Annotated in this window: 44 protein-coding genes, 1 rRNA gene and 3 riboswitches; of the genes, 10 read left to right on the top strand and 35 right to left on the bottom strand. The window is 37.1% G+C overall.

Translation table 11 applies throughout. From position 1 onward, the window contains the following. The 14 genes from BJ095_RS14305 to BJ095_RS14245 all read right to left on the bottom strand — a co-directional run. Positions 1 to 91, bottom strand: a 16S ribosomal RNA gene (locus BJ095_RS14305); the annotation flags it as partial. A gap of 610 nt (positions 92 to 701) precedes the next feature. Next, a complete protein-coding gene (locus BJ095_RS14300) occupies positions 702 to 2,003 on the bottom strand; it encodes an NCS2 family permease (protein ID WP_107936254.1) in 1,302 nt (433 codons plus the stop codon). Positions 2,004 to 2,108: 105 nt separating this feature from the next. Continuing rightward, a riboswitch (purine riboswitch) is annotated at positions 2,109 to 2,210 on the bottom strand. Between the two features lie 252 nt (positions 2,211 to 2,462). Further along, positions 2,463 to 2,624: a hypothetical protein gene (locus BJ095_RS19100; RefSeq protein ID WP_181418079.1), complete on the bottom strand. Its 162-nt coding sequence runs from the start codon at positions 2,622 to 2,624 to the stop codon at positions 2,463 to 2,465. A 41-nt stretch (positions 2,625 to 2,665) separates the two neighbouring features. Next, entirely contained in the window at positions 2,666 to 3,457 is a 792-nt protein-coding gene (locus tag BJ095_RS14295; RefSeq protein ID WP_107936252.1) for a YsnF/AvaK domain-containing protein, read from the bottom strand. 174 nt (positions 3,458 to 3,631) lie between these two features. Continuing rightward, a complete protein-coding gene (locus BJ095_RS14290; RefSeq protein ID WP_107936251.1) occupies positions 3,632 to 4,540 on the bottom strand; it encodes a TIGR03943 family putative permease subunit in 909 nt (302 codons plus the stop codon). 11 nt (positions 4,541 to 4,551) lie between these two features. Then, entirely contained in the window at positions 4,552 to 5,544 is a 993-nt protein-coding gene (locus BJ095_RS14285; RefSeq protein ID WP_107936249.1) for a permease, read from the bottom strand. Between the two features lie 299 nt (positions 5,545 to 5,843). Then, positions 5,844 to 5,993 (bottom strand): hypothetical protein, encoded by a 150-nt coding sequence (locus BJ095_RS19175; protein ID WP_107936247.1) that lies wholly within the window; start codon positions 5,991 to 5,993, stop codon positions 5,844 to 5,846. A gap of 287 nt (positions 5,994 to 6,280) precedes the next feature. Continuing rightward, positions 6,281 to 7,831: a glutamine-hydrolyzing GMP synthase gene (guaA, locus tag BJ095_RS14275; RefSeq protein WP_282433282.1), complete on the bottom strand. Its 1,551-nt coding sequence runs from the start codon at positions 7,829 to 7,831 to the stop codon at positions 6,281 to 6,283. A 123-nt stretch (positions 7,832 to 7,954) separates the two neighbouring features. Continuing rightward, positions 7,955 to 8,056: riboswitch (purine riboswitch) on the bottom strand. A gap of 31 nt (positions 8,057 to 8,087) precedes the next feature. After that, positions 8,088 to 10,289 (bottom strand): transglutaminase family protein, encoded by a 2,202-nt coding sequence (locus BJ095_RS14270; RefSeq protein WP_107936245.1) that lies wholly within the window; start codon positions 10,287 to 10,289, stop codon positions 8,088 to 8,090. Further along, the gene (locus BJ095_RS14265; RefSeq protein WP_107936243.1) at positions 10,286 to 11,479 is read right to left on the bottom strand and encodes a DUF58 domain-containing protein; all 1,194 of its coding nucleotides are present in this window, start codon (positions 11,477 to 11,479) and stop codon (positions 10,286 to 10,288) included. Before BJ095_RS14265 ends, BJ095_RS14270 begins: the two co-directional genes overlap by 4 nt. Continuing rightward, on the bottom strand, positions 11,476 to 12,420 hold the full coding sequence (locus tag BJ095_RS14260; protein WP_107936241.1) for an AAA family ATPase: 945 nt from the start codon (positions 12,418 to 12,420) through the stop codon (positions 11,476 to 11,478). Before BJ095_RS14260 ends, BJ095_RS14265 begins: the two co-directional genes overlap by 4 nt. Before the next feature lie 189 nt (positions 12,421 to 12,609). Further along, positions 12,610 to 12,951 carry a hypothetical protein gene (locus BJ095_RS14255; protein WP_107936239.1) on the bottom strand — a complete coding sequence of 114 codons (342 nt, stop codon included), beginning with the start codon at positions 12,949 to 12,951 and terminating at the stop codon, positions 12,610 to 12,612. 57 nt (positions 12,952 to 13,008) lie between these two features. Further along, complete coding sequence (gene nadE / locus BJ095_RS14250; RefSeq protein WP_107936237.1) at positions 13,009 to 13,836, bottom strand: ammonia-dependent NAD(+) synthetase; 828 nt, start codon at positions 13,834 to 13,836, stop codon at positions 13,009 to 13,011. A 14-nt stretch (positions 13,837 to 13,850) separates the two neighbouring features. After that, on the bottom strand, positions 13,851 to 15,323 hold the full coding sequence (locus BJ095_RS14245; RefSeq protein ID WP_107936235.1) for a nicotinate phosphoribosyltransferase: 1,473 nt from the start codon (positions 15,321 to 15,323) through the stop codon (positions 13,851 to 13,853). Between the two features lie 682 nt (positions 15,324 to 16,005). Here BJ095_RS14245 and BJ095_RS14240 point away from each other — a divergent pair. From BJ095_RS14240 to BJ095_RS14230, 3 genes are all read left to right on the top strand, one after another. Next, positions 16,006 to 16,740, top strand: coding sequence for an ABC transporter ATP-binding protein (locus BJ095_RS14240; RefSeq protein WP_107936233.1), 735 nt, complete (start codon positions 16,006 to 16,008; stop codon positions 16,738 to 16,740). Continuing rightward, the gene (locus tag BJ095_RS14235; protein ID WP_107936231.1) at positions 16,737 to 17,492 is read left to right on the top strand and encodes an ABC transporter permease; all 756 of its coding nucleotides are present in this window, start codon (positions 16,737 to 16,739) and stop codon (positions 17,490 to 17,492) included. The genes BJ095_RS14240 and BJ095_RS14235 overlap by 4 nt, the downstream gene beginning before the upstream one ends. 182 nt (positions 17,493 to 17,674) lie before the next feature. Continuing rightward, complete coding sequence (locus BJ095_RS14230) at positions 17,675 to 18,652, top strand: proline dehydrogenase family protein (protein WP_107936229.1); 978 nt, start codon at positions 17,675 to 17,677, stop codon at positions 18,650 to 18,652. 47 nt (positions 18,653 to 18,699) lie between these two features. Here BJ095_RS14230 and BJ095_RS14225 read toward each other — a convergent pair whose 3' ends face one another. The 9 genes from BJ095_RS14225 to BJ095_RS14190 form a co-directional block, all read right to left on the bottom strand. After that, on the bottom strand, positions 18,700 to 19,308 hold the full coding sequence (locus BJ095_RS14225; protein ID WP_107936227.1) for a response regulator transcription factor: 609 nt from the start codon (positions 19,306 to 19,308) through the stop codon (positions 18,700 to 18,702). Between the two features lies 1 nt (position 19,309). Next, entirely contained in the window at positions 19,310 to 20,437 is a 1,128-nt protein-coding gene (locus BJ095_RS14220; protein ID WP_107936225.1) for a sensor histidine kinase, read from the bottom strand. 137 nt (positions 20,438 to 20,574) lie between these two features. Then, entirely contained in the window at positions 20,575 to 21,603 is a 1,029-nt protein-coding gene (locus BJ095_RS14215; RefSeq protein ID WP_181418078.1) for a fatty acid desaturase, read from the bottom strand. A 258-nt stretch (positions 21,604 to 21,861) separates the two neighbouring features. Beyond that, positions 21,862 to 25,293 carry a methionine synthase gene (gene metH, locus BJ095_RS14210; protein ID WP_107936221.1) on the bottom strand — a complete coding sequence of 1,144 codons (3,432 nt, stop codon included), beginning with the start codon at positions 25,291 to 25,293 and terminating at the stop codon, positions 21,862 to 21,864. Beyond that, positions 25,286 to 27,133, bottom strand: a complete 1,848-nt coding sequence (locus BJ095_RS14205; RefSeq protein WP_107936220.1) for a bifunctional homocysteine S-methyltransferase/methylenetetrahydrofolate reductase — start codon at positions 27,131 to 27,133, stop codon at positions 25,286 to 25,288. Before BJ095_RS14205 ends, metH begins: the two co-directional genes overlap by 8 nt. A gap of 38 nt (positions 27,134 to 27,171) precedes the next feature. Continuing rightward, positions 27,172 to 27,303 carry a hypothetical protein gene (locus BJ095_RS19425; RefSeq protein WP_268968902.1) on the bottom strand — a complete coding sequence of 44 codons (132 nt, stop codon included), beginning with the start codon at positions 27,301 to 27,303 and terminating at the stop codon, positions 27,172 to 27,174. Further along, positions 27,266 to 27,365, bottom strand: a riboswitch (SAM riboswitch). (Overlaps the previous gene by 38 nt.) A gap of 87 nt (positions 27,366 to 27,452) precedes the next feature. After that, positions 27,453 to 28,850: a protoporphyrinogen oxidase gene (gene hemG, locus BJ095_RS14200; RefSeq protein WP_107936218.1), complete on the bottom strand. Its 1,398-nt coding sequence runs from the start codon at positions 28,848 to 28,850 to the stop codon at positions 27,453 to 27,455. A gap of 160 nt (positions 28,851 to 29,010) precedes the next feature. Further along, positions 29,011 to 29,895 carry a tetratricopeptide repeat protein gene (locus BJ095_RS14195; protein WP_146223221.1) on the bottom strand — a complete coding sequence of 295 codons (885 nt, stop codon included), beginning with the start codon at positions 29,893 to 29,895 and terminating at the stop codon, positions 29,011 to 29,013. 35 nt (positions 29,896 to 29,930) lie between these two features. Next, positions 29,931 to 30,815 (bottom strand): LysR family transcriptional regulator, encoded by an 885-nt coding sequence (locus BJ095_RS14190; RefSeq protein ID WP_107936214.1) that lies wholly within the window; start codon positions 30,813 to 30,815, stop codon positions 29,931 to 29,933. Between the two features lie 193 nt (positions 30,816 to 31,008). Here BJ095_RS14190 and BJ095_RS14185 point away from each other — a divergent pair, with 193 nt between their 5' ends. Beyond that, positions 31,009 to 31,782, top strand: coding sequence for an alpha/beta hydrolase (locus BJ095_RS14185; RefSeq protein ID WP_107936212.1), 774 nt, complete (start codon positions 31,009 to 31,011; stop codon positions 31,780 to 31,782). 239 nt (positions 31,783 to 32,021) lie between these two features. Here BJ095_RS14185 and BJ095_RS14180 read toward each other — a convergent pair whose 3' ends face one another. Further along, positions 32,022 to 33,200, bottom strand: coding sequence for an endonuclease Q family protein (locus tag BJ095_RS14180; protein WP_107936210.1), 1,179 nt, complete (start codon positions 33,198 to 33,200; stop codon positions 32,022 to 32,024). 176 nt (positions 33,201 to 33,376) lie between these two features. Here BJ095_RS14180 and guaD point away from each other — a divergent pair, with 176 nt between their 5' ends. Beyond that, positions 33,377 to 34,735: a guanine deaminase gene (gene guaD, locus BJ095_RS14175; RefSeq protein ID WP_107936208.1), complete on the top strand. Its 1,359-nt coding sequence runs from the start codon at positions 33,377 to 33,379 to the stop codon at positions 34,733 to 34,735. Positions 34,736 to 35,145: 410 nt separating this feature from the next. Here guaD and BJ095_RS14170 read toward each other — a convergent pair whose 3' ends face one another. After that, positions 35,146 to 35,517 carry a DUF423 domain-containing protein gene (locus BJ095_RS14170; protein ID WP_107936206.1) on the bottom strand — a complete coding sequence of 124 codons (372 nt, stop codon included), beginning with the start codon at positions 35,515 to 35,517 and terminating at the stop codon, positions 35,146 to 35,148. A gap of 115 nt (positions 35,518 to 35,632) precedes the next feature. Next, complete coding sequence (locus BJ095_RS14165; protein ID WP_107936205.1) at positions 35,633 to 36,151, bottom strand: YusW family protein; 519 nt, start codon at positions 36,149 to 36,151, stop codon at positions 35,633 to 35,635. A gap of 257 nt (positions 36,152 to 36,408) precedes the next feature. Between BJ095_RS14165 and BJ095_RS14160 the strand changes: the two genes are divergently transcribed. Beyond that, positions 36,409 to 37,446, top strand: coding sequence for a PTS transporter subunit IIC (locus BJ095_RS14160; protein WP_107936203.1), 1,038 nt, complete (start codon positions 36,409 to 36,411; stop codon positions 37,444 to 37,446). Positions 37,447 to 37,569: 123 nt separating this feature from the next. Here BJ095_RS14160 and ku read toward each other — a convergent pair whose 3' ends face one another. Next, positions 37,570 to 38,409: a non-homologous end joining protein Ku gene (ku, locus tag BJ095_RS14155; protein ID WP_107936201.1), complete on the bottom strand. Its 840-nt coding sequence runs from the start codon at positions 38,407 to 38,409 to the stop codon at positions 37,570 to 37,572. Positions 38,410 to 38,510: 101 nt separating this feature from the next. On the opposite strand from ku, the gene BJ095_RS14150 reads away from it, so the two are divergent. Next, positions 38,511 to 40,352 (top strand): DNA ligase D, encoded by a 1,842-nt coding sequence (locus BJ095_RS14150; RefSeq protein WP_107936199.1) that lies wholly within the window; start codon positions 38,511 to 38,513, stop codon positions 40,350 to 40,352. Positions 40,353 to 40,388: 36 nt separating this feature from the next. Here the strand turns inward: BJ095_RS14150 and BJ095_RS14145 are convergent, their stop codons facing one another. From BJ095_RS14145 to BJ095_RS14110, 8 genes are all read right to left on the bottom strand, one after another. Then, positions 40,389 to 41,189 (bottom strand): cytochrome c oxidase assembly protein, encoded by an 801-nt coding sequence (locus BJ095_RS14145; RefSeq protein ID WP_107936197.1) that lies wholly within the window; start codon positions 41,187 to 41,189, stop codon positions 40,389 to 40,391. Then, on the bottom strand, positions 41,189 to 41,665 hold the full coding sequence (locus tag BJ095_RS14140) for a DUF2243 domain-containing protein (RefSeq protein WP_235867671.1): 477 nt from the start codon (positions 41,663 to 41,665) through the stop codon (positions 41,189 to 41,191). The genes BJ095_RS14145 and BJ095_RS14140 overlap by 1 nt, the downstream gene beginning before the upstream one ends. A 127-nt stretch (positions 41,666 to 41,792) precedes the next feature. Further along, positions 41,793 to 42,749, bottom strand: a complete 957-nt coding sequence (locus BJ095_RS14135; RefSeq protein ID WP_107936195.1) for a cation diffusion facilitator family transporter — start codon at positions 42,747 to 42,749, stop codon at positions 41,793 to 41,795. 75 nt (positions 42,750 to 42,824) lie between these two features. Next, entirely contained in the window at positions 42,825 to 43,142 is a 318-nt protein-coding gene (locus BJ095_RS14130) for an ArsR/SmtB family transcription factor (protein WP_107936193.1), read from the bottom strand. Positions 43,143 to 43,312: 170 nt separating this feature from the next. Further along, the gene (locus tag BJ095_RS14125) at positions 43,313 to 45,547 is read right to left on the bottom strand and encodes a YcdB/YcdC domain-containing protein (RefSeq protein ID WP_107936191.1); all 2,235 of its coding nucleotides are present in this window, start codon (positions 45,545 to 45,547) and stop codon (positions 43,313 to 43,315) included. 188 nt (positions 45,548 to 45,735) lie between these two features. Beyond that, positions 45,736 to 47,025, bottom strand: a complete 1,290-nt coding sequence (locus BJ095_RS14120; protein WP_107936256.1) for a LysM peptidoglycan-binding domain-containing protein — start codon at positions 47,023 to 47,025, stop codon at positions 45,736 to 45,738. Positions 47,026 to 47,201: 176 nt separating this feature from the next. Beyond that, positions 47,202 to 48,413: an EAL domain-containing protein gene (locus BJ095_RS14115; protein ID WP_107936189.1), complete on the bottom strand. Its 1,212-nt coding sequence runs from the start codon at positions 48,411 to 48,413 to the stop codon at positions 47,202 to 47,204. Between the two features lie 277 nt (positions 48,414 to 48,690). Then, the gene (locus BJ095_RS14110; RefSeq protein ID WP_107936187.1) at positions 48,691 to 50,232 is read right to left on the bottom strand and encodes a DHA2 family efflux MFS transporter permease subunit; all 1,542 of its coding nucleotides are present in this window, start codon (positions 50,230 to 50,232) and stop codon (positions 48,691 to 48,693) included. Between the two features lie 175 nt (positions 50,233 to 50,407). On the opposite strand from BJ095_RS14110, the gene BJ095_RS14105 reads away from it, so the two are divergent. From BJ095_RS14105 to BJ095_RS19290, 3 genes are all read left to right on the top strand, one after another. After that, positions 50,408 to 51,313: a TetR/AcrR family transcriptional regulator gene (locus tag BJ095_RS14105; RefSeq protein ID WP_107936185.1), complete on the top strand. Its 906-nt coding sequence runs from the start codon at positions 50,408 to 50,410 to the stop codon at positions 51,311 to 51,313. Positions 51,314 to 51,337: 24 nt separating this feature from the next. After that, a complete protein-coding gene (locus tag BJ095_RS14100; RefSeq protein WP_107936183.1) occupies positions 51,338 to 52,417 on the top strand; it encodes a DUF4236 domain-containing protein in 1,080 nt (359 codons plus the stop codon). 233 nt (positions 52,418 to 52,650) lie between these two features. Then, positions 52,651 to 53,691 (top strand): RNA polymerase sigma factor, encoded by a 1,041-nt coding sequence (locus BJ095_RS19290; protein ID WP_235867670.1) that lies wholly within the window; start codon positions 52,651 to 52,653, stop codon positions 53,689 to 53,691. The last annotated feature ends 147 nt before the right edge of the window (positions 53,692 to 53,838 follow it).

Below are 53,838 nucleotides of genomic sequence, written 5' to 3'. Positions count from 1 at the left end.
GAAAAGCAAGCTTTTCTAAAGTCCGCTCGACTTGCATGTATTAGGCACGCCGCCAGCGTTCGTCCTGAGCCAGGATCAAACTCTCCATAAAAGAGAAAATTTGATAAAGCTCAAATTTTGTACCGGACATTATAAATGTCCGACAAACATCTGCCGGCATCAATTTTGATGTCCAAAATTTTGTTTCTCTAATTTAATAGAAGAAACTATGTTCATTAACGTTTTGTTGTTCAGTTTTCAAGGTTCATTCGTTACTCAAATTATTATATCAAGATAATAATTTATCGTCAACACTTTATTAATTGAATGTGTTTTTCAAAAAGTAACTTTTAAATAATATCAAACCACTAACACTATGTCAATACTTTTGATATCCATCATTACTTACAAAAAGTAACGACTTGAATTACTTTAACATCCAGTTCTTACGATGTCAACAATATATTTTTTCAATTCTTCACTGCTCAAGCAGCAACGTTTATTACTATACTAAGCTATAGATTATTTTGCAAGCGAAAAATGAATTTAAATTAATTCCATTAAGTCAGTCTTTTCTCCTTCTCAAAATTCCTTCTATTGTATTTTGGTTTAAAACACATGCATCCCCTTCTATTTTGAATACAGTTATTTTATAGAACAAAAAAAGCCGTTATCTCCTAAAGAAGATAACGACCCTTTACTATAATATTAGTAATCTATAATTATAAGAAGATAAAGTAGCATAAGAAGATAACAAATAATCCATACATAATTGGATGCACTTCTTTACCACGACCTGATACAAGCATAGTAATTGGATAGAAGATAAACCCTATCGCAATACCTGTAGCAATTGAATATCCTAGTGGCATACAAATCATTACTAAGAATGCCGGAATAGCAATTTCGATTTTATCCCATTCGATAAGCTTTAACGAAGATACCATTAATGCACCAACGATAATTAAAGCTGGAGCAGTAACCGCACTTGTTACTACCGCTAAAACCGGAGAGAAGAATAAAGCTAATAAGAATAATATACCTGTTACAACCGCTGCAAGACCAGAACGAGCACCTGCAGCTACACCAGCCGTTGACTCTACATAAGAAGTTGTAGTAGAAGTACCGAAAATTGCACCTGTTACAGTCGCTAAAGAATCCGCAAGTAAGGCTCTACCAGCTCGTGGTAGCTTGTTGTCTTTTACAAGACCAGCTTGTCCAGCTACCGCCATTAGTGTACCAGCAGTATCAAAGAAGTCTACAAATAGGAATGTTAGAACAACAATTAAGAAATCTAAATTCCAGATAACATCAAAGTTTCCTAAAAAATCGAAAGCTGCGCCAAATGTAGGCTCTAGACTAGGAATAGAAGAAACAATTTTTTCAGGCATATTAACTAAACCAAAAATCATACCAGCAATTGCAGTGATGACCATACCGTAGAAAATACCGCCATTAATTTTTTTAGCCATAAAGATTGCTGTTACGAAAATACCAAATACAGCAAGTAACGCATTACCTGATGTAATATCACCTAATACTGTTAAAGTTGCATCATCGTTTACAATGATTCCAGCACCTTGGAATCCTACGAAGGTGATAAATAAACCGATCCCTGCTCCAACTGCATATTTTAATTGAGCTGGAATTGCATTAATAATTGTTTCACGAATACCAGAAAGTGATAAAACAATGAAGACTATCCCAGAGAACATTACCCCTGTTAAGGCTGTTTCCCAAGCCATACCCATTCCCATAACTACAGAGAATGTAAAGAATGCGTTAAGCCCCATACCTGGTGCTAATGCTATTGGATATTTTGCAATAAGCCCCATGAACAAACAACCTACTGCTGCAGCTAACGCTGTTGCAACAAATACTGCATTATAGTCCATCCCTGCAGCTTCTAGCATTCCTGGATTTACAGCAAGAATATAAGCCATTGAAAGGAATGTAGTTAAACCTCCAAGAATCTCTCGACGATAATTCGTCCCTAACTCTTCAAATTGGAAATACTTTTTCATTTTTTCCTCCGAATTAATCGTCCACAATGTCATAAATAAAAAGACACGCACCTAACAAGAGTTGCATGTCTACGATAATTAGAATAACTATACAAAAATAGCAGTTACTAATAGATTCTAAATCGTAGTCAAGCTATTTAAGGTAGCTTGGTAGAAACTCACGAGCCATATTCTCGACATTATACGACGAAATATTTAATTTACTTCTGTAATATAACATCTCACTCTTTTGATTTCAACCCTTTTTACGAACATTAATTGGTAAATTTGTTTTATAGTTCGTAAATTAAAGGGGATATCTATCATTTAAATGTATACTTAACGTTTTTTGGATAAACTTTGCTCTTTTAATCACTTTTATTCTATTAAATTATCTGTTGAAGAATTCAACCTCTCTTCCATCAAGACACCAAAAAAGAGCAAACCCGCAATTAAATCACGGATTCACTCTTTTTTAAACTAGTTTTCATCTAGCTTTCCATCTTCACTGGAAGAAGTATCTTTTGTCTTTTCTTTGTTTTTCTCATCTTTTACCTTTTCATTCAATTCTTCGTTTGGGACATCATCAAACGTCGCACTATCTTCCAAGCGGTCAATTTTCTCTTTTCCTTTGTGAGGCATATTTTCAGCTCCTTTACTTAGCTGTGAAAAATACTCTTCTATTAGATACCACCTTGCTGGCGATCAATCTTATTATTGAGAGTATCTGTCGTATCATCGATTTCTGCTTCTTCACGACGGACTGTATCAGTGATTGTTTCAGTATCCATTACTTTACGCTTACCGACCACAATCTCTTCAGTGACAACGTCTTTTTTCGTTACCTCAACTTGCTCTTCGGTAATTGGAATATGAATTGTACCTTCTTCATCCACAGTACTATCTGTATTGAAGGTAGTAGCGGCCACCTCTCCAACTTCCCGATTTACCGGACGTCGCTCAATATATACCTCTTCTCGTTCTACAGGTACATCTATTGATTGCTCATCTAAGTGTACGTTTTTATTCACATTCACTTCTCCAGTTATTACGCGGTTTTTATCAATATTCAAACGCTCTTCATGAAGCTCTAATGTTTTCAGATCATTAACACTGGAGGCAAGGGTACTATCCTTGTAATACGTGTCATAGTCTGAATCGACATACAATAGATATTTGCCATTACGCAATTCATTGTAATAGCGTTCTCTTTCGGCATCGTCTAACCCCAGTCTACGGAAATTATCATCCACTAAGTCTTCACCTGTTAAGAAGGCTTTGAATTTATCCCACCAGCTAGCCCCTTCCATTTCTCCAGAGGTTCCGAGATATCCACGGTGCAATGTATACTGGTCATCTCTGCTTGATACAATAAACATATCTTCTTCTTTATACCCTTGAAGACGTAATCGATCCATCTCAGCATCTAATTGTGCCTCGGTATCATAAATCCCATATAATTCACGTTTATCCATGTTAAATCTCCTCCTAGAATTACAGCTATTTTGTGTAGTTGAATCTATTATTCTATTGCCCAATATCCTCTCCATGAAACTTACACATTTTTGAAAATGGTGCAAAAACATTATTAGAAAAGGGATTCAATCATCAAAAAAGAGCCTCATATTGAGACTCTCCTAGAAAGCAGATTAATTACCTAACAGTTTTAGAACAGGATAGATATAAGGTTCACTTGGTTCATCTATTACACTTAAGCTTGTAACCTTTAAAATCGGCAATTCGTATCCATCATATGAGCCCACTTCTATTACACCATCGATTTCAACCCATGTATCCTCCTGGATGGTATCGGCTCCATCAAATTCTGTTAGAAACCCTATAATACTTGCATCGGCTATACAATGGGTTATTAAAAATCTTGATATTACCAACTGATTGCTTTCAAATCCCTTTTCCTTAAAAACAAAGCCACTCAGTTTTATCTTTTTACCCGCATAGGTTTTTGGATTATCGTTAATTTCCCCATAATAAGTGCTGAACATATCATCAGCCATTTCGATTGTCTCAGACTCTTGCAGTAATCGGAACCTTTCATCATACTCACTCTCAGACAAATAATTTTCGTTTGGTAAAGCAATATCATCCACATCACTTGAATAGATATCAATATGTTCTTTCTCCACCAAAGATTCTGCCCCCTCCATTAAAAACGAACCTTGGCTGTTCTCCTTGCCCACTAGAAATCCCTTATTCGCAGCAATCGATGCATCTAACGTGGCAGGCGGAATCATAAATCCTGTTATGATTGGAAATGCAACAATGCTATAGCCGACGATTCGTTTCAAGTTCCAATGACTATTCCCATGATCATGATCACAATTATGGGAACAGGTATGGTGAGAATGCTTTTCCGACCATATGCGCGTAATCTGGATAAGCAATAAAATAAAAAAGAGTATGGCCGCCATTTTACTCATAAAATCATATTTTGGGTTGATGTACTTAGAGATGTCACCTGTGAGATGAAGATTAGCAAAATACAAAGTAAATAATCCTAGTAATAAAGCTTTTAAAAAATGCTGAAAATGAAATATCAACGGTGCACCTCCTACAGTAAGCTCGATAAGGTTACAAACAAGAAAACAATACTTGTAATAAGGACAAATAAAACAAAAACAAACTTCGCCTTAAATACACTTAAAAGCATAATTGTATTTTTCAAATCAATCATTGGTCCATAAACTAAAAAGGCTAAAATGGAAGTAGTTGGAAAAACGTTTCTGAAGGAAGCCCCAATAAATGCATCCGCTTCTGAGCACAGTGATAGAACAAAGGCTAGAGCCATCATGACCAGCGTCGATTGAACTTGAGTGTTCCCTAACTGAAGAAGAGACTGTGTAGATACATAGGTTTGTAGAAACGCTGCAACAAAGGCACCTGCAATCAAGTATTTACTCATATCAAAAAATTCATCTATTGAATGCTTGAACATTTCGCTTATTCTGGGCACAAGAGGCTGTTTTTTAGCTTTTGTTTTCGAACGCTGAAGCTCCTTAGCATTTTTTAGTTGGTTGGTTTTAAATAACACACTAACAACTAGAGCTATTGCCAACGCCGCAGCAAAACCTACCCCCATACGCAAAATAGCTATCTCCTTATTATTTCCAAAGGCCATATAGGTCGACAAAATCACGATTGGATTAATAAGCGGGCCCGTTAGTAAAAAACCGACCCCAGCATATAAAGGTACTCCCTTTCCTATTAATCTGCGCACAATCGGAACAATTCCACATTCACAGGCCGGAAACACTGCACCTACCACGCAGCTCATCAACACTGCTAAAAATTTATTCTTCGGTATCCATGCCCGGATATGATCCTCCGTTATAAAAATTTGAATAAATCCTGCAATCAGTACCCCTATTAAAACAAAAGGAATGGCTTCAATTAAAATACTAAGAAAAATCGTATTTAATTGGAGAAAAGAGTTTGAAATTGTTAGTGAACTCGTTTTTAGAAAAAGCGGAACGAGACATAACACTAAAATTCCTACCACAAATACTGTTGAGAGTTTGCCTGACCTCTTCTGCCTATATTGCATCCAATCTCCTCTTTTCATTAGTTAGATTTTTTACTAGTACTGATAGCGAGCTTCGGTGCACCAATAAAATAGTTTGTCTCTTGTCCAAATTAAAATTAAAAATAGACTTCTCATAACATAGTATTTAATTCAAATCGTAATAATTCCTATTTATTTAAATTTGTGCATAAAAAAAGTCCCCTTTCTTTGCAAAACACAAAGAAAGGAGATTAAATTTACAAACCACAAAATCTGTTCAATTTTCATAGAAGAATAACATATGATAAATTTTAGTATTCCTATATATTCATTCATTGATATTATTTATCTGTTTGGTCTTGCTTCTTTTTCAAATACTCCGCACGAATTTTTTCTAGCTGTTGCTTTTTATCAAATTGGGCAGGCTTGTTTTTTTCATGATACTTCGCCACTGCTGCCTGACCTTTGTTATCCAATTGATATTTCCCCACTTTGTTCACCTACTTTTCTTGTCTTTAAAGAGAATCTATTCAACAAATATAATTTAGCTTATTTTACTGAAGTAAACCTTTTTACTTTATTAGTGTACTCCCTAACCTTACAGATATCAGTAAAAACATGAAAAACTTATTTAAATATAAAATAATTCATCGCCAAATGGCATTCTTTTTACTTTTTGATCATGTATTTTGATCAAAATAAAAACCCCTTCTAGTTACTTGTTGCAAAATAACTAAAAGAGGATTTAATAATAGTTAGATTATATTACTTAACAATCCTATTCCCACTCAATAGTAGCAGGTGGCTTAGACGTAATGTCATACAGCACGCGGTTTACGTGTTTTACTTCGTTGACGATACGTACTGAGATTTTTTCTAGTACGTCCCAAGGGATGCGGGCCCAGTCGGATGTCATGCCATCGATGGACGTTACGGCACGGATGCCTACTGCGTAATCGTACGTACGAGCATCCCCCATAACACCTACTGAACGGATGTCTGGAAGTACACAGAAGTATTGCCAAATTTCACGGTCAAGACCGGCATTTTTGATTTCTTCACGCAGGATGTAGTCAGCTTCACGAAGAATGTCTAATTTATCTTCTGTGATTGCGCCAAGAACACGGATTCCTAAGCCAGGACCTGGGAATGGTTGACGCCATACGATTTCTTCAGGTAAGCCAAGCTCTAGACCTAAAGCACGTACTTCGTCTTTAAATAAAGTATTTAAAGGTTCAATTAACTCAAACTTCATATCCTCTGGAAGCCCACCAACATTGTGGTGAGATTTGATTGTTTGGGCTGTTGCAGTACCTGATTCAATAATATCGGTATAAAGAGTTCCTTGAGCAAGGAAGTCCATATCTTTTAATTTTGCAGATTCTTCGTCAAATACGTAGATAAATTCGTTACCAATAATTTTACGCTTTTGCTCTGGATCTGAGATACCCTCTAGTTTACTCATGAAGCGTTCACGAGCGTCGATTTTGATAACTTTCATATCGAAATCTTCAGTGAAGGTTTTCATTACTTGTTCAACTTCGCCTTTACGGTTTAAGTTGTGATCCACGAACATACAAGTTAACTGATCACCAATTGCTTTATGTATTAAAACCGCTACGACAGAAGAATCTACCCCACCGGATAATGCACAAAGAACTTGTTTGTCACCAACCTGTTCACGAATTTTATTCATTTCGATTTCGATGAAGTTTGCCATTGACCAGTCACCTTTAGCATGGCAAATATCAAATACGAATTGGCGTAAAATATCGTTACCGTATACAGAGTGACGTACTTCTGGATGGAATTGCACCGCATAGAAGCCGCGTTCAACATTTTGCATTGCAGAAATTGGGCAAGATGCACTTGTTGCAATCACTTCAAATCCAGCTGGTACTTCTGTTACAAGGTCACCATGACTCATCCAAACAACTTGTTCTTTTGGAAGCTCACCAAATAATTGGTTGTCAGCAGTAATATTGATTTGCGCTTTCCCATACTCACGATGGTCTGCACCTTCAACTTTACCACCTAAAGCATAAGACATTAACTGCATTCCGTAGCAAATCCCTAAGATCGGTAACCCTAAGTCAAAGATTGCTTCGTCTACTTTGAATGCTTTTTCATCGTATACAGAGTTCGGACCACCAGAGAAAATAATCCCTGTAGCGTTCATTTCTTTAATTTCTTCAGCCGTAATTGTGTGTGGATGTAATTCTGAGAAAACACCGAATTCACGAATTCTACGTGTAATTAATTGATTAAATTGGCTACCAAAATCGAGTACCACGATTTTTTCCTGTTCTTTTAACAATGGAGTCGTCACGCTATTTACACCTCTTCTAAATTTTAAAGGCTCTTGCTTCTTTGTAAAAAAACGCGTTCAAAAAGAAATCTTTCTGACGCGTTCATGGTTTGAAGACAAGGCGGATAGAGCGTATGCGCAAGGCATAGCCATACCCGCCCTCATAGATAAGTTATTTAAGGTAACTTAGTAGATACATCCGAACCCTATTATCGGACTTATATGAAGGCAGCCTAATTATATTTTTTCTAAATTCTACTCTTAATATAAGCTAAAATCAACTAGTTATCTGATTGATTAAATATTCCCAACTTTCTCTCATTTGCAGCACATTCACTGCCGAAGCATCTTTTGAATAGATTGTTTGCTCATAAGCAGCCGTTAACAGAGACATATGCCCATTTTCAAAGTAGGAATCCACTTCTTTTGCGAAGGCTTGCAGGGTTTGTCCTTCTTTACGTTTGAATCCTTTCATCTCTAAGAGCTTTAATAATTGTAAGAAAGAAGCCTCAAACCTAGATTCATTTAATTCTTTTCGTCTATATAGCTTTCCATATACTTTCGGCAACCATTTTCTGCGTATCTTATAGAGGATAAATGCTCCAACTAGAGCTAACAGTAAAATACCTATAAGGATATATTTATTTTGCTCAAAGAATTTCGCGATATTCTCAAAGAATTGACTTTCTTCGGCGGCTGTTTTTTTAGGCTCTGTTTCTTTTTCAATTTTTTCATCAGGCTCTGTTTCCTCTTCAACAGTTAGGACTTCTTCTTCATAATCATCTGTGCTTAAGTCATATTCAATCGAACGAGAATTGTTGAATCCAATCGTCGGCTCAAAATTCATCCAGCCAACATTCGGAATGTAAGCCTCTACCCAAGAATGGGCATCATTATTCGTAATTTGGTAGGTACTAGATGATCCATGATTATCGATTACATCTCCACCGGCAAATCCTTTTACCCATCTAGCTGGAATGCCTAACGAACGCAATAATACTACCATTGAAGTTGAGAAATTGTCGCAATAACCGATTTTCGTATCAAATAAAAATTGATCTACATAGTCTTGTTCTTCTGAAGGAATCGCTACATTATCCGTTTCATAACGAAATCCATTTTGCTTGAAATACATTTCGATTGCTCTTGCCTTGTCGTACGGAGTTTCTCTTATTCCCACAATCTCCGCCGCTAAATCTCTGACTCTAGTAGGCAATGTATCCGGCAATTGTAAATAACGCTCAAAAAGAACCGGATCTATCTCTTCAGTCGGATTCTTTAAAGTACTGTATAGATAAACTGGTTTACTATACTCTAATGTATAACCTGGCAACTCAGTTGGAGCACGGTCTACGTAAGTCACGATTTTCTCTGTATCCAATGACAACATGAATTCAAGATTTGGAAGTACCGATACCATTGCAGAGGTAACAGACTTCATACCATAAGGCTGGATAATAAAATCATATGGGTTTACCACTTCAACCGTAGCTGTTTTCGTATCTTCTTCAGGACCAACCGGCAAAGAAGTCTCTATAATCTGCTGATGCTCAAATACACTAAGCTCCCCTTGGAAGTAACCCGAATCCTCCCAGCCTTTGGATGTATATCGATCCTTTGTTTCTATACGCCAGTATTGCTTTGTTTCCGATTCAGCTAAAAACACAACTGTATCATCAGCAACAAATGAGCCACCCAGTCTACTATCATTTTCACCATAACCTACCTTTGAAATGCCCCCTCCATTAACCTCCGCGCCACCTTGCCCCGTTGCAGATTTAATAAACGGCACGGGATCTGGCCATTGAGGAGAGAATTTCGGTAGGTAAATCGCGATACTGCTCATCACAAAAACTAACAAAATAGCCGGTACAGCTAATTTGAGATATTTCTTCAAATCTAACGTAATATTTGCTTGTTTTAATAAACGCTTTACTAATAAAAAGACTGTTAAAGCTAAACCAAGCACCATTACTCGCACAATGGCAAATGACCCATCATATTCCGTGAAAGTATCAAGTGTTCCGACAAAGAATACTGTTAACAACAAGAAATAAAAAACACTCATTCGTACAACAATCCAGTGATGTATCAAATAAATTAACATCCAAATCAAGATAAAGAATAAGAATGTTCGGAACGGATTTGTGATATGTAGCCAATCTGCTCGCAAAACAGCTGCGATATTCGTTTGAAAATCGTTAAATAAAAAATCGATTCCCTCAGCTGATAAAACAAAGACTCCTCCATATACAAAAACGATAAACCAGATAATGTATGCGAATTTAATAAGTCCGGAAATTAAGAAGTGAATTTGAAATAAGCTAAGCACCAGACATAATGCTATAAATAGCATAATCAATTCCAAAAACCCCGTGTTTGTCAGCTCCATTACTGGAACAAGCCACTCTCGTAATATAAAGAATATAACAATATAGTAAATCGCTAATTCTATTAAACTAAAAGTTTTCTCCTTCACGGCTTCATCACCTCCGTGAATGCATTTTCGAATTGCTCCTCTGCAATATGAATCACCTTCACATTGGCTACACTTAAGCGTTTTTCTACCACTTTTTCATTCTTCCCAGAAACTACAAAACAAACAATACCTCGTGCAAATTTCGAGCTATTCACGAAGAAGTCCTTCAATTCCTTAGAAAGCTCTCCTGTAACTAGAACTAGTGTCGCTGCATTGATTAGTGCCATCTCATTTGCAAGAATAGCATCAATCGACTGCTTCGAATCCGGTTTTACCACCGCTAAATGCTGCATTACTTTTTCCAAACGACTTTGAGACTTCAGCTTCGGGAAAATCTCCCTCTTTTCTCCTGTCGATAAAAATGAAATATCACCATGATTTTTAATAACACTTTGCAGAATTGAAGCAGTTAAATCTACAGCATGTTCAAAATTCTTTTCCGAGGACTGGTCAATCGCAAGGAAAATATCCTGAGTTTGCCGATCTTCAAACTCCTTTGTCCGCAACGTTTCATTTTTCGCAAAGGATTTCCAATGAATCCAAGAATACTTATCTCCTGATTGGTAATCTCTTACTCCTGTTACTAGAGACGTATCCTTAACCATTGAAAAAGGTGCCGCTACTCCACCATGCTCAAATTGCATCTGTAATGGTTTATATTTAATTGTTGATAATTTTGGAAGGATGACCACTGATTTATCCTCTTCCACCACTTTTGTACGAATAGTCCATCCAAAAAAATCTGTAAAGGTAAATTGAATGCCCTGGAATTGCATTTTACCGCGTTTCATGTCGTTCAATTCATAGGACCATTCAAACTTTCTTTTCCAACCAACAAAATAGATTTGGTTATAGCGACCTTGATAATTACTCGAATTACGATCTATCCCAAGTTCTTGAACAGTCATAAATATCAGTGGAATCCATGTCTTATTTCGAAAGCTAACCGTTATTTTAGCCGAATCTCCACGATGGAGCTTAGAAGGCGTAACCTCACGACTTACCTCATATATATGAATCGGAGCAAATGCTAGTAGCAAGGAATAGAGCAGAAAGGGCGTAAGGGAATAAAATACAAACCAACTAACAAATCCCCCTTGAAACATCGCATAACTAAATGTGATAACTGCTAGTACAATGATGGCGATAAATCGCCCACCACCCTGCAGATAGTTTTTTAGCCTTTTCATTGCTCAGCATACCTTTTAATCGGGATAACTGACTTATTGATGATTCGATTGACTATATCCTCTGTTGTTACACCTTCATATCTTGCTTCTGGCTTTAAGATAATACGATGGCCAAATACAAATGGAGCTAGATACTGTACATCATCTGGCTTCACATAGTCACGATCCTGCATTTTTGCATAGGCTTGCGCTGCCTTCATCAAGGCGATAGATGCACGTGGACTTACACCTAAATACACTTCACTCACATTTCTAGTTGCTCTAGCAAGCTGAACAATGTAGCTCTTAATGGAGTCTTCAATATATACACTTCTCACTTCCTCTTGAAGCTCTAAAAGCTCCTCAAGGGAAATAACCGGTGACAAATTAACAATCGGTTCAGAATTCGCAGCGCGACGTAATACTTCCACCTCATCTTGCGCGGAAGGGTAGCCCATTTTTATCTTTAGTAAAAAGCGATCTAATTGGGCTTCCGGTAATGGATATGTACCTTCATATTCAATTGGATTTTGTGTCGCCATTACAAAAAACGGCTTTTTAATTTGCAGAGTTTCCCCTTCAATCGTTACAGAAGCTTCCTCCATACTTTCCAGAAGAGCTGATTGAGTTTTTGGAGAGGTACGATTTATTTCATCTGCTAAAATTATGTTTCCTATGATAGGTCCTGGTCGAAATTCGAACTGGAGGGTTTTCGGATTATAGATCGAAACACCAATCACATCCGACGGAAGTAAATCAGGTGTAAATTGAATACGTTTAAACTCCGCGCTTACTGATTTAGCTAACGCTTTTACCATCATCGTCTTTCCGACACCTGGTACATCCTCAAGTAAAACGTGCCCTCCCGACAGCAGTGCAACTACACTGAGCTCAGCTACATCACGCTTTCCTATCATTACTTTTTCTATATTCTCTATTATCGCCTTAACTTGTCTATGCACTAGTACCAATCCTCCAAAATTTCTAAAAATAGTCAGAATTTACACACATTATATATAAAGCATAAACTAAAAGTAGCAACGATTCCAATAATTCCACCGAAAAATTACCTAAAATTTTACAGAACTGTTTTCTCTTCAAATATTTACACAAAAAAAATGCCTCAATAGTCTATTGAGACACTATTACTATTAAATGGATGAGCGGTAAGCATGAATGCAAGTTACTTGTTTTCTAGCATTTTCTATTCGCTCAATATGCTTTTTCAAACGATTTTGCAACGAGGAAATTGACATAGCATCAAAATGCAGCCCATTTATAGCTATACTTTTCACATTCGTTTTTAGTACAACTCTTTTTGATGAAGCACTTTTTTCTCTTTGCTTTCTTCTTCTTCGATTTCTTTGCCCACCAGTATACTGGCTAAGCTCACCTTCTTGCATTACACGAAAAACCTGTTCATTCGAATGCAAATATTGCCTCGAGTTTCTAAAAATACTATCCTGACCAGCTAATACACGAGTAGTCCGCATTCACACTTACCTCCTTTTGTTAGATATAGTATGAGAATAATTTCACTTAGTCATTTACTATTTCCAAAACTCATCAAAAATTGTAATCGGCATATGACGTTTATGCTGAGTTTTTAAATAATGCCCTTCAATGATATTTCTTACATCATCCGGTACTTCTTTACCCTCTAAATAATCATCCAAAACATCATATGTTACACCTAATGCAGTTTCATCTGGCAATGCTGGTCGATCTTCCTCTAAATCAGCAGTTGGCGTTTTTAAGTAAAGGTGTGCAGGACAGCCTAAATGAGCTAAAATCTGCTTACCTTGGCGTTTGTTTAAGCGGAAAATCGGCGTTAAATCGACACCACCATCACCATATTTCGTATAGAAGCCTGTTATAGCCTCAGCTGCATGGTCTGTACCAACAACCACTCCATTATTCATGGCTGCAATCGAATATTGCACCTTCATACGTTCACGAGCCTTCTCATTTCCTTTTGCAAAATCACTCAAAGTAATTCCAGCTGCTTCTAAGGAAGCTACACTTGCATCAACCGCCGCTTTGATATTTACTTCAAGCGATTTTGTAGGTTGAATGAAAGCTAGAGCATCCTGACAATCCGCCTCGTCAGCCTGCACTCCATAAGGTAAACGGACAGCAATTGTGGAGTATTTCTCTTCGCCAGCTTCTTCATTCAGCTCGTCAACAGCGAGCTGAATAAGCTTTCCAGTTAAAGTTGAGTCCTGACCTCCACTTACTCCAATCACATAGCTTTTCACAAACGAATGCTTTTTTGCATACGCCTTTAAAAAGTCTACGGATTTACGTACTTCCTCTTGTGGATTAATCTCCGGCAATACCTTTAACTCTTCAATAATTTGTTTTTGCAATTCTTGCATGAAAAATCACTCCTTTAGAGATTTTCTTCGATATCATGAACCATATTACGAACCTCTTCAATGTTGCGCATTTTGTTATCCCAACATTTTTTACTTAGGTCAACCGGATACTCTTCTGGATTCATGGAACGCTTGTATTCATCCCATAATAGCTCTAAATTTTCTAATGCATACTGCTTCATTTCCCAAACGGAAGGACTATTATAAATTACCTTCCCTTCACTCACTACTTTTACATGCATTTCCTTTGCATCAAAATTCGTCACAAATTTCGAGATAAATGTATGCACAGGATGGAACATTTTAATGCGTTCCTGAACTTGAGGATTTTCATCAGCCATTACAATATAATCGCCTTCTGCTTTTCCATTTTCTCTATTAATAATTCGATAAACCTTCTTCAAACCAGGTGTAGAAACTTTTTCTGCATTTGCAGTAATTTTAATAGTATCTTCCATTTCACCTGCTTCATTTTCAATGGAAACCAATTTATAGACAGCACCTAATGCAGGTTGATCATACGCAGTAATCAGCTTTGTACCAATTCCCCAAGAATCTACCTTTGCACCCTGTGCTTTTAAATTTAAAATTGTATATTCATCTAAATCATTCGATACAATAATTTTGGCATCTGTAAAGCCTGCTTCATCTAACATACGCCTTGCTTCCTTCGATAGAAAAGCGATGTCTCCACTATCTAATCGAATGCCAACAAAATTAATTTTGTCGCCTAATTCCTTTGCAACACGAATCGCATTTGGCACACCTGATTTCAAGGTGTTATAAGTATCCACTAAAAATACACAATCCTTATGTCGCTTTGCATAAGAATGGAACGCCTCATACTCATTACGATACGCTTGTACCATTGCATGTGCATGTGTTCCAGAAACAGGTATATTAAAAAGCTTCCCTGCACGAACATTTGATGTAGAATCAAAGCCACCAATTATTGCCGCTCTAGAACCCCAAATAGCCGCATCCATTTCCTGCGCTCTACGCGAGCCAAATTCTGCTGAACCTTCATTTTTAATAATTTGCTTAATACGACTTGCTTTTGTCGCAATCAAGGTTTGATAATTCACAATATTTAAAAGGGCCGTTTCTATTAACTGCGCTTCTACAAGCGGCGCTTCAATTCTTAAAAGAGGCTCATTTGCAAATACAAGTTCCCCTTCTTTCACAGAATAAACAGATCCAGTGAAGGTTAGATTTTTTAAGTAGGCAATAAAATCATCTTTATAGCCTAGTTCTTCTGATAAAAATGCAATGTCACTTTCCGAAAAACGAAAATCCTTTAAGTATTGCAGAATTCTTTCCAATCCAGCAAACACTGCATATCCGTTTCCAAAAGGTAGCTTTCTAAAATATAATTCAAAAACAGCTTTTCGATTGTGGACGCCATCCGCCCAATAGCTCTCTGCCATATTGATTTGATATAAATCCGTGTGTAAAGTTAAGCTATCGTCAGCATAATTCGATTTCATATGATGCCCCTTCTTCCAGTTTCATAATTAGTCATAGTATACACTATTTAACAATAAATTAGAAAAACTCGGAATCAACCAAAGTTGGCCCTTCCTGGAGACGCTTCACTTTTCCTTAAATCTACAACCGATAGTTCCTTCAGCAACTATACTTTCAATTTTACCTCTTTTTTTGAACACCAGATAGAGATATGTCACATTTCATAACATCATTATCATCAATTTTACAAGTTCATAAAAGAAAAACAAATCATTAATTCCAAAATATAGCGTTTACATGATAAATAAATTCTGATATTTACTATCAATCTCTAAATACGTAAGAAAACCTAACGCAAATTTTTTAAAACCTATTGATTTTTTTGCTAATTCAGATTAATATGTTAGATATAGTAACACGAAGCTAATTGAGCTAAGAATACAATCCAGAAACTTCTTTTATAATTTCAATGAGATTACTTCTTAACAATTAACTTCAAGGAAAGTCTTTCTTTTCTCCTATTGTCGATTACTAGACTTGTTCCCCTTAGCAAGCTAGTTATCAATACCTTTTAGCTAACTCGTGCCCCCAAATCTTACGAGTTAGCTTTTTTTTGACGCTAAAAATAAAAAGAAACCTATTTTATCAAACTCAAAACCAGCGTTATAATATTGCTAAGCTTTACACATTAGGAGAAAAACCATGAAACAAACAAACGCTACAGCTATTAGATTTGAAAATGTCTCTTATGAAGTCGATGGAATATCCATACTAAATACTATTAACGGTTCATTTTATAAAGAGAAGATCACTACCCTTGTAGGTCCTTCTGGAGCCGGAAAAACCACACTATTAAAAATGTGCAACGGTCTTATTTCACCAAGTTCAGGAGAGCTATTTATAGATTCTACCCCTCTCTTTTCAATCAAGCCTACCACTCTCCGAAAAAACATAGGAATCGTTCTTCAAAACGCACCTATTATTCGCGGGACAGTGTTTGATAATATCGCTCTTCCATTTGCGCTGCAGCAGAAAAAATTAACTGAAAAAGAAGCGATTTTATTTTTAGAAGTTGTAGGACTTGAGCATACTTTTTTATATCGTCAAGCAGAGGAATTGTCGGGAGGACAAAAGCAAAAGGTAGCAATTGCGCGCACACTAGTAAATAAACCTAAAATCCTTCTACTTGATGAAATCACATCAGCGCTCGACCCTACTTCTGCCAGCGACATTGAAAAGCTTATTTTAAAAATCAACAAAGAATCCAAGGTAACAATCGTTTGGATTACACATAATATTGAACAAGCAAAAAAAATCGGTCACTTTACATGGATCTTAATGGACGGTCAATTATTAGAAAGTGGCGAGAGTGATATTCTAAGTACTTCAAGTAATGAAATGGTTCAACGATTTACGAATGGGGTATTGGAAAAATGACTTATACAACTCTCTCTTTAGCATTAGTTTTTGTCTTATTTCCACTTATCCTATCCAAAGCATTAAAGTTAGATTTAGAGAAAGATACAATCATTGCAACAATTCGTTCCATTGTTCAATTACTTGCAGTAGGATATGTATTAAAGTTTGTTTTTAACGCAGAAAGCTTTATCTATATTTTGTTAATGATTTCATTAATGATTCTAACTGCTACGTTAAACGCTCGAAAAAAGGGACAAGCTATTAAAGGCATCACTTGGAAGATTGCAGTTACCCTCGTTATTATAGAGGTTGTTACACAAGCCATACTTTTAGGCTTCAAAATAGTACCAGCAACAGCCCAATACATCATCCCAATAAGCGGTATGTTAATCGGTAATTCGATGGTACTCTCCATCCTGTTCTTAAACCGTTTTACAGCAGAAATCGAGTCAAGCCACGATCAAATCGAGCTTATTTTGTCCCTGGGTGGTACACCAAAGCAAGCAATTCATGGGCAATTAAAAAACGCTATACGGGCTAGTATGATTCCTACTATAGAAAGTCAAAAGACAATCGGGCTTGTTCAATTGCCCGGAATGATGAGCGGACAAATTATAGGCGGTGCAGACCCAGTACAAGCAGTTCAGTTCCAACTACTAATCATTTTCGCGCTACTTACTACCGCTGCTCTCTCTAGTATTTTAATCGGTTTTTTAAGCTACCCTTCCTTATTCAATGAGCGAATGCAATTGCTGCGAAAACTTAGCTAAATATCGAGCTTTAAGAAGTTCTCGTTCTAGATTGAATTAAATTTCATAATCTTGCTAAATAGAATCTTTTCTTTTAAAAAATTCAGACTTCACAAATGAGAAAATTTGTACTTTTCCCAATTTAATATTATTATTTTCCTGTATGCTATAATTATTGTAAAAATAGAAATGAGGTACCAATTATGCCAGTATTACGTGATTTTTTCATTACTTTATCTGAGAACCAATTCTTAAACAGTGCCGCTCAGAAATATGGTTTAAAAATGGGTGCACAAAGTGTAGTTGCAGGTACGAACATCCCAGAGGTTATCGAAAGCATGAAAGAACTAAATGCTCAAGGTATTTCTTGTACTGTAGATAATCTAGGTGAATTTGTTTACGAAAAATCAGAAGCTACAAACGCTAAGGAACGAATCCTTGCTGTAATTGAAGCTATCCATGAAAATGATGTAGATGCCCATGTCTCACTAAAGCCTTCTCAACTTGGTTTAGATATCGACTTCGATTTTTGTTACGAAAACCTAATGGAAATCGTAGGAAAAGCACATGAATACAATATCCATGTCAACTTTGATATGGAGGATTATGACCGCCTTCAACCGTCCTTTGATATGATGGAAAAAATCACACAAGTGTACGATAATGTTGGTACTGTAATTCAAGCGTATTTCTTCAATGCAAAAGAAAATATCGAAAAATATAAAAACTATCGTTTACGTATCGTAAAAGGGGCTTATAAAGAGTCACCAGAGGTTGCTTACCAAGATAAAAACGATATCGATTTAAACTTCATCGAGTTAATCGAATATCATTTATTAAATGGTAAATTCACTTCAATCGCAACACATGACCATAATATAATTAACCACGTAAAACAATTCGTGAAGGATCATAATATCCCTAACGATAAATTTGAATTCCAAATGCTTTATGGCTTCCGTAAAGAAATGCAATTAGAGCTAGCTAAAGAGGGCTATAATTTCTGTACGTATGTACCATTTGGTGATGATTGGTACGGTTACTTTATGCGTCGCTTAGCAGAACGTCCACAAAACCTTAACCTAGTAACAAAACAAGTTTTCACTAAGAAAACAAACACGGTTCTAGGCGTAGCTGCAGCTGCATTCGTTTTAGGTCGTCTTACTAAAAAATCGAGATAAAAAATTAAAGGATGCCAAGAAAAGTTCAACTTTTCTTGGCATCCTTTTTATTTATTCCAACCTTTTTCTTTAAACCTGGATATGGCTTCAATTCGATTGCCTACACCAAGCTTATCTAAAATTGTAGAGATATAATTTCGCACTGTACCTGCAGACAAAAAGAGCTCTGCTGCAATTTCCTTCGTTGTTTTTCCCTCCGCAACCAGCTCTAGCACCTGACTTTCGCGCTCTGTTAACGGATTTTCACTATCATCCTCATATACAAAGTCGACAAGCTCTGGTGCATAAATACGACGCCCATCCATAATTACTCGAATAGAGTTCACTAGTTCCTCAATGGGACTATCCTTCAACAAATACCCACGTACACCAGCTTTTCTCGCTCTTTCAAAATAGCCAGGTCTGGCAAATGTGGTTAAGATTATGATTTTACAATCTGATTTTTCCTGCAGGCTTTCTGCAGCATCCAAGCCTGTTTTCATCGGCATTTCTATATCCATAATACAAATATCCGGCTTTAGTTCATCAACTAGCTCAACTGCTTCTTCGCCGTTTTTAGCAATCCCGACTACTTCCATATCATCTTCCATATTAAGAAGTGATTTCATCGCACCAAGTAACATTCCTTGATCTTCGGCTATCACAATTCGAATCATGTCATACACTTCCTTTCTGATGTGTAATGGCAAGCGGAACACTGATTAATAGCTTTGTGCCATTTTTACTTTCGATTTGAACAGATCCGTTTATAAATTCTAAACGCTCTCTCATTCCTTTCAAACCGTTCCCCGCAATATTTAACTTTTCATTAAATCCTTTACCATTATCATAAACCGTTAGAAATATTTCATTATCATTTTTTTCTATTATTATTTTACATTTTTTTGCTTCACTGTGCTTCACTACATTTGTGATTGCTTCTTTTAAACTCATACTTAGTACACTTTCCACTAATACGGGCAAGTGCAATTCAACCTTCTCCCCTTTTATTTCATAGTCAATTTCAGCAGCCTTCAAAATTTGCTTCACTCTTGCTATCTCTTCTGGCAGCTTAACCGCACGCATATCGGAAACTAGTTCTCGCACTTCCTTTAACGCTATGCTCGCAGTATGACGAATATCTTTTATTTCTCGAATAGCCTCTTGTGGATTCTTCTCAACCAGACGACTAGCTAAATCACTTTTCAAGCCAATCATTGAAAGCTTTTGGCCCAATGTATCATGTAGATCTCTTGCAATCCTTTGACGTTCTTCATGAATAATTAATTCTGCGATACGTTCATTTGCCGTTTCTAGCTGGCCCTGCAGCTTCTCTCTTTTATTTTTACTATATAAAGTAAACGGCAATAACACGACCCCAACTACCGTTACAATAATAAAAGGCGTTTGAGAAAGAAATAAATCTAAATCAAGAAAATACCCAGCTACGATCGACAGAATTGTAAAACCGATATGTAAGCCATACATGATAAAGAATCCTACCGTATTTCTAAAATTCCCTATAAAGAAAGCAGTAAATAGCGATAGATATACATATCCATACATTAAGGTCATGGCGATATTTAAAACCATTTCAAAGCTAATCCACATATACAGCAATGCACTTTTTGAGTTAAAAGAAAAATAATGCGATAAAAAGAACAGTAAAATAAATACAATCCCGATAATTATTTCGAGAAGAGATAATGACCGGATAATGAAATAGAATGGCATAATACAAAAAATTACCCAAACATAAACACTTATCCATGGATTTTTCGGTAAAATTGTATACCAGCTTTGCATAGCATTCCTCACACTTCTTAAATTTTTCATTGAGTAGAGCTCATTTATTTATCAGTATAACAAAATCACGGTGTTACCACTAAAGGCATCACCGTGATTTCTATTAAAACACCCCAATGTATTTCTTGAAACATCCCTTATGCTTGAACAGACTTTCCGTTTTTAACTCGTAATGATTGTTCAATCTCCTTAAAGGAGATAAATTTTTTATTCTTCGGATCGTACAGCTTATAACGAATTGACTCTACACTTGTTTTTAATGTAATCGTTGTTGCTTTTTGTAGAGGAGGAATGGATTCATGAGCCGCTTCCAAATTATAATTCGGTACGCGTGGCGCTAGATGATGAACATGGTGGAATCCAATGTTCCCAGTTACCCACTGCAGTACTTTCGGTAATTTGTAATAAGAACTTCCTTCAACAGCTGCTTTTACATAATCCCAATCTGTTTCGTATTCAAAATACGAATCCTCGTAGGTATGTTGAATGTAAAATAACCATATTCCTAATGCGCCTGATACAAACATCGTGATTCCATGAACGAGTAAAAATGTTTGCCAGCCAGTTACAACGATTAAAGTTGCACAGATTATTATTAATGCTGCATTTGTAAAATACGTATTTAAACGTTCTTTTTTCTTTGCATCTTTACGGTTCATTCGATTCGCAACTAACACTAAAAACAATGGCCCTAAACCAAACATCACAATCGGATTACGGTATAAACGATACCCTAAGCGTCCTAGTTTAGATTTTTCTAAATACTCATCCACCGTTAACATTTCAATATCGCCGATACCGCGTTTATCTAAATTTGAGCTAGAAGCATGGTGAATCATATGCTCCCTTTTCCATTTTTCATAAGGAAATGAAGTCAAAATTCCCGATATATTTCCGATAATTGCGTTTGCTTTTTTATTTTTAAAGAACGAGCCATGTGTACAATCATGGAAAATAATAAATGTCCGAACTACAAATCCAGAAGCAAGAATACTGCAGGCTACTGTATACCACGGCGAAAACTGTAATAGGTAATAACCAGCCGCCCAAATAGCAAGAAGCGGAACAATCGTATTTATAATCTGTAATATACTAATTTTTAACTGTGATTTTGCAAAAGGTGCTACGTCTTTACGTAACTGTTTTGTCTTTTCAGCATCAGTCATAGCCAATATCCATACCCTCTTTCTTCGTTTTGTTACTCTAACAACATTGTAAAAAAAGAACGCTTTCCAAAGTAGAAGCAAACATCACATTTATTTCATTACAAATGTCATATGACCAGGTCCTAATTTTTGGGAATCCAGCATCTCTTGGATCAAATTGTGCGAGAATTGTGTGTGTACCTGGTACACACACAATATTAATATTCCACAAAAAAATAGAGAAAAAACATAACATTACGTTTTTTCTCCATTCCTATTTTAAACATTAAAGTATCGTGCATCTGGGTGTGCGAATACCATTGCAGATACGCTTGCTTCTGGTTCCATCATGAAGCCTTCTGTTAGATTTACACCGATTTGTTCTGGTTTAAGGAGTTTAAATAGCTTCTCCTGATCCTCTAAGTTTGGGCAAGCTGGGTAACCGAACGAGAAGCGTTGGCCTTGGTATTTAGCTGCAAAACGCTCTCTCATGGTGAAATCTGTTCCGTCTGGGAATCCCCAAACATCACGAATTTCTTGATGAAGTCGTTCTGCAAAGCCTTCTGCAAGTTCTAAAGCAGTTGCTAAAAGTGCATGACTTTCCAGGAATTTACCGTCAGTTTTTAATTGATCAGCAACAGCTTTTACACCATGTCCAGCAGTTACTACCATCAATGCCACATAGTCCATCTCGCCACTTTCCACTGTTTTTAAGAAGTCAGCTAAACAAAGATATGGCGCCTCTTTTTGCCTCGGGAAATGGAATCTTTCAATTTCTTGCTTAGTATCCTCCGGGTTATAAACAACTACATCGTCCCCGTCGGCTTGGGCTGGGAAAAACTGATACATGCCTGAAGGAGACAATAAATCCGATGTTAAATATTCATTTACCAGTTCATGTAACTCTGTAGCTCTTTCATCCTTTTCTGCTAAAAGCTTTTCCACATTCCCCTTTAAGCCTAAATGATGGCCAATAAGCGTCCTCATATTGACATAAGGGTGTAAGTGGGCAACTGAATAATTTCTTTTAATATGCTGCACTAAATCTCGCGGCACAAAAATACGGGAATCCTTCACCGTTCGTACCGGTTTTTCAGCTACAAGCTTTTGCGGTCGCGCCGCACGTTTTTCATCTGCCAACAGCCTTTTTTCCTGAGAATCTTGCAGCTCTTGTATTAGAACACCACGCTCTTGTGGATTCATTAAACGATTCGCATGATCAAGACCCTGCATAGCATCCTTTGAATAAATTACCGGACCATCATACTGTGCAGCAATTTTCGTTTCAGTAAATCGTTTCGATAAGGCTGCTCCACCTACTAAAATTGGCACATCAATCCCCACTTCTTTAAAGTCTTGTGCCGTGATTACCATTTGCTGTGCCGATTTCACAAGCAAGCCTGACAAACCAACAAAATCAGGCTGTTCCTTTCGAATCGCTTCGATTAGATCGGCAGGCGTTACCTTAATGCCTAAGTCGACTACTTTAAAACCGTTATTGCTTAGGATAATGTCCACAAGATTCTTCCCAATATCATGAACATCCCCTTTAACCGTTGCTAAAACCACTTTCCCTTTACCTGAGCTGTCTTCATTTTTTTCCATGTATTGTTCAAGGTGAGCAACTGCCGCTTTCATAACCCCGGCACTTTGCAATACCTCTGCTACAATAAGCTGGTTATCGTTAAACAAACGACCTACCTCTGCCATGCCAGCCATTAAGGGACCATTAATAATATCTAACGGTGTATCAAAGATTTTTCTTGCTTCTTCTAAATCAGGAATTAACCCTTCCTTAGTTCCTTCGATAATGTAATATGCAAGTCTTTCTTCCACTGTATCTGGAATATCCTCAACAGATTTCTCTTTCTTTTTATCACGGTAGAAATCTGTAAACACAGCTAACGTTTCATCATTCGTATTAAAAATCAAATCATTGGCTAACTTGATTTCCTCTTGGGGAATGGAGGCAAAACGTTCGAGCTTTTCAGTATTCACAATCGCATAGTCTAATCCAGCCTGTGTACAATGATATAAATACACAGCATTTAATACTTCTCGCCCTACCGGAGGCAAGCCAAAGGAAACATTACTTACCCCTAACACAGTTAGTGTATTTGGATATTTCTCCTTGATTAAACGGATTCCTTCAATTGTTTCCTCTGCCGCACCGATATATTGTGCATCACCTGTACCGACTGGGAAGACAAGTGGATCGAAAATAATATCTTCAGGAGCAAGCCCCCATTTCTCCGTTAACAAATGATAGGACCTTTGTGCAATCTCGAGCTTTTTCTCGCGGCTTACACCCATCCCTGTTTCATCAATTGTACCCACCACAACAGATGCGCCGTATTTTTTAACGATTGGCATCACTGCATCAAAGCGTTCTTCGCCATCTTCTAGGTTAATGGAATTAATAATTGCTTTACCCTGCGAATATTTTAAAGCTTCTTCAATTACTTTTTCATCCGTCGAGTCGATTACAAGAGGTACCTTTACCTTCTTTACAACCTCTTGCATGAAGTTTGTCATATCCTCTAATTCATCGCGATCTGGATTTGCTAAGCAAATATCAATTACATGTGCACCATTTTTCACCTGTGCCCGCGCAATTTCTGCGGCTTCCTCAAATTTCCCATCCACGATTAGCTGTTTAAACTTACGAGATCCAATTACATTTGTACGCTCTCCGATAAATAACGGACGCATAGAATCATCATATTGTAGTGGTTCAATGCCAGAAACGGCATGCCCATGTGTATTAGTTGGAATCGGTCTTGGTGTATAGCCTCCTACTGCTTCACGTATTGCTTTTATATGAGCAGGGGTAGTCCCACAGCAGCCTCCAACGATATTTAACCAGCCTTTTTCTGCAAAACCACGCAATTTAATGGACAAGGAATCCGGCGATTCGTGGTAATGACCTTCTTCATCTGGTAGACCAGCATTCGGGTAGCAGCTTATGTAACTTGTGGATAATTCCGATAAGGAACGAATATGGTCTGTCATAAATTCCGGTCCTGTTGCACAGTTCAAGCCAATCGATAATGGTTTGATATGTTCAATTGAAATATAGAAAGCATCAATTGTTTGACCAGCCAAAGTTGTTCCCATTGGCTCAATTGTTGCTGACAGCATGATAGGAAGTTGCTTTCCTGTTTCTTCGAAGGCACGATTTACCCCAAGCGATGCTGCTTTTACATTCAACATATCTTGACTCGTTTCAAGCAATAGTACATGTGCACCTGCTTCGACTAAAGACTTCGCCTGCACATAGAAGTTTTCGGAAAGCTCATCAAAAGAAATACCACCTGTTACAGACAAAGTCTTTGTTGTTGGTCCTATAGCACCTGCAACAAAACGTGGCCATTCTTCTGTTGAATATTCTTGTACTGCCTCTAAAGCCAACTCCACTGCACGTTTATTAATTTCTACCGCTTTTGCACCTAGGTCATACTCATTTAAAACTAAAGGGGTTGCTCCGAATGTATTGGTACAAATAATATCTGCGCCAGCTTCAAGATAAGCACGGTGAATCTTAGACAGTACATCCGGACGAGTTAAAACTAAATTTTCATTACACCCGTCTAGCTCTTCTCCCCCAAAATCCTCTGCTGTTAGATTTTCCTGTTGGAGCATTGTCCCCATTGCACCATCGATAATTAATATTCGCTTTTGCAATTGTTCTTCTATCAGATGGTTATACATTCGCTTTTACCCCTTTGTTTTGCTCATCAAGTTGTTTGATATATTGCATTAATTTTATTGTCACATCGTATCTTAAAAATGGTGTAATCAAATAAATTCCGTTAAAGTGTTTTGCCGCCGCATCAAGTAGTTCCCTTGCAATAGCAATCCCCTCTGCCGTCTCTTTTTCTTTATCTCCGTCACAAGCCTTCATTCTTTCTAATACTTCCTCAGAAAGCTTAATACCAGGTACTTCATGATGTAAAAATTCAGCACTACGGAAGCTTGTTAAAGGCATAATCCCAATATATATCGGGGCTGAAAGATGCTTTGTGGCTTCATAAATTTCTTCGATTTTCTCTTTTGTATAAACCGGCTGAGATATAAAATAATCTGCTCCATGCTCAATCTTTTTTTCCAGACGTGCCACTGCTCGATCGAGTACCCGTACATTCGGATTAAAGGCTGCAGCAACAGAGAAGTTTGCTTTTTTGCGCAACGGTTTACCAGAGAAAGAAATCCCTTCGTTAAGTTGCTTTATTAATGAAATCAACTCCATGGATGACACATCATAAACACTTGTCGCACCAGGGAAATCCCCTACTTTTGTCGGGTCTCCAGTAACCGTTAAAATATCATGTAGACCAAGTGCATTTAACCCCATTATGTGAGATTGCAAACCGATTAGATTTCGATCACGGCATGTAATATGAGGCATTGTGCGAATCCCATGCTGCAGCTTCAATATTGAACCCATGGCAATATTGCTAATCCGGGGGGATGCCAAAGAATTATCGGCCATCATTATAATGTCTGCCCCTTCGTTATAAAGGGTTTTTGCCCCTTCAACGAAAGCTTCAATTTCTAAATGTCTCGGAGTATCTAGCTCAACAATAACAGAACGTTCCCTTTTCACTTTTTCATGAAGTGGTTCTAGAATGCTAGGTTCAGCCTCTTGAATGAAGACTTCTTTTTGTACGATCGCTTCTTTTACTTCAATCGGCTCTAAATTTTGCAGAAGCTTTTTCGCTGCTTCAATATGCTTTGGAGTTGTACCACAACATCCACCGATTAGACGAACACCTTGATTTCGAAGCTGGACAGCTGCTCTTGCAAAGTAATCGACCTCTGATTCGTAGATAACACGCCCATCTTCGATATCTAATAAAGACGCATTCGGGTAGGCAGATAAAAATGCTTTTTCTGGAAGCTCTACCCCTTCAAAGGCTTGAATTGTATGGTGGGGACCTAATCGACAATTGACTCCAACAATATCTGCCCCTAAATCCTGTAGCTCTTTTAATGCGTCATTTAAATTCATCCCATTTACTAAAATTCCAGGCTCATGCATCGAAACCTGCGCAATGATTGGTAGTGAAGTTTCATAGCGAAGTAATTTAATTGTTTCTGTTAATTCTTCAAAATCATAATAGGTTTCTAGTAACAATCCATCAACCTTCTCATTTATTAAAACCATCGCTTGTTCTTTAATAGCTAGAAGGATTTCGTCGAGTGTTGTATCGCTTTTACGAACGCCACGAATTGCCCCAATTGAGCCAAGAATAAATTGATTTCTATTGCCTACTGCTTTTTTGGCGATGGAAACGGCTGCTTTATTAATCTCTGATACTTTATCTTCTAGTCCATAGCGTGCAAGTTTAATAGAATTTGCTCCGTATGTATTGGTTTGGATAACGTCTGCCCCAGCTGTGATGTATTCAAGATGAATTTTTTCGATTAAATCGGGCCTTACGATATTCATTTCTTCGTGGCAATTATCTAGACCATATGCATACAATAAAGTCCCCATTGCTCCATCAGCTGTTAATACCTTGGATTTTAACGCCTTTAGTAGTCCCATTTCTGACATCCCCTTATAATTCTAAAATTTCAGTTTCTTCAAATCACGTATTTCCCTTGAACCATCTCTTTTTCCACAAATATAAAAAGCCTTCTTGCAAGAAGAAGGCTTGTGTCATCAATATTGATATCCTTCTCATCTTTCGGCTTACTGCCAGCTGGATTTAGCACCTTACATTTTGTTGGTTGCTGAAGCTTCATCGGGCCAGTCCCTCAGCTTCTCTTGATAAGAGTCTTATTTAGTTTTTAATATGTTAAATCGTATCATATCTTTAAATTATCATTTCGTCAATATGTTTTCTGATTTTTGAGAAATTACATTACTTTTGTATAGCAGCTAAACTGCTGAGAACTTTATCAGCTGTTTCTTTCCCGTTTTCAATACAAGCCCCGATACCTACTCCAAAATAGGAGCAGCCTGCAATATAGAGATTTGGATATTTTGAATCTAGGTCAACTAATAAAGCGTCCAATGCTTCCTTATGAGCCAAATCATATTTCGGCATCATATTAATCCATTTCGCTACATTTACAACAACCGGTTTTTCTTCGATATTAAGGCTTAACTTGATATCTTCTAATGCCACATTCGTTAACTCTTCATCGGACATTGTTGCAAGCTCTGCATAACGAGGATTTGTATTTTTATAGAATAACCTTACGAGTAAATTCCCATTTGCAGAGGTGTGTTTCCACTTTCTACTTGTCCATGTGGAGGCATTACAAACCAAGTCACTATTATGGGAAACAATAAAGCCTGTTCCGTCAGCAGGTAAAATTGAGTCTGGAATAGAAAAGCCCAAATACATTGTCAGAGCGGAGGCATTCGTAAACTTACTTAAGTTTGAATCCATCTCCTCGTCCTTTAATATATTTCGAACAACGTTATTCGGAAGTGCCAATACGACTACATCCGCTTGTATTGTCTCTCCATTAGAAAAACTCACATTATAAAGTGCACCATTTTTACTCACACTTGTTGTTTCAGTATTTTTATAAAACTCTACCTCAGGAAGAAGCTCCTCTAAACGATTAATTAAAGCTGAAAGTCCATTGTTAAAAGAAATGAATTTTTTATTAGCAGCCTTTTCAAATTGCTCTTTATTTGCTTCAAAGCCCTGCATGATGCTGCCATACTTATTTTTATAGTCCACTAAATAAGGTAAAGTAGAGGCTAAGGATAACTGGTACAAATCACCAGAATAAACACCAGCAAGAACTGGAGCAATCTGCTTTTCAACAATTTCTTTTCCTAGGAAGTACTCTAAAAAGTGGCCAATCGAGCTTTCCTTTGTAAATCGATCATTAGGGATTTCAGCATCCATTAATACACGCTGTTTTCCTTCCTCTGAAATTAAGGTACTTGCCTGCAAAGATTCCATGCTCATCGGAATTCCAAATGTAGAGCCAGCTGGAATCGCATGTAATTCATTATTTGTGTGTATATATGATATACCTGTTTCGTTATAAACTAACTCCGACTCAAAATCTAGTTCTTTAACTAGCTCGAGTACCTTCGGATGACGTGCCACTATGGAGTCTGCACCGTTTTCCATGATAAAGCCAGAATCATATTCAGTATGCATTTTTCCACCTAGATAATCGTTCTTTTCTGCTAGTATGTACCGAATGGGCTCATCAGTCGGTGCTTGTCGTTTTAAATAATGTAATGTGCATAGCCCTGTTATACCTCCACCTACAACTACTACTGTTTTCATAAAGACACTCCTAACCGTTCATTCTATCTGCCTCTCTAGTATAAACGTTTTTTAGCAAAAGTACTGTGAGTTCTATTACAAAATTAGTACAACCGCGAAATAACAAAAGGGAATTTCCATATTCAGAAATTTCCCTTTGTTATTTCTTATTTAATAGTAACTAATCAAACGATTGCATTTGATGCATTGCTGAGTTACGCCACTTAGCTGCTTCTTTTCTATTTTTAGGAACATCAATTCCTAGCTCATAGATGCTGGCAATGTTCAGCTTTGCTTGATAATCACCGAGTAACGCGGCTCTTTTATAATAGTAGAGAGCTTTTTTTCCGTTTCGAATAACACCTAAGCCATTTTCATATAAAAAGCCAAGGTTATAAATTGAATCGATATGGTGTGTTTCAGCTGCTTTTTCAAACCACTCTAAAGCAAGCTCACTATCTTTTTCTTGTCCAAATAGTCCATCTAAGTAAACTGTACCTACTCTATACTGAGCATCCTCATAGCCGCCCTTTGCTGATTCTAAATAGTAGTGGAAGGCCCTCTCTTCATCAGGCTCCATGCCGATTCCCTGCTCATACATGATTCCTAGGGTAAACATTGCTTCTACTACATTCTGGGAAGCTGCCTTTTCAAACCAAACTAATGCTTCTTGGGCATTAACTTCAACACCCTCACCATTTAAATACATATCAGCTAAATTATTGGCACTATCAGCATGACCCCTTTTAGCCGCTCTTTCATAATATAAAAAGGCCTTTTCATAGTTTTCCTCTATCCCTAGTCCTTCAAAATAGCAATTTCCCAACTCATACATTGCAGTCGTATTTTCTAAAATGGCAGCTTCCTTCAGCCAATGTACTGAATCACTATATTTATCCATCATCCGGTAAATAAAAGCAATTTCTAGCATGGCTTCGTTATCTCCATCTAAAGCAAGGTTAAATAACTTTAGTGCCTCTTCAACTTCTTCAGAATCATATAAATCTATTTGGTCATATAGTAATTTTTCAAACAATTCACGGTCATAAAGCATTGGATTCTTCACCTTTTACAAAGTTATTTTAAGAATTGTGATTACGATTACTTTTCTTTAAAATACTCGACTAGATATTCTTTAAATTGTACGGCGGCCGGGGATAGATAACGTCCACCCGCCCAAGAAACGCCAATCTTTCGTTCACAAATCGGCTCACTTACTCGAATTTTACAGACATTGTATTCATTTAATCCTTTAATGTTTGGAATAAGAGAAACACCAAGTCCCGCGCCAACGAATCCCGCAACGGTATGCATTTCTTCTCCAGCAAACGTCATATTTGTTGTAATTCCAGCTTCCTTAAATAATTTATCGACAATTTGACGCAAAGCATTACCTCGTTTTATCGAAATAAATGGTTCATCCTTAATTTCTTCTAACTTGATGGTTTCTCGATTTGCAAAACGATGGTTTTTCGGAACAATGACAAATAACTCCTCGCTCCACAGTTCAATCCACTCAATATCAATCACTTTTGACTCAATTCGTTGGGATAGACATAAATCTACCTGACCTTCCTCTAGCCATTTTAAGAGGTTATATGAAGCAGCTTGAGTTAATGTGAATTTCATATTCGGATATTTTTCTGGAACATGTGCCATTAATTCAGGCACTACTTCCATCCCAAGGGTATGAATAAAACCGAAAGCCACATCTCCATATCCAGGCATTACGAGACCGCCAATTTCAACCTTTGCTTTTTCAAATTCTTTTAATATTGTATCTACACTAGTTAAAAAGAGCTTGCCGTAACGGTTTAAACTAATTGAACGACCTTGTCTATCAAACAATGGAACACCAATTTCTTGTTCAATGTTAGAAATCGACTTACTAAGGGCTGGCTGCGAAATATTTAATTGTTCTGCTGCATGTGTCATATGCTGCATCTCTGCAACGGTTTTAAAATACTCAAGCTGCTGAATTTCCATTTTATACCTCTCTTCAATTGATAACTATTTGGAATGATAATGATAAAAACAATAAATTGTACTTATGTATTGTTAACACTATAATAAGCTTAGACATAAAGTTTGCATATCAAATTTTAAATAAAAAAACAACAGTTTATATAAAAAGTTCGAATGTTTGTCACAACTAATCAATTAAAGGAGTCAATTTAAAATGAAAATCATTCCTCCAAAACCATTTATGATTGAAAAAGGTAATCGTGCCGTTCTTTTACTTCATGGTTTTACTGGAAACACAAACGATGTTAAGCGTTTAGGTAGATATTTAGCTGAACGTAACTATACAGTACATGCACCGTTATATAAAGGTCATGGTGGTGACCCAGTGACACTTATTCAAACGAATCCAATTGAATGGTGGAACAGTGTACTAGAAGGTTATGACGAGCTAAAAAATAGAGGTTATGATGAAATCGCAGTTGCAGGTGTTTCACTTGGTGGTATTTTCTCTTTAAAGCTTGGTGAAGAACGTCCTACAAAAGCAATTGTTGCAATGTCCGCTCCTGCATTAGCAAAAAGTATTGATAGCTTACAAGAACGTATCATCGATTATACGATTAAATATAAAAAATTAGCTGGTACATTTGACGAACAGTCAGATAAACCTCACGAAATTGCTCAAAAATATCATATGCCTGCATTGGAATATTTACAAGGCATGATAAACGAAACTAGTGCAAAGCTTCAAACAATCCAAACGCCAGTTCACATTTTACGTGGACTACGTGATGATGATTATTACTGCGAAAGTGCAGATTTAATATATAATTCCGTAAAATCTCGCATTAAGTCTGTTAAAAGCTTTATCAACTCTGGTCATATTTTAACACTCGACCAAGAAAAAGAGCTTGTATTTGAAGAAATCTATCGTTTCTTTGAAGGACTTAAATGGAATGAAGAGAAAATGAAAATTTCTCAAATATCTTGATATAAAATTTGAGAAACCTGGTTATATTATTATTGTATCCCCTAGCAAATTTTTGTGGTAACCCAAAACCGCAAATTCCCCAATTTGCTATATAATATATGTCCAAGTGACATACATCCCTTTAAAACAAGCTACGTTTAAGATTCCCCGTCTTAAACAAGGTAGCTTGTTTTTTTATTTTTATTTTCTATAAAACTAATTCGTTTCCCTTTTCAATCGTTCCTATTAAATCCGCTCTTTTAAGATTTGTCTCCATTAATTTTCCCATAAACTCCGCCTCCACCAACTGTAATTCCTAATTTACCGGATCTCGCTAATTCAATCCTATCGGCTAATTTCTCTGGAATCACTTCTGTTAAATCTTTAACTGAGGCTTCGTGCAATATATTCATCTCCGTACCAAAGACATCTAACAGCTTCGATATGGTTTTGGGGCCAATCCCGGGAATAAAATCCAGTGGCACTTGATGGATATAAGGTGGTCTTTCTACTTCCTGTAAAGGGGCATCCGATAATTCAGCAATCCTTTTCGCCACCCCTTTAGTCAAATGCTCTTTCCCACAATAAGGACATCGGGTATGCCCTGCTTCTAGAATTTGTTCCCCGCAATCTGCACAAACCGTCTCATGATACTTTCCAAGAAGTGGGTTCAAGCCATAATTTGCGATAATTTTTCTCCCAGCCTTTTGATGGAGTGCTTTTTTCAACTCTTCAAAATTGGCATCTGCTACACTAATTTTTTGATATTCCCGTGCAAGCTTACCTAATGAGTGCGCATCTGAATTCGTTACAAAAGTATAGGTGGCTAGCTCGCTCATGCCCTTCACCATATAAGTATCTGAACTTAAGCCAAGCTCAATGGCATCGATTAAATCAGGATTAAATACCTCACTCAAACTTTTCTTTACACCCTTCCCATAAAGACTTTTAAACGGAGTGAATACATGGGCAGGAATGAATAATCCATCTAAATCATTAACCTTTTGCTGCAGTGTCTTCCCATCACAATAAATTCGCTGTGAGCTTAGATGAATATTTTTTTGCTGCTTACTCATCCATTGTGAAAATTCTCGCATCCTTTCAATAGATGGCAAATAAGCAAGAACATGAATTGGTCCATGGCAATTTTCATCATAAATTTCAATTTCAGAGCCTAGAATTAGTGTTGTATTTTCGTATCGCACTCCACCTTCTGTAAGCTCCCTCGCTTTCCCATCTTGAACTAGCTGCTCAAGTTCCTCAATGACCTCAGGAGATTGACAATCTATGATACCGATTAAGTCTAACCCTTTTCTTGAAGTAGCTGTTTCTAATATATTTTTTAACGTTAAATTGTTGCTTCCTGTTATTTTAACCGCTCTTCCCTTTTCAGTACGGCCAATATGTATATGTAAATCTGCGTAAATTTCCTTTAGCATTTCCTGCACTTCCTTAAAAAGATTTCTTAAATATAGAATACCCAAACCTACAGGATTTCTTCCTTAAGATGATTATCAATTTCATAAATATCTTTCATTAGACCGAGGCTTTGTTTTCTACTATAATATCAACATAGTAAATTTTCTAAATATTCAATTTTATAGGAGGGTCATCTATGGCAAACTACGCTCAGGTATTTCTAGGAACTGCTTTTACTAGCAAGAGCTTTTCAGAGGTAACTATTTTAAAAGATTTTCTCTACTGCATTAGTGGAGACGGAATCATTGAACAATTGTTCTCCCCTCTTGATGAACAATATGAGGCTATACTGAAGGAATACGAAGGAAAAGGAAACTTCCGCCGCTTATCAAATGACGAGTATATATTGCCTGGATTTATAGATTTACATGTCCATGCTCCTCAATGGGCTCAAGCTGGTACTGCCCTTGACCTTCCACTTGAAGATTGGTTGAATGCTTATACCTTCCCAGTTGAAGCTAAGTTCTCTGATATCGACTTTGCACAAGCTGTTTATGAGGATTTAGTCAAAACACTACTTGCAAACGGAACAACGACTGTACTTTATTTTGCCACTGTACATAAACAAGCAAGTCTCCTCTTAGCTAAAATCTGCTCTTTGCTAGGTCAGCGTGGGCTGGTTGGAAAGGTAGTCATGGATAATGACGATCAATGCCCAGACTATTACCGAGACGCCGATACAGCCACAGCACTAAAAGAAACAGAGGAATTTATCATTGAGGTACAACAATTAAACGAACAAACGAAACAAGGTGTCTATCCAGTCGTCACACCTCGCTTTATTCCAAGCTGTACAGATGAAGCTTTACAAGGCTTAGGTGAATTAGCTGCGAAGTATAATACCCATATTCAATCCCATTGTAGTGAAAGCGATTGGCAGCATGGCTATGTGAAGGACCGGTACGATAAAAATGATGCATTTGCCTTGAATGATTTTGGCTTACTACAAGAAAAATCTGTCATGGCTCACTGTAATTTTATAGCTGATGAGGATGCAAAGCTCTTTGCAGAAACCGGTACAGCTGCTGCACATTGTCCAGTTTCGAATGTCTTCTTCTCAAATGGCGTTTTTCCTGCAAAGCATATCCATGAATTAGGAGTGGACATTGGTTTAGGTACAGACGTGTCAGGAGGCTTTTCTCCAAGCCTTTACGATAATATCAGACAAGCTGTGATTGCTTCTAGAATGCTTGAGGAAGGCGTAGATACTACTATTTCTGCTGACAAAAGAGGTGTAGATTCTTCAAGACTCACTACTAATGAGGCCTTCTACCTGGCTACAGCTGGTGGTGGCGAATCCTTAAGCCTACCAATTGGGAAAATTGAAGAAAATTACGCATGGGACGTACAAATCATCAACACCAACCTACAGAATGGAAAGCTTCCTATCTTCAATGATCCATTAGAGGATATATTCCAGAAAATCCTCTATCTTGCCCGCCCAGAAAACATTCGTGAGGTGTGGGTTCAAGGGGAAAAAGTGCATCAAAGGTAGAAAAAATGAGCAGTCTCAGGCTTTAGAGGCTGCTTATTTATTTAATTTTGCAGGGCTGCGTGAAATTCACCCTATCGCTTAGGTGAGGCTACGAGGGCTGGAAAATAACAGGATTATTTTCGTTTAAATCTCAGAATATCCATGTTTTCATTAAAATAAAGGAATTTTTTTCGGTTATATTGCTCGAATCCTTGAATTTTAACGTATTTTGACAAGTTAACAGGAAAATCTCCGCTTATTTCCACTGCTTAAGCACCTATACACATTAACGGAAATTTCTTCGCTTAAGAATCCATAGTCATCCGCATTTTAGGAAATATAAAAAACATGGCAATCCCAATATGAATCGCCATGCTTTACTTAGCCTTTTCACTTTTTTCCTTCAAAAGAAAATCCATCTCAACCTGCAATTAGATAATTTCTACAAATAACAGAATCCAAGCTACTAAAAATAATAGACCGCCAATCGGTGTAATAGCTCCTAACTTTTTCACACCAGTTACGGATAGCACATATAGGCTTCCTGAGAAGAAAACTACACCTGCTAACATTAAGTACCCTGCCCAGGATAGTAAACCAGAGTTTCCTAAGAGTGCATCCATCGAAAGAATACCCAGTAGAATTAATCCCAAGGCATGATACATCTGATATTGAACAGCTGTATTCCAAATTTGCTCATAGCGTGGCTCAGGGAACTTCTCCTTTAAAGCGTGGGCGCCAAAAGCACCAAGTACAACTCCTAAAAAGGCTAAAATTGCACCAATTACTAATAAGACGTTCATATACAAACGCTCCTTTTATGTATTGTCAACTTAACTATATAGTTTTCTCCACTTCTATGACAATAATAAACCGCATATAGTCTAAGTTAAATTAGAATATATGCGGCAACATTTATTATTTATTGAATTTGTATTCCTTTTTTTCTCCATTCAGGAACTTTACTTCTAGCTCAAATTCAGTATAGTTATCCTCTAAACCAAAGGCAGTCATTACCTGGTTTAACACTTCCTGGTCCTCAGTAGTTTCATCAAAAGTTAACTGCCCAAGATAAGGTGAAATTTGATTATAAGCTTCATCACCAGATACATCTACTTTATTTGCTTCATCCTCAAATTCAGCAGTAATATTATTTTGAGTGTTCGTATATTCAGCATTGTACGAAACATCGTTTGCATACTCTACATCTAAGTCAAAATGCTCGAAATTATAAGATGTAACTTCCTGTTGCTGTCCTGTATTTTCCTCATTTGTTTGATTTGCATTTTCTGTAGTCGTATCATCTGCATTGTTTGTCGTTGTTTCATTTGTTGGTGTAGGATTTATTACGACTTCATCCTGGTCAACGTCGTTATCTCCACAACCAGCTAAAACTCCTAATAATAATGGAACTGTTAATAATGCTTTGACTTTCATCTCTATCTACTCCTTCATTATAAGTTTACACTGTATTTTTTCCCCTAAAATTAATAAGTTAACCTTTATTTACAAAGAAAGTATAAATGAGTAGTATTATCCAACCCCTATAAATCTATTTACAACCTAACGAGTTTACGTTATATTTACTTAAACTTAATACTTCAATGCGTTGAAGCGCTAAATTTTAAGTTGATTCTGAATAGTTATACATATATAATTAGAAAACTATTATACATAGAAAGAGGTTTATACATATGAGAGATTTCTTCAGTAAGCTCTTAAATGGAATGAGTATCGCCATCGTTTGTGCGCTTATTCCCAACGCTTTACTTGGCGAAATATTAAAATTAATCATCCCTTCTGTACCTGCACTTCAACATCTATACGATGCAACAGTTATTGTAATGAGTATGCTCCCTCTCTTAACAGGAATCTTGGTAGCAATGCAATTTAAACTAACTCAAATTCAAACGGCAAGTGTCGGAATTGCCACGGTAATAGGAAGTGGATCAATTATAAAAACTGCGGAAGGTTTTTTTACCCTAAATGGCATTGGCGTAACTCTTAACGCAGGTTTAACTGCAGCTCTTGCAGTGTTGTTTGTAAAGCTTGTCGGTGAAAGATTAAAGGAATACTCAATTCTTTTAATTCCCATGTTATCTGTAGTGGTTCCTGGAATGATTGGATATATGATTTTACCTTACGTACAAACTAGTGCTGGATTAATCGGTGAAGTGGTAGCTTACTTAACAGGTCTACAGCCTATCTTAATGGGGGCATTATTGGCAGTGATTTTTGGAGTAGTCATTATCTCGCCAATTTCTACGGTGGGTATTGCCACAGTAATTATGCTTTCAGGGATTGGTTCGGGAGCAGCAAACCTAGGGATTGTAGCAGTTGGTATGGGACTGTTCTTAGCTAGTCTTAAAGCAAATTCCTTAGGTACAGCCTTGGCTCATGTTTTAGGATCACCTAAAATTCAAATGCGAAACTTCTTTATGAAGCCGACCATCGCCATTCCAATGCTAATCACTGCCGCTATCCTTGGAGGGCTTGCAGGGGTATTCAATGTTCAAGGAACCCCTTATAGTGCAGGGTTCGGCTTATCGGGCTTAGTTGGTCCATTAAATTATATTAATTTAGCTGAAGGTGGGTGGACTAGCTCCAACATTGCCATTATGCTAAGTCTGTTCTTTTTCCTTCCACTCATTCTGAATTTGATTTTTATCTATGTGTTCAAAAAGAAACTAAAAGTTATTAAAGATGAAGACTATAAATTAGATTTTGAATGATAAAAGAAACCACAACTCTGTAATTGTAGGAGTTGTGGTTTTTTATACATAGTGGAAGTTGGGGTGCATGCAGCATATAACGGACTGTTTTTTGCTCACTCCACAATCTAAATTCCTCAGATATTAAGCCTCTTTTTTCTCGGCAGTCGCCTTGCGTTTTCTTGTTGTTGTCTTCTTCTTTGTTGTTGAAGTTTTATCAAGAGATGCTTGTAATGCAGACATCAAATCTGTCATATCTGAAGGAATCACTGATTCTTTTTCGCTTACTGTTACAGTCAGCTCACCATTTTTCTTCTGCTCGATTAGTTCCAGCAATGCAGTTCGATAATCATCCCGATATTTGTCTGGCTCAAACTTTGCTGTTAATTGATCGATAAGCATGAGAGCTGTATCAAGCTCTTTTTCAGTAATTTTCTCATCACTCGGAATATTGGGTACCTCTTTTGAACTGCGCACTTCATCAGGAAAATGAATGGTTTCCATGATTAACGTTCCATCATATACACGAACTATTGCTAGCTGCTCCTTAGAACGAATCGTAATTTTCGCTACACCAATTTTCCCAGAGCTACTCAATGCCTCACGCAAAAGTGCATATGCTTTTCCCCCACCAGTGTCTGGTGCAAGAAAATAACTACGCTCGAAATAGATTGGGTCTATCTCCTCTAGCTTTACAAACTCTATAATTTCTACTGCTTTGTCTTCATTTTCTTTGCGCAAATTTTCAAGTTCCTCGTCATCTAACACAACAAATTTGTTTTTGGAGTACTCATACGCCTTTACTATATCTTCACTCTTTACTTCCTGCTCACATATCGGACAAACCTTTTGATAATTGATGGGGCTGTTACATTCTTTATGGAGCTGACGCAACTTGATATCTTTATTTTCAGTAGCGGTATGTAGCTTCACCGGTATATTGACAAGCCCAAAGCTAATACTACCCTTCCAAACTGTATGCAAACTTCTTCACCTACTTTTTTCTTATTATGATGAATACTGCTGTTAACTATGTATAACCATCTAAATTAGTTAAAAACTAAATCAAAAACGAGGTTTACTAAATGAAACCGATGCTCTTAACTTCAGCTGAATCTGTTCCAACTAGCAAGGATTGGATTTACGAGACAAAATATGATGGTTTTCGATGTATTTTAAAATGGGACATAGCTGGAGTAACTCTAATAAGCCGAAATGATAAAGAATTAACCGAATACTTCCCTGAAATCGTTCAGTTTTGCGAAGAGATAGCTCACAAATTCTCTTCCTATTTACCGCTCATTTTAGATGGCGAAATAGTTTTTCTGCAAAATGACTATAAAAGTGATTTTTCGATTGTTCAATCTCGAGGTAGAATGCGTACTAAAAAAACGATTATGGAATCCAGTGAAAAATTCTCCTGCTCATTTATAGCCTTTGACTTACTCCTAATTTCAGGAGAGGATTTCACCCAAAATCCCCTCTTAATGAGAAAACAAAAGCTACAGACATTATTTGAAGCTGTAGAACTTCCTCTTTCTCCTTCCTTCAGGAATAGAGGACAGCTCCAACTAATGGAGGTATTTAAGGATAGTGCTATTCTCTGGGATAAACTTAAAGACTGGAATGGCGAAGGAATGATAGCGAAGAAAACGAACAGTCCTTGGGAAAGCGGGAAACGGACAAACCTTTGGATAAAGGTAAAAAATTGGCGTATCGTAACCATCATCTTAACGCTATTCGATCAATCGAACGGATACTTTAATGGAGCAGTTTTTCAGGATGAAGAATTAGTTGAAGTAACTACTTTTCGTCATGGCCTTTCCGACGATGAGCTGCAAACACTCGCTACATTTTTTCAAACAAAGGGAACAAAAGCATCCGCAACAGCATGGGTACTTCCCCCATCTATTTGCGTTGATGTAGCTTGTATTGATTTCGACGGTAAAAAACTACGTGAGCCACGTTTTGAAGCCTTTCGATTTGACGTATCCCCACTTGAAGTCACCTGGAAAAGGATGCTGCGAGGGCTCAATCCCATTCCTGAATCAGTTGCTATTACCCATCCAGATAAACCTATTTGGCCAGCAGTTGGTTTAGTTAAGGATGATTATATTCTGTATCTTCAGGAGGTAGCACCTTTCTTTTTGCCGTTCTTGGAAAATCGATTATTAACATCGATTCGATATCCACATGGGGTACCTGGGGAGAGCTTTTACCAAAAAAACGCACCTGATTATACGCCTAGCTTTATCAAAACAAGTGTTGAAGAAGACATTGAATATATTGTTTGTAACGATTTGAAGACATTATTGTGGCTTGGCAATCAACTAGCCATCGAATTTCATATCCCATTTAAAACAATTGATACAATGAAGCCAACAGAAATCGTTTTTGACTTAGATCCTCCTTCTGTTGATGATTTCGCTTTAGCGATAGAAGCTGCACTGAGCATGAAGGCAATATTTGATAAATTTAATTTGCACTCCTTTGTTAAAACGTCTGGAGGGAAAGGCTTACAGATTTATATTCCACTTCCTAAGAATCGATTTACCTTTGATGAAACCCGGATTTTCACGGAGTTTGTGTGCCGTTTTCTGGTAGATCAGAATCCAAGAGCCTTTACCATAGAGCGTATGAAGAAAAATCGGGGGAACCGGCTGTATTTAGATTACGTTCAGCATGCAGAGGGGAAAACAATTGTGAGTCCCTATTCCCCAAGAGGAAATGAATCGGGTTTAATAGCAACACCTTTAGAATGGCACGAAGTAAATAGCAGTTTAACACCCAAGCTATTTACTATCCCAACTGTTTTGGAGCGGATTAAAAATAAGGGAGATTTATTCGGTGATTTCTATAAAGTTGGGGAAAACCAACCATTTGAAGCTGTACTTACAACCTTAAAAGAGCTATTGAAAAAGAAATAATTTCTAGGATGAAGGACTTCCTAAGTTGTGAACCCTTCATCCTTCTGAAGTTTTAGCTACAGTGTATACTCTTCCCTCTACCGCTCGTTTCTTTCCTTTAAAGTATTGAGCACATAAGAGAATGACGATTACTAAATCAATGGCATCCCCACCATAATACATCAGCATTCCACCGAGCTGTGCATCCGTTGCTTCAACTCCAAGCGGAGGATTGGCATAAATCCATTTTGACAATATGCTGTGTGCAGCCATTGCTAGTATCAGCACAATCGCCCTTAACTGGAAGCTCGTCCGATGTGGTGTTACTTCGATGTAGATCATAGACAGGGTAAATACATAGCCCGCTAAGAAGACATGGACGTGAACAAAAACATGCAACAGATTTGATGATTGCATTGAGTGATATAAATCGGTTGTGTAAAGAATCCATAGACCTCCAGCATTAAGTATACTCGCAATAATTGGGTGGGTAATCCACCGCACATAGAAGCTTTTTAACACCTTGCTCAAAATCCTTCCCCATGTTACCGGGACACTTCTTAATAAGAGTGACATCGGTGCAGAAAGAACGAGTAAAAGCGGCCCTAGCATACCTAGTAGAAGATGTGTCATCATGTGTGCTTGAAAGCTTGCATGGGCTCGTTCAGCAATTGGTCCTGCAATGCCTAAAAAGACAGCAGCAATTCCAATTATCCAAAATACACAGCGAATCATTGGCCATTCCTTATATTTTTTATTTGTCCCATAAACCAAAACTAAATAACCGACAATCAATACTATCAGCAAAATATACAGCAGGATATCAAGAAATCCATTGCCATGATTATGATGATGCATTAAGCTTCACCTTCATTTTTCTTATGATTCGGGGATTTTTTCTGCATTACAAGTACGATACCAATAATAATCATGCAAGCTGCTATCACATTCCATACAATATCATAGTAAATTACATCAACATCATACCGAATTTGGTGTAGACGCATCAGTTTATGCTGAATGATTCCGTCATACAGCTGAAAAACACCAGCACCTAAAATTGCTGCACCAACCCATCGTTTAACATTCCACACCTTTCTTCTCCGAATATCTGCAAGCATGAAAAGACCTACAACAGTGGCAAACCAGCTGAATGCATGAAAAATCCCATCCGAAATAAGTCCGATACTCGTTGTTGATTTATCATAAAAGTGATGCCAATGTAAAAGCTGGTGGAAGACTACTTCATCTATAAACGCAACTAACCCTAATCCAAACAAAACTCCTGACCAAATATTGAACGGTTCATCGTTACTATTTTTTCTCTTTTCCAATCCATTCACCCTCATGTTAATTATTGCTACTGTTGTCATATTACCCAGTTATGGTAAAAGCTAAAAGCTCCAAATATATAATAAAAGAAGATACCTATACTTTCAGGTACCTTCTTGTCACTAACCATTAATGGTGATGATGGTGGTGACCACTTTCATGGTCATTTTTACAAAGTATCGAGTTTTCATGAGCGTGCTCGGAATCCTCCATTTGGACCGTAATATGGCCGATACCAAGATGGAGTAAATCATGCTCAATTGAGTTTAATAGCTTTTGACATTCTTGTATGGTCATGTTTTTTGAAACTACCGCATGACAGGAAAGTGCATTTTGACCACTTGTAATGCTCCAAACATGTAAATCATGAATAGTAGGAATGCCTTCTTTACCTTCAAAGACCTTAATAATTTCATCGATTTGGATATTGCTTGGTGCTCCCTCCATTAATACATGGATAGAATCCTTTGTAACACGAATTCCGCTAACCGCAACTAATAGTGCAACAATGATACTTGCTAGTGGATCTGCCCAGCCCCAGCCAAAGAACATTATAAGAAGGGCAGCTACAATCGCTCCCACTGAACCTAGCATATCCCCAATTACATGTAAAAAGGCTGCTCGAAGATTTAAATTTTCTTTTGTATCTGCACCACGTAGTAAAATCCATGCAACAAGGATATTCACGAGTAACCCTATAATCGCAATGACTAGCATACCTGAGGATGTGATTTCTTGTGGATTTGTAAAGCGCTCTATTGCCTCATAGCAAATAAAAACAGCCACAAGAATTAAGGTAACACCATTAAATACTGCTGCTAAAATTTCAAAACGTTTGTAGCCAAAGGTTTTACTATAGCTTGCTGTCTTTTCTCCAAATTTAAAGGCAAGAACCCCAACCCCTAAAGAAATGGCATCACTTAACATGTGACCTGCGTCTGACAATAACGCAAGACTATTTGTTAGGAGCCCTCCAATAACCTCAACAACCATAAAGGAAGCAATTATAAAGAAAGCAATTGTTAAAGTTTTTTTGTTTGCTCCATGAGTATGATTATGGTGTGCGTGATCATGTCCGTGTCCCATTTAAGCGCCTCCCTTCATCTTCTATATTAGTATATGCGCATATAGTAATATATGTTATCATTTAACGGTTTAGCTTTAACTATGCTTTGAGTGCTCAATCGTTTGTTTAAGCATATGCATTACGTGTTCGTCATCATAAGAGTAAAAAAGAGAAGTACCCTCTCTTCTATATTTGACCAAGCGTAAATTTTTCAAAAAACGAAGCTGATGTGAAACTGTTGATTGTCTTAATTCAAGAGCCTCTGCGATTTCATTTACCGAATGTTCTTTATGAAATAACAAATTTAAAATACGAATTCGAGTTGGATCACTTAACGCTTTAAATGTTTGGGACACAAGAAATAATGTTTCTTCATCTAAGTCATATGGATGTTGATTTAGTTGCTCTTCCAACACAGCCCCTCCTTATATATATGATTATATATTCATATATGAATATTTTATGTGAAATAGTACTCGTTGTCTATCAATTTATGTAAAATCCTGTGAATTACCTTTACAGCATTTCATAAATAAACACCAAAAAAGCTGACATAACAAAAGTATGCCAGCTTCCTTTTTAATTAATAATATCTGAAGCTAGTGCCGTTTTCATAAACTTTATGGGCTAGTTGGATTGTTGATACAGCTAGCTCTGCATAGGTTACTGCTTTTTTCGGATAAAATAATCCCTTTTCGGCTGGAAGAATATCAAGTGCTTCTGCTAATGCAACATAACCAGTGTAAGCTACATCCTTTGCATCCTTAATACCCTTAAGCTGATAAATTTCACTATGCTTTGCGGCTTGATTAAGACCAAGTGCTTTTATATACCATACTGCCAGTTCTTCACGAGTAATGTTAGCAGACGAGTTAAACTCAGGCTTTTCCGTGTCCAGAATACCCAACGAAACAGCGCGTTCAACTATCTGATAATATGGGTTGTCCGGAGAGATATCCTCGAATGATTGATGAGCTTCCTCCTCTTGTGGGTAAGCCCCCTCATAGAAATATGAAATTGATTTTATAAGTACCTTTAATGCTTCTCCCTTTTTAACAGTCGTTTCTGCATTAAACTTACTATCCTTAACCTCTAATATATTATTTTGAATAAGGTAATTTAACTCTTCTTCTGCTGTATTATGAGAAACAATTGGATACTCTTTTACACCATAAGGACTTGTCCACTTTCCACTTTTTGCATCTAGGAATGTAGATGACTTCTCATTAAAGATAGGCGTATATACTAAGGAATAGTGTTTCGTTTCGGCTTTATAGTTTTCTTTTACATATGCAAGCTTCAAACTTAGTGCTTCGTTAAAAATCTTTTCTGCTGCTTCTTTCGATAAAACATCCTCAGTTGTTGGCCATTCTTCAACCTCTAATTTATTCACATATAGACTATTTAAAGACCCATCAAAATTGATTGCTACACTAATTTCGTTGCCTGATACAACAAGCCCATTAACGATGCGTGGGAATGAGAAATTATAGACGCCGTATTCATCATCAGTAGTTGGCTCAGAAATAGGTTTGATATATTCATGTAAAGAGGAAGGTACCCATTCTTTTAAATGATTAATGGCTTGTGCCAGCGCTTCATCACTTGTTAACTTTTTGTCGGTGCTTGGATCCTCACCTACTTCTCTTAACACTTCATTTTTGACGCTATAATAATTGACGATTTCACCTGTTTGCTTATCTAGCTCGATGCTTGTCCCATAGCTGCCATTTCGATATTCATAGGAGTAAGAAATACTGATTATTTCTTTCCCTTCTCTAGTAGTATATTCTTCAATACTATCTAGCCTTAACTTAACCTTATCCGAATCAATCGCTAACAATTTTTTAGCGAGTTCCTTAGCATCCTCGACCGTGATTCCCTCTTGTCTTGGATTTAGCGGCTGCTGCACCAATTTTTCTACTTTAGGGTTCTGCGGAAGAGTCTCTGAGAAACCATTGTTCGTTAACCATTGTCCAGTTAGAGCATTAACGCCTGAATGCTGTGTTACTGGTGTATACACTAGCTGTACATTATTTTTATCTGTACGGTAGTCATAGTTTACTTGATACTGTAATTGTAAATTTAAGTTGTCTTTAATTTTACTGATTACGTCCTTCTCATTTACAAGCTTATCTTTTTTATCGAAGGTATTTTTCCCATTACCTGATGCTGAATATTGATAATATTGAACAATATCCCCATTACCAAGTACAGCTACCTCCATTTTTTGATCAGCAATTTCAACATTCTCTTCTGTATTGGTGAATGTGAAATAATATTGGATTGGCTCTGTTAGTAATTGATTTGAATAATAGTAATAATACTCGTCATTGTTTTTATCTAGCTTATACTGTTTTCCATTTGCAAACTTTTTAACAAAATCCTCAGCTAATTTTTGAGCATCTTCTTTTGTTACCTTTGCTGGAAAAAGTGCACCTTTTTTGTCTGTCGGTTCAAAATGGAAGCTCTCTAATTCAAGATTATCTCCTCTAAATGTAGCACTGCCGTAAATTTCCTTACCCTGAACTAATTTCGAAAAGCTTAAATCATAGCGTATCGTTTCATCTTCTGGGTAATAATGAGCAGTACTCAAGTAGAAATCATTTAATGTTAAAGAGTCAAACTTTTTCGGGAATAGCTCTTTAAATCTTTTTACTACCTCATTTTTTGTTACAATATTATCTGTAGAAGCTACCTGTATCTGTAGGTTTTTTGCGGTTGGTTGATCTACTGTTTCTGCCCCAACTGCAGTCACCATTCCAAAAGACATTGCCAACGTCATAATAGGGATTCCAATTTTATTTAACTTTACCAAAATATACCTCCTGATTCGTTATACCAAATATTGTAATACAATTGTCATAGATTAAAAATAGGAATTTATATTTATCTTATTCTATCTTCATAGTAAGATTATTTTTTTTCGCGTAAAAAAAGGGCAGTTCACTTTTACTGCCCTTTTAGATATTTCATATATTTTTTATTTATAATTACAGGACTACATTAATGCTTCACTACGTTGAAATTCTCACCGATTAACAGCCAGTTTTGCGGGAATGGGAAGCCTAACTTCCAATAACTGATGCCTCGCAGGTTTAAACGCTTCATGAGGTTAAACTTTGCTTGTATGGACCTCGCATCCTCAAACCACACTTTATGTGCCCTACCTTCACTATCCACATAGTTAAAATGAGGTGCCTGTGCAGTATAATCATATTCGATGACCGCATTATTAGTTCTGGCGATTTCAATCGCTCTTTGAGGACTTACCGCTCGAGCATATTGGCCTCCTTGAACAAAGGGAAGTGTCCAATCATAGCCATACAAATTTTGACCCATCATAATTTTATTTGCCGGCATTACTGTTAAGGCATATTGGATAACCTCTTCAACCTGAGGGATTGGTGACACTGCCATTGGTGGTCCACCTGAGTAGCCCCACTCATACGTCATAAGCACTGAGAAGTCAACAATCTCTCCATGAGCTCTATAATCATGGGCCTCATACCATTGACCTGCCTGCTCTGCACTTGTTTTTGGCGCTAGTGCAGTAGAAACAAGGAAATCTTCTCCGTGTAAGTAAGCAACCGCTTTTCTTAGGAAGTTATTATAAGCCTCGCGTTGGTCTCCTGGAAGAAATTCAAAATCAAAGTGAATATCTGATACCCTGCCGATTCGTCTTGCTTCTTCAACGATATTCTCAAGTAATACATCCTGAACAGCCGTGCTTTGTAAAATCGCTCTTCCTAATTCACCACTAAACTGACCATTCTCTAAATTAGACACTACCATCATTAAAGTGACCCCTGCTTCACCTGCTGCTTCTGGGATACCTTCAGTTGGTATCGGGTCAAGGCTGCCGTCTCTTCTTGCTTCATAACTAAACGGTGCTAAATACGTTAAATAAGGTCCTACACTTCTTGCTTCTGTTAATAATTCCTCACTAACCGAGTCACCCATCGGCTCAATATAAATATTCACTTCTGCGCTTCGTCTTTGCATTGGTGGGATGTATAAGCGCGTACCAACACTTAACGTTGTGTTGACATTGATGCCATTGATTTGAGCTAAGGTATTAAAATTTAAACCAAAACGTTGTGCAATCGAGTATAACGAATCACCCGGCTGCACCCAATAAAAACTTCCCGTAATCGGAATGACAATTGCTTGCCCAATGACTAAATTCTCTGGGTCTTCTAATTGATTGGCTTGAATGATTCTTTCAGTTGTTGTGTTATATGCTTGTGCGATACCCCAAAGCGATTGTCTAGGCTGGACTACATGGATTTGAATCTCGTTTCCCCCTTTAACGTTCATGGTAATTACACCTAGTATTTTATGTTTCTATTACTTCTTACATAACAGGACTTGATAAAAAATATGAATTTCGGAAAATACACAGATAGCTCCCATCAAATTCAATAAAAAAAATCCCTATTCATAGCCAAAGCTATAAATAGGGATACTGATTAGTTCACAATATTATGCTCATAGAGATAGTCGTAAGTGACGTCGACAAAAAGGTATTCGTGCTCGTTTAATGCCATCGAGAAGGTACGAGTAAGCTCACCTGTTTCAATATCACTATAGATACCCGATAAGTTACCTCTTTCCGTATTTCGAATCTTGATAATGTTGAATAAGAAATATGGACGCCAGCTCCAGTTTTTACCTACCGCACATTCTTCAACATCCCATTTTCCATTATGGCGAACGATATTTGGAGAAATTTGGAACCCCTCATCATTGCAAATATAGAAACGGAAGGCATAATCCTCTAATAGATTGGCTAGCTGCAGGAGTTTTTCAACATTCTTTCCATCTGGCTTCGTAATTTCCACAGTAGATGTAATCTTTTTACCGAGATTCTTCATTTCCTCAAATTTAACTTCAAGCAATCTTTTTTCAGCTGAAATAAATTGCTTACATTCATTTCTGAAGCGATCCTTTAAAGTATCCCTAGGAATGAATTGACTGGCTGGCTTTTGCAAATAAACCCCTTTAAAATATCTTGCTCCGCTTTTCCAGGCATGATGTAATTGATAGTCGGTTTGGATATTATCAAACATCAGGGCAGCACCAATTTTTACTGCTAACGATTGAATCGTTGTAAACACATGGTTCTGTGCACCCCAAGCATTATAGTTTAACTGGCTTACATTAATTTTTAATGTTGCTGGTTCAAACATTAAAATCTGATCTAAATTACTCTCAGAACCTATATTATCTAAAGCTATTTTTACTCCATAGGTTTTTATATAGCGAATGGGATGCTGTAGCTGCTCGCTTTCCCCTTTGAACTTATGCTCAGGAATTACTAGATAGATATTAGGTAATAGCTCTTCACCCAGTGTCTCTTTTAGTAATTGGAAATACCCATCACCAAAATCCTCCATTAGCAAATTAGGATTACATGGAAGGTACAGTCTGACCTGGTTCTGAGTAACTTCAGCTTTTGCTAATTCGATTGCTTTTTTAACAAGCGCCTGCTCTACTTCAGTACGAATTTCTATAGGAATGACTTCATCATATGTAAAGTCAATGATATTAATCGTTTCCCCATCATTTGTATATTGACCAATTACTTCATATGCAACGATGACATGTTCATCTGCACTATAAATTGGTTCAAATAAAATATCCATTTCGTCTAGTTTATCTAGAAAATCAAGCACATCCATCCACAAAACCCCCATGACTTACTTCTTTTCTTACCTTATTATACACCAATTACCACTTTGGAAAATATTACACAATATGACAATTTAGAAAAAGGATAACACAATACTAATTATATTCTTTGATGACTCATTTCAAAACACTCGTCAAAATATTACAGAAGAATATTCTTTTCCAAATGTAGAAAGCCCACTATTCAACGCAAAAAAGGTCATTCCACCTCCGGAATGACCTTTCTTTATATTAAGTACACAGTGATAGGTGTAATATATAACGATTTTATTTATTTAATGTTGCACTTGCTGGTGCATTTTTTCCATTATTTTCTGGAGCAGCTGTCGTTGTTTTACTATCAGGACTTACTGCTCGTTTTAAGAATAAAGATAAAACTAATGCGACAACTGTAATACCTGTTGCGATTAAGAATGAATATTGGATACCATCAAGTAATGATTGCTGCATAATTTCAGCTTTCATAGTGGCGATTTGCTCTTCTGACATTGGACCAGTTGCATTCGCTTGTGCTTGTGCAGCTAATTCTTCTCCAGTAGCTGTTGTTCTTTTGTTCATAATCGCGATTAATAATGCAGTACCGATTGATCCAGCAACCTGTTGAATCGTGTTGTTAGACGCTGTACCATGTGGATTTAAACGTGCTGGTAAAGAATTTAAACCGTTTGTCATAATTGGCATCATAACCATTGAGATCCCAACCATGCGAAGTGTGTAAATCATAATAATGTATAGATAAGATGAATCCAAGTCTAAAAAATGCAAGTAATACGTTGCAACACTTGTAATTGCTAAACCAGTAATAGCTAAAATTTTCGGTCCAACTTTATCAAATAAACGACCTGTAATTGGTGACATGATTGCCATTACTAGGGCACCTGGCAACATCATTAAACCAGATTCAAATGGGTCGATTCCACGAACACTTTGTACATAAGCCGGTGTTAAAATCATACCGCCCATCATCGCCATCGAAAGTACGGCACTAATGATAGAAGACAAAGCATATAAAGGCGATTTAAAAATTTCCATACTTAAAACTGGAGTCTCTAATTTAAGCTGACGCAGAACAAATAGTACAACACCAATAACCCCAACGATGATTGTAGTTAGAACGATTGGATCAGTCCAGCCATCATTTCCTGCATTACTGAATCCATAAAGAATTCCACCAAAACCAATTGTTGAAAGTACTAGTGAGAAGTAATCTAATGTAACTTTTCGATTTGGAAGTACATTTTCTAATTTCCAAATACTGAATAATAAGCTTAGTACTGCAATTGGTAAAATCATTTCAAAAAGAACGCGCCAGTCGTAACGCTCAACAATCCAACCAGATAGCGTTGGGCCGATTGCAGGCGCAGCAATCATTACTAATCCGAACATCCCCATCGCTGCTCCGCGTTTTTCAACAGGGAAACTGATTAACATAACGTTCATTAAGATTGGAGCCATTACAGATGACCCAACTGCTTGAATCATACGACCAGTTAATAATACTGGGAAGCTTGGAGCAATTGCTGCAACTAATGTCCCCACAACGAAAATCGACATCGCAATGATAAATAGCGGTCTCGTTTTAAAACGAGTAATTAAAAATGCAGAGGCAGGAATCAATACCCCACTCACTAACATATAACCTGTTGCTAACCACTGAACCGTTGAATAGGTTACACCTAAATCCGTCATGATCGTTGGAAGTGCAACATTTAATAAAGTATTATTTAAAAACGCAACAAAGGCGCCCACAAATAGAACCGCTATCATTAAATAGGGGGGCTTTTCCAATGTTTTAAAGTCATTGTTCATATATATATTTTCACTCTCTCTCTTTTATCATTTCATCCCTCGAAATATATTCTATACCTGCAGTCTATTTTTTTCAACATAAAAATAATTATCGTCCAAAAAGTTGAAATGAAAGTGTTTTCAAATTATACTTACGGTATAAAATTCGTTATTCAACAGATGATAAGGTGAGGTTATGAACAAAAGAAAACGACAAATCATACATGCAGCACGCCAGCTTTTTTTAGATAAAGGATTTAATGATACTTCTATTATTGACATTATTTCATCTGCAAATGTATCCAAAGGAACTTTTTATAATCATTTCAGCTCAAAAGTTCAATGCTTGATTGCCATTCTTGAAGAAGCCAGAGAAGAGATTATTACCGCTAGAATAGAGGTAGCTTTAAATACAAGACCAAATGATAAGAATGTTTTGCAAAAGCAACTCGCATTAGTAGCTCATGTCCACAGAAGACAAAACCTAATTCAAATATTTGAAGCCATATTTAAAAATAATGAGCCTGAATTAAAACAAGTGATTGAAAAGCAGCTAATTCGTGAAGTTGAATGGCTTGCCTCTCGATTTATCGATGTATATGGGGAGCAAATCCGTGAATATTCTTATGAATGTGCTGTACAAGCCTTAGCAATGATTCAGCATTCCTTCCGTATTATTGCAATGGTCACAAAACAATTAGCAACTCCAGAAGACGTTGTAAACAATGTATTAAACCATATTGAAGGTATGCTCGCTCATTTACAAAAAACAAATAGTATATTAATTACCTCTGATATCTTCCATGCTCTTCATGAAAAAGCAGAAGAAACCAAAGTAACAAGCAGCATGCTCGTACATCAGTTAGAAGGCTTCACAGAGAAGTTAACACCTGATGATTTAGAAAATGGTGTAGAATATGCAAACTATCTTCTAAAAGAGCTACAAGCTAATTCCGTAAATCTCTATGTAATGGAAGCCATTTTACCCGTTTTCAATAATGCATTTAAGGATACACCTCATGAAGCAGAGGCAAACGAAATTTCAATTGGTATATGGCGTTATTTACAAATAAAGAAAGAGGAAAAAAATTCTCCTATGTAACAACAAAAAATTTTGGAGGTATATATGGGATTAAATTTTCGCAAAAGCATTAAAATAGCACCAGGAGTCAGAGTAAATGTAGGAAAGAAAAGCACTTCCCTAAGCTTTGGAGGAAACGGCTTACGCTATTCCATAAGCTCAAATGGAAAACGCCGTTCAACCGTTGGGATTCCTGGCTCTGGACTTTCCTACACAACAACAAGCGGCGGTAAGAGCAAGCAATACAAATCACAGGCCTACCAGCAGCGTCAGTATTTAAATCAATTGAAAAAACAAGAAAAACAGGAGCTAGCTCGCTTTGAGGTCGATCAATATCAAAACTCTTGTGAAATTTTAAAATCCATTCATATCGAGTCAGATGAGCCTGTAGATTGGCATTACCATGCACAGCGCACTCCCCTTTTTAATATCAATGAAGCTGGACCACGAGAAAAACAGGCTTTATATCAATTACAAAATTATAAGCCTGGGTTTTTCGATAAAATATTTAAGAGCAATAAAAAAGAAGTGCTTGAAAATGGTGTTCTTCAAGCTCGTAAAGAGGATCAGGAAGAATATAACGACTGGGTAAAGCTCACACGCTTAAGCGAACGTGTACTAGCTGGCGATTTAGATGCTTATATGGAAGTTATAGAGGAAATGGATCCTCTAGAAGATTTGCATGAATTCGGAAGCGGCTTTGAAATTGGCTGTAATAACGCCTCTACCCTTTACGTCACTTTCGATGTTTATTCCCAAACCATCATTCCGAAAAACGAGAAGACCCTGACACAGGCCGGGAATTTATCGATAAAGAAGTTAACCAAAACAAAGTATTTCGACCTTCAACAGGATTACGTTTGCAGCTGCACCATCCGTATTGCACGAGATATGTTCGCCCTTCTGCCGGTCCAGACAGTCTATGTCCATGCCTATGATGAACAGCTAAACACCGAAACTGGCCATGTTGAACGCTTTTGCGTCTTATCTGTAAAGTTTGACCGCGCCACTCTAGAATCATTAAATATCGGTCTCATCGATCCATCCGACGCTTTAAACAACTTCCATCACAATATGAAGTTTCGTAAGACGATGGGGTTTGCTGAGGTTGAGGAGATTGTTTAAGGTTATATTAAATTGAAACATCTGTGTGACTTCTTTTATCGGAGTTGCATGGGTGTTTTTTACTGTAAAAAAGTTGGTTAACTCGAAGGGAGTAAAACTAGGTAGAATTCGTATTTCTAATTTTACTGAAGCTAAAGCTCTTAGTTTTTCAATAATTGTTAATTGTCTTTGACACAAATTGAAATTTCACACGTCTAATAAGATGAATTCAAATATCGGGGGAACCTAACTTTATGACAAATGCCAGAGAGAAAATTTCGGAGTGGTTTTACCTATACAGCAATGATGTTTACAACTTTTTGGTTTACTACACTGGTACCACAGATGTGGAGGATTTAGTACAAGAGGTATTTATTAAAGCTGGGCGTGGTCTTAACTCATATAAAAATCTAGCTTCACCTAAGACTTGGCTCTTCACCATTGCACGAAATATAGCCATAGACGAAGCGAGAAAGAAAGAATCAAAAATCAACAAAAACAGTACAGCATTTGATGAGGGCTTTTGGAAGCAGCAAACAACAGCTAATCCCGAACATATCCTCCTAAAAAGGGAGGAACAGAGAGAGCTTTACCTCTCAATCTCTAAACTGAAAAAGAAGTTTCGAGAAGTATTAATCCTAAGGGGCATTCAAGGGTTGTCCGTAAGGGAAACTGCCCAAATATTAAAAAGTCACTCTGGAGGGCAAGATATAAAAGAAACAGGAGTAGAGAAAACTCAAACAGCGAACGAGGATGAACAGCGAGACGATCTAAATCAAACCCTAGAGGATCTAGAGACTTCCGACGTAGAACAAGTAGCTGTTGAACAAAAAGCAAATGAAATATATTCTGCCCTTCGTAACCGAGATATGAATTTACTATCAAACTACGTGCACTCGGAGAAAGGTCTAGTCTTATCACTACTTTCCTATCTAGAAAACTATGGGGTCATTTTTGAAAAAGGTGAAGTTCGAACACTATTAGAAGATGACACGAAGTATACTTGGGGCATTGGAGAAGCAAATATGAATTTAATCTATACTCCAAAGGATTATATGGATAGATTCCTAAAAACAGATACTTTCCTTCACCCAGACAATGCATTTTTCGACTCAAATACACAGCGAAGCAACAGCCACAAACCTATAGAAGCGGTCTTCCCAGGATCTAAAATCGTCGAGTTTTATAAAGAAACAGAATATGAAGATTGGAAAAGTGTCTATCTCATATTTGAACAAAATGAACATTCTATCTGGGAGCTCGTTGCAATTATAAGTGACGAGTGGACACCTTAAGTCATAGAATTCGCTCGAATCAGCTCCCCCCGTCAACCTGTGACATAAAACTAATCGAGTAGAGGGAGAATAAGTTCTCGCCCCTCTCACAACACCGTACGTACGGATCTCGTATACGGCGTTTCAATTTATATTACAGTGTGTACT

Source organism: Ureibacillus chungkukjangi, assembly GCF_003217295.1.
Lineage (GTDB): Bacteria > Bacillota > Bacilli > Bacillales_A > Planococcaceae > Ureibacillus > Ureibacillus chungkukjangi.
This window is presented reverse-complemented; position numbering and strand designations above follow the sequence as displayed.

What these genes read in the sequence shown, in the direction of transcription:
- BJ095_RS19290 (WP_235867670.1), top strand. Translation starts at nt 52,651, where the DNA reads ATGACAAATGCCAGAGAGAAAATTTCGGAGTGGTTTTACCTATACAGC.
- BJ095_RS14145 (WP_107936197.1), bottom strand. Translation starts at nt 41,189, where the DNA reads ATGCATCATCATAATCATGGCAATGGATTTCTTGATATCCTGCTGTAT.
- BJ095_RS14160 (WP_107936203.1), top strand. Translation starts at nt 36,409, where the DNA reads ATGAGAGATTTCTTCAGTAAGCTCTTAAATGGAATGAGTATCGCCATC.
- BJ095_RS14295 (WP_107936252.1), bottom strand. Translation starts at nt 3,457, where the DNA reads ATGGATAAACGTGAATTATATGGGATTTATGATACCGAGGCACAATTA.
- nadE (WP_107936237.1), bottom strand. Translation starts at nt 13,836, where the DNA reads ATGCAAGAATTGCAAAAACAAATTATTGAAGAGTTAAAGGTATTGCCG.
- BJ095_RS14115 (WP_107936189.1), bottom strand. Translation starts at nt 48,413, where the DNA reads ATGGATGTGCTTGATTTTCTAGATAAACTAGACGAAATGGATATTTTA.
- BJ095_RS14215 (WP_181418078.1), bottom strand. Translation starts at nt 21,603, where the DNA reads ATGACTGATGCTGAAAAGACAAAACAGTTACGTAAAGACGTAGCACCT.
- BJ095_RS14235 (WP_107936231.1), top strand. Translation starts at nt 16,737, where the DNA reads ATGACTTATACAACTCTCTCTTTAGCATTAGTTTTTGTCTTATTTCCA.
- BJ095_RS14150 (WP_107936199.1), top strand. Translation starts at nt 38,511, where the DNA reads ATGAAACCGATGCTCTTAACTTCAGCTGAATCTGTTCCAACTAGCAAG.
- BJ095_RS14265 (WP_107936243.1), bottom strand. Translation starts at nt 11,479, where the DNA reads ATGAAAAGGCTAAAAAACTATCTGCAGGGTGGTGGGCGATTTATCGCC.
- hemG (WP_107936218.1), bottom strand. Translation starts at nt 28,850, where the DNA reads ATGAAAACAGTAGTAGTTGTAGGTGGAGGTATAACAGGGCTATGCACA.
- BJ095_RS14170 (WP_107936206.1), bottom strand. Translation starts at nt 35,517, where the DNA reads ATGAACGTCTTATTAGTAATTGGTGCAATTTTAGCCTTTTTAGGAGTT.
- BJ095_RS14205 (WP_107936220.1), bottom strand. Translation starts at nt 27,133, where the DNA reads ATGGGACTACTAAAGGCGTTAAAATCCAAGGTATTAACAGCTGATGGA.
- metH (WP_107936221.1), bottom strand. Translation starts at nt 25,293, where the DNA reads ATGTATAACCATCTGATAGAAGAACAATTGCAAAAGCGAATATTAATT.
- BJ095_RS14185 (WP_107936212.1), top strand. Translation starts at nt 31,009, where the DNA reads ATGAAAATCATTCCTCCAAAACCATTTATGATTGAAAAAGGTAATCGT.
- BJ095_RS14240 (WP_107936233.1), top strand. Translation starts at nt 16,006, where the DNA reads ATGAAACAAACAAACGCTACAGCTATTAGATTTGAAAATGTCTCTTAT.
- BJ095_RS14255 (WP_107936239.1), bottom strand. Translation starts at nt 12,951, where the DNA reads ATGCGGACTACTCGTGTATTAGCTGGTCAGGATAGTATTTTTAGAAAC.
- BJ095_RS14110 (WP_107936187.1), bottom strand. Translation starts at nt 50,232, where the DNA reads ATGAACAATGACTTTAAAACATTGGAAAAGCCCCCCTATTTAATGATA.
- BJ095_RS14285 (WP_107936249.1), bottom strand. Translation starts at nt 5,544, where the DNA reads ATGCAATATAGGCAGAAGAGGTCAGGCAAACTCTCAACAGTATTTGTG.
- BJ095_RS14225 (WP_107936227.1), bottom strand. Translation starts at nt 19,308, where the DNA reads ATGATTCGAATTGTGATAGCCGAAGATCAAGGAATGTTACTTGGTGCG.
- BJ095_RS14165 (WP_107936205.1), bottom strand. Translation starts at nt 36,151, where the DNA reads ATGAAAGTCAAAGCATTATTAACAGTTCCATTATTATTAGGAGTTTTA.
- BJ095_RS14135 (WP_107936195.1), bottom strand. Translation starts at nt 42,749, where the DNA reads ATGGGACACGGACATGATCACGCACACCATAATCATACTCATGGAGCA.
- BJ095_RS14100 (WP_107936183.1), top strand. Translation starts at nt 51,338, where the DNA reads ATGGGATTAAATTTTCGCAAAAGCATTAAAATAGCACCAGGAGTCAGA.
- BJ095_RS14245 (WP_107936235.1), bottom strand. Translation starts at nt 15,323, where the DNA reads ATGAAATCGAATTATGCTGACGATAGCTTAACTTTACACACGGATTTA.
- BJ095_RS14220 (WP_107936225.1), bottom strand. Translation starts at nt 20,437, where the DNA reads ATGCAAAGCTGGTATACAATTTTACCGAAAAATCCATGGATAAGTGTT.
- BJ095_RS14180 (WP_107936210.1), bottom strand. Translation starts at nt 33,200, where the DNA reads ATGCTAAAGGAAATTTACGCAGATTTACATATACATATTGGCCGTACT.
- guaD (WP_107936208.1), top strand. Translation starts at nt 33,377, where the DNA reads ATGGCAAACTACGCTCAGGTATTTCTAGGAACTGCTTTTACTAGCAAG.
- BJ095_RS14190 (WP_107936214.1), bottom strand. Translation starts at nt 30,815, where the DNA reads ATGGAAATTCAGCAGCTTGAGTATTTTAAAACCGTTGCAGAGATGCAG.
- BJ095_RS19100 (WP_181418079.1), bottom strand. Translation starts at nt 2,624, where the DNA reads ATGCCTCACAAAGGAAAAGAGAAAATTGACCGCTTGGAAGATAGTGCG.
- BJ095_RS14105 (WP_107936185.1), top strand. Translation starts at nt 50,408, where the DNA reads ATGAACAAAAGAAAACGACAAATCATACATGCAGCACGCCAGCTTTTT.
- BJ095_RS14230 (WP_107936229.1), top strand. Translation starts at nt 17,675, where the DNA reads ATGCCAGTATTACGTGATTTTTTCATTACTTTATCTGAGAACCAATTC.
- BJ095_RS14300 (WP_107936254.1), bottom strand. Translation starts at nt 2,003, where the DNA reads ATGAAAAAGTATTTCCAATTTGAAGAGTTAGGGACGAATTATCGTCGA.